The sequence below is a fragment of the Nannocystis pusilla genome (genome assembly GCF_026626665.1).
Classification (GTDB): Bacteria; Myxococcota_A; Polyangia; order Nannocystales; family Nannocystaceae; genus Nannocystis; species Nannocystis pusilla.
The window spans coordinates 2223146-2280816 of sequence record NZ_JAPNKE010000002.1 but is presented as its reverse complement, the minus strand read 5'-3'; the positions used below and the strand labels follow the sequence as shown (position 1 = coordinate 2280816).

The window sequence follows — 57671 nt, the reverse complement described above, 5'->3', positions numbered from 1 at the left end:
CTCGGGAGCCTCGTCGTCGCGCTGGCGGTCGCCTCGCCCGTCGCCGCCGCCCCGGCGCCCGCCGCCGCACCGGCCGTCCCGGCGCCCGGCGCCTCGCCGCCGGCGCCTGTCTCTTCGACCACGTCCAAACCGACAGGTCCGAAGAGCCAGCCGCCGCCCTCGCCCGATCAGCCGTTCAACCTGCCGATCGCCGCGCGCACCGACGCCTACGGCCCGCGCCCGCCCGGCGTGCCCGAGCTGACGCGCGAGCAGATCGTCGCGTACGGCCTGCAGAACCCGCTGGTGAAGGCCGCCGACGCGCAGATCGAGCAGATGGAGTCGACGCTGCTGCGGGCCAAGTTCTCGTGGGTGCCGGTCATCAAGACCACCACCGCGCTCGCGCCCGGCGTCTACACCCGCTGCCAGGACGTCCAGCTCCAGACCACCGGCGGCGGCGATCCGATCGACTTCCAGTACTGCTCGCCTGCGGGCGCCAACGGCATGGGCATCGTCGACGTCGACACCATCAGCGGCTACTTCCGCCAGCTCAAGGAAGCGGGCATCGCTGTCCGCTTCGGCGCCGACTTCATCATCCCGCTGTTCACCTCCGGCAAGATCAAGAGCGGCAAGGAGATGGCGGCCGCGGGCGTCGCCCTCGCCCGGCTCAACAAGGAGCGGACCCGCCAGGAGACCGTCCTCCGCGTCTACCAGGCCCACACCGCGCTGCTGCTCGCGCGCGAGAGCCTCGACATCCTCGACGAGGCGTGGAAGGTCGTCCAGGAGGCCAAGGGTCAGATCATGGTCGACCTCGGCGAGACCGAGGACGCCGACCCGGACGAGTCCAACCCCGACCGCGATCCCGCCGACCTGCCGCGCGTCGAGCTCGGCGAGCTGACGCTGATGGAGCGCGCGCTCGAGGCCCGCAAGATCGAGGCGGTCGCGCTCGCCACCTTGTGGACGATCGCCGGCGAGGCCGCGCCGGTCGGCTTCGACATCGCCGAGCGGGCGCTCGTCACCGACGGCATCGACGGCGGCCTCCGCGAGCTGCCGCACTACCGCGAGCTCGGCGCGCAGCAGCGGCCCGAGGCGAAGATGGCGGCCGGCCTGGTCGAGCTGCGCAAGGCCGGCGAAAAGTTCGCGCGCTCGCAGTTCTTGCCGGACTTCGGCATCGCGGTGTCGGTGCAGATCTCGTACATGAACCAGGCCGACCGGGCCATGAAGGCGCTCTATTACTTCGACCGGTACAACTACAACCGCGTCATCTTCGCCTTCGCGATGAACTGGAACCTCGACTTCCACAACAGCTACTTCGGCCTCAAGAAGGCCCGGGCCGAGCGGCGTGAGGCAGAGCACCAGCGGGAGGCCGCGCGCTACTTGCTCGGGCTCGAGGTCGAGAAGGCCTATCGCGACCTGCAGCACGCCGATCGATCGGTCAAGCTGACGGAGCAGGCGACCCGCAAGGCCAAGCAGCTCGTCGTCGACCAGCAGGTCAAGCAGACCGTCGGCGGCGGCAACTTCGCCGAGCTCGAGAAGGCCCTGACCCGCTGGGCCGAGTGGCGCTTCAAGCAATTCGAGGCCATCCACGCTCACAACGTCGCCCTCGCGGCCCTCTCCCGCGCGGTCGGCACTTCCCTGGGGGCGTCCCCCAACTCCTCGGCGGCCTCCGCGCCCCCGAACACCATTTCCGTCACTTCAAGCCCTTGAAACTGGTTCGTAACGGGCTGAATGTCGCACCCAGGGCTGCCGTCCGAGCGCCCACCTCCGAGGCCGAAAATGCCCACTTCCGCTCGCAGTCTCATCGCCGGGTTCGTGCTTTCCACCTTCGTCTTCTTCGGGCACGCGCCCGCCGCCGAGGCGGCCAACGCTCCGGCATCGCCCTCCGCCGTGTTCAAGGAGCGGCACAACAAGGTCCTCGAGCTGGTGAAGAAGCGGGCCGACCCCGAGACGCTGGCGAAGGAAGTCGACCTGCTGCTCGACTACAAGGCCCTCGCGGAGGCCTCGCTCGGCGGCCCGGCGCGCTACGCCAACAAGTGCGCCCCGCGCTGCGCCGAGTTCGAGGCGCTGCTCACCAAGCTGATCCGCGAGAACTACCTCAAGCGGCTGCGCAGCGACAAGAAGTACGAGCTGACCATCGTCGGCGAGGACGCCAAGGTCGGCGGCGACATCCGGGTCATCACCAACATCGCCCTCACGCGTGACGGCAAGCCCGAGGTCGTCGAGGTCGTCTACGTCATGCACGCCGTGGGCGACACCTGGAAGGTCGAGGACATCGTCACCGACGGCGTCAGCCTGGCCAAGAACTACAAGTTCGAGTTCAACAAGATCATCCGCGACAAGGGCGTCGACGAGCTGATCTTGCGCCTCGAGAACAAGCTGGTCGAGCTGGCCAAGAAGAACTGACCGGCGCGAGGGCCCCGGGCCTCGCGACGACGTGCGAGCGCCGCGGCCCGCCTGTGTTAGCCTGAGGGTCGTGGCCCGCGCCGCCGACAGCTCCCGAACGAGGCGCCCCAGCCTGACGCTGGCGGCGCCTCTCTTCGTGGTCGCGCTGACCGCCTGCCCGCAGGACGAGATCCTCATCGTCGGCGAGTTCGGGCGCCCGCTCCCGCTCGGCAGCGGCGACGCCTCCCCGCTGCCGCGCCTCGTCTATCGCCCCGACGGCTGCCCCGGCGAGGACGCGGCCGGTGGTTGCCCTTCGGTCTGCACCACCGCGCCCGAGAGCTGTCCGCCCGACGCCTGCCTGCCGCTCGTGGTCGACAGCGGCAGCCCGATCACCACCCTCGTCGGCGACGGCCCGATCACCGCGGTGCGCGGCTGCTTCGAGGTCCGCACCGCCAAGGAGACCCTGGCCGAGCCGCCGATCGAAGGCGCGGCCGACAAGGCGATCGCCCGCTTCCGCTTCGACTCGACGCCCTACATCCGCCTGCCGCGAGACACCGCCGACGTCTCGTGGGGCTGGCAGGTCGGCGACGGCACCGCGGCGCCGTTCGTCGGCGGCGTGCTCGGCGGCAACGTCCTGCGTCAGATGGCCGTCCGCTTCACCGACGCGCGCGGCAGCGACGGCCCGCAGATCACCTTCTACCGCGAGTTCCCCGGCGTCGAGAGCGCCCTCGCCGATCAGGGCAGCGCCGCCCTCCCGCTGCAGTTCCCGGGCCTCTTGCTCGGCAAGCTGATCGACGACGTGTGCCAGCAGCCCGACGGCGACGACTGCGACCTCGCCAGCTTCGGCGTGTTCGACCGCAACCACCCCGAGAGCGCCCTGCAGTCGACGCGCATGGTCCTCGACGCCTGCCTCGGCGCGCCGCCGGCGGCCGTGGTCTACAGCGCGGGCAGCAACAGCTGCGAGCTGGCCTCGGGGCCAGGTAAGCCCGGCAGCTTCCGCTCGCCCACGGGCGTCAAGCGGGCCGACCTGCGCGCCGGCTGCGGCCTGCAAGAGGTCGCCCTGGCGGCCGACGACATCGACCACGGCCACGACGCCTCGGTCCTGATCGCCACCGGCGTGCCCGGCCTGGTGCTGTTCGAGGACAGCGCGCAGCGCATGTTCGGCAGCCTCGACCTGCCGCCGTGCTTCGGCGACGGCGGCCTCTCGAGCGGCGTCCAGCCCGGCACGCCGGCCTGTCTCATCGGACAGGCCGGCCAGCTGCGCGCGGCCGGGTGGCCGCCGGCCGGCACCGCCGAGCGCCCGCTGATCGAGCTGCGCGTCCGCAGCCTCGCGCTCGTCCCCGGCCTGACGCAGACCACCGGCCAGACGGCCTGTCAGCGCCTCGAGGTGCGCCTCCGCGCCCTCCGCTCGCAGTGCAACATGGCCGCGCGCGAGAAGGTCCCGCGCACCGCCGCCGACAACTGCCGCTCGGCCACCGACAACCTGACCCCCGGCTCGGCCGGCTTCACCACCGCGGCCGTGGTCGGCCAGGCGTTCGTGGCCAGCGACGGCCGCGTCGATCCCAACCGGTGGATCCCGACCCTCGTCGTCCCGGCCGATCACCCGCTGGCCTCCGCCGTCCGCCGCGACACCAGCCCCGAGGCGCTCCAGCTTCGACGGCCTGGTCGGCACGGCCCTGCTCGGCGGCACCGACGTCGTCCTCGACTACACCGACCCGACCCCCAGCGTGCGCGTCGCCTGCACCGACCCCGACGACGGCAGCTGCCTCGCCATGCCCGCCTGTGTGCCGCGCGACGATCCGCGGGCGGTCGTGCCCGCGTGCTGCTACGGCCTGCCGGAGGACCTGCTCGTCAGCCTGATCCGCGACCACAGCGCCTACGGCTGCTGCGCGGCGCTCTCGCCGGCCACCGTCGACGAGCTGAACAACGCCGAGGCGATCGCCGGCCGCGAGCTCCCCTGCCCCGTGCGCGGCCGCTAGGGAGGCTCGGCGGGCCCTGCCAACTCTGGTTGGCGCGTGACCGCACGCCCGTCGCGGCGCGCGCCCGAGCGCGTCACGCGGCGCCACGCGGCCCGGCGTCGTATGGTTCAGGTCGCCATCATGTCTCCGACCGACGCGTTCGACGCTGCCACCCTCAGCACCTACGCCTGGGCATTCGGCCAGGGCGTCCTCGTCGACCTCACGCCCTGCGTCTATCCATTGATCCCGATCACCGTCGCGGTGTTCGGGGCCAAGGGCGTCTCCCGCGGTCGGGCGCTGTTCCTCGCCAGCGCCTACGTGCTCGGCATGGCCACGCTCTACACCACGCTCGGCATCGTCGTCGCGCTGTCCGGCGGCCAGTTCGGCGCCTGGCTCGGCGAGCCGGTGGTGGTCCTGCCGATCGTCGCCGTGCTGCTCGCGCTCGCGGCCAGCATGTTCGGCGCGTTCGAGCTGCAGCTGCCGGCGTCGGTGCAGACCCGCCTCAACGCCGTCGGCGGCACCGGCCCGGTCGGCGCCTTCCTCATGGGCCTCGTCAGCGGCTTCATCTCGGCCCCGTGCACCGGCCCGGTGCTGCTGTCGCTGCTCGCGGTCATCGCCAAGGGCGCGGCCGAGGGCGACAGCCTGGCCTACGGCGCCAGCCTGCTGTTCACGTACGCGCTCGGCATGGGCACCCTGTTCTTCGCGGTGGCCCTCGGCGCCAGCCTGTTCCGCCCCGGCCGGTGGATGGAGTACGTCAAGAGCGTGTTCGGCGTCGCCCTGCTGGTGATGTCGCTGTGGTTCCTCGCGCCGCTCAGCCCCGAGCTGCGCCGCTTCCTCGCCGACCCGACCTGGGGCGTGTGGCTCGGCGCGGCGCTGACCCTCATCGGCCTGTTCGCCGGCGCCATCCACCTCAGCTTCTACGGCGATCCGCTCGAGAAGGCCCGCAAGGGCGTGGCCGTCACCGCCACGGTGCTCGGGATCCAGGTGCTGATCAACAACACCGTCTACGTCCCGTCCGGCTCGTGGAAGGAGGTCCACACCATCGCCGAGCTCGAGGAGGCGCTCACCCGCGCCCAGGACCGCAACCTCCCGGTCGTCATCGACTTCGGCGCCACCTGGTGCGCCCCCTGCCTCGAGATGGAGAAGCTGACCTTCCACCACGAGGAGATCGAGCCGGTCCTCGAGAGCCGCTTCGAGCTGATCAAGATCGACGTCACCCAGGAGACGCCGGAGAAACAGACGATCAAGCGCGCGTTCGCCAGCGAGACCCTGCCGAGCGTCCTGGTGTTCCCGTCGCAGGTCCGCTTCACCGAGCACTTCGACGAGCTGCGCAGCGGCACCGCCATGCCCGAGCCGGCCCACCACTTCCACAAGTACACCCCCGCCGACCAGTTCGGCCCGCTGATCGCCCAGGTCCAGTGACATGCCCCTCGGGACATGTCCCCAGGGCATGTCTCGGGCGCCATACCCCAAAGGGCATGTCCCTTGAGACATGGTCAATCGTCGGTGCCCTCAGCGCCGGCGCCGACGCCCGAGCCCCAGGAGCACCAGGCCGGCCGCGAGCCAGCCCTCACGCCCGCCCGCGCCCGAGCGGCACGCGCAGCCGTCCTCGTCGTTCTGCCCGTAGCCCTCGGGCAGGGCGGCGCCGCTGAGCACCGGCGGGCCGGCCTCGTCGCCGCCGGCCTCCGCCTCGCCCGAGCTCCCGTCGGCGGTGGTCGGCTCGCCGCTGTCGGGCCCGGAGGTCGGCGCCTCGGTCGGATCTGGCAAGCCGGTCTCGCCGACCTCGCCCCCGACCTCACCGCCGACCTCGCCCGCCCCCGTCTCGCCCGCGCCGCCGGTCTCGCCGCCGCCGGTCTCTCCGCCGCCCGTCTCGCCGCCGGTCGGATCGGGCGGCTCGACGGCCACCGGATCGACGGCGATCGCCACGCGCACGCCCGGGTACACCGCCAGGTCGACCATGTCCGCCGCCGGCTCGTACAGCCCCGGCCCGGCCACGTCGAGCGCGTGCGACCCCGGCCCGACGGGCGGCAGGTTCACGAACCCGTTGGCGTCGACCGCCAGCCCCGGCCCGCCGTCGAGGCTGACCGTCGCCCCCACCGCCGCCATCGCCGCCGGCGCGCACATGGCCGTGAAGTGGGTCGGGTCGACGAACGCCTCCGCGTCGAGCCCGTTGACCCCCGCGCACGGCCCCTGGCCGGCCTCCATCAACAATCTCCGGCGCGCGCCAATCGGCGCCGACGCGTGCAGGTACGTCACCTGCGTCCCGGCCGCGATCGGACACAGCTCGGGCGCGGTCAGCAGGTCGGTCGACTCGGCGGTGCGCTGCAGGTACGTGCTCACCGTCGCGGTGATGGTGCACAGCTTGCTGCGGTCGACCACCGCGACCTGGATCTGGCCCTGCGGCACCACGTCCTGCACGAGCCCCATGTACATGTCCCAGTTCCAGCCGGCGCCCGGATCGGTGTGGCTCTGGTTGGGCAGCTCGACGTGGCCGAGGATGTGATCGCGGTCGACCGGGATGTCGTGGCGCGTCGTCAGCCAGCGCGCCAACCTGGCCGAAGAGACATACGTCTCCCACGTGTACCACTTGGCCGGGTCGTCGATGTAGCCCTCGTGCTCGATGCCGATCGACGTCGCGTTCGACGAGCCGACGTGCCACGCCTTGTCCTTGTCGAGGACCATCTGCGTGACCTCGCCGTCGACCGAGCGCATGATGTAGTGGCACGACACCTGCGCGTCCGGGTTCTTGAACCACGACTTGGTGCCGGAGTAGCTGCCCTGCATCGTGTGGACGACGACGTGCTGGTACGACGTGATGCCGTTCACCGAGTAGTTGCACGAGCAGGCCGGGTCGAACGCGGCAGCCAGCGGGTACTCCGAGTCGGCGGCCAGCGGCGGCGGCGGCTCGATCGCCCACGACTCGAGCTCGGCCGGGCGCCAGTGGTCGTCCTCGCGCTCCTGCTCCGGCGGCGTGGCCGCCAGCGGGTGCGCCGCGGCTGTCTCCGCGGCCAGGCCAAGAGTCAACGCGCCGACCCTCAGCGCCGCGCGGCGCGTCCAGTCCGTGGAGACACCCGTCATGAGACGACGCTAGCCCCGGCCTCAGCCGGACGCAACCGGCCGCGCCGCGCCTGTGCGCCCCGCTACGGCAACAGGCGGGCGGCCCTGCGCCCCGCCACGGACGCCCGCCACTGCGCCGCCCACACATGCCGCCCGCACACGCCGGCCGACGAGGCCCTGCGAGAGGGACGCGAGCATGGGTCCACTCGCACGCCAGCGCGACGAGCGAGCCCGCCACTCGTGCGACGAGTGATTCGGACTTCGCCGAACCCCGCTCGCGGTTCAGGCGGGGTCCGCCTCAGAGCAGCTGCTCGAGCCGCGCGCGGTTGAACCCGACCATCAGCTCGCCGCGCACGTCGATGACCGGCACGCTCCCGGTCTGCACGCCCTTCTCCTTGGCCTTGGCCCGCAGCTCGCCGGCCGCGGTCGAGTCCTTCTCGATGTCCTTGGCGACGTACTTGACGCCCTTCTTGTCGAGGTACGACTGCACCTGCTTGCAGACCCCGCACCACTCGGTCTTGTAGACGATGACGTCCGCCTCACGCGGGGCCACCACCGGCGCCTCGAGCCCCGGCGGCAGCGGGCCGCGCTGCTGCGGCCGAGCCCCAGCGCCAGCTCCTCGAACTGCGCGCGCGGCACGGTCGACAGCTTCCACGACCCGTCGGCCTCGGGCGTCTTCAAGTTCGCCGCCCACACCGTCCCCTCGGGCGGCTGCGGGCCCTGCAGCAGCGTCACCCGCACCAGCCCGCGCGCCTCCTCGGGCACGTCGGCCGGCTTGCCGGTGTCCTTGAACTGCCCACGGTCGCCCGCGAACGTCAAAATCGCGTCCTTCGCGTCGGCCGGCAGCACCGCCGCGCCCGCCTCGCCGGCCTCGGCGGTCGCCGGGGCCGACTGCGGCTTCGTCGGCGCCGGCGGCTTCTCCGGCTCGCAGCCGCCTGAGCACAAGATCCACAGTCCGAGCAAGCTCGCGCACCTTCTCGTCATGGCGGCGCGAGTATAAGCCGCCACCGCGCTCCGGGCCTGGTAGGCTCGCGCCCGCGCCATGGTGAGACTCGCATCCGGAGGGCCGCCCGAGGGCCGCAGCGTGCTCGCGCTCCTGCGGGCCGTGGTCGCCCTCGTCGTCACCCTCACGATCCTCACCTTCGCGCTCTACTCCGGCTATCTCTCGTACACCGACCTGTCTCCGGAGGAGGTCCGCGTCCCGGCCGCCGAGCTCACCGTCGACCGCGCCGGCCGCCGCGTCGCCTACGGCCGGTCCTCGCTCACCCGCGAGAGCCGCCTGTGGTTCCTCCACCTCGAGGGTCCGCCGGAGGAGATCGGCGACGCCCACGGCCGCCTCGCCGCCCGCCTGTGGGGGGAGCTCGACCGCGACGTCGCGCGCCTGCTGCGCAACCGCTACCCCGAGGGTCTCGAGCGCTGGACCGCCGACATGGTCATGCGCTGGGACTTCCGCGAGTCCGACCACAGCCTGGCCCCCGGCGTCCGCCGCGAGCTGGCCGCCCTGGCCGCCGCCATGCCCGAGGCCGGCGGCGAGCGGCTGTCGAGCTATCACCGCCTGTTCCTCGACCAGAGCTTCGTCGAGTTGACCCGCCGCCTCGACGACGTCCTGCTCGAGGGCAACATGTTCGCCGCCGCCGCCCGGCCCAAGGGCGGCGGGGAGCGCGGCAACCTCGTCATCGGCCGCAGCTTCTTCGCCGACCTCGGCCTCGACGTCGAGCCCGACCGCCTGGTCACCATCGTCCACCCCGACGGCAAGTACCCGTTCGCCTCGGTCGGCTGGGCCGGCCTCATGGGCGTCGTCACCGGCATCAACGCCCGCGGGATCTTCGTCGCCCTCGACCCCACGCGCACCGACGACGCGCTCGAGGAGGGCGTGCCGCTGCCGCTCATCCTGCGCCAGATCCTCGAGGACGCCGACACCCTCGAGCAGGCGCTCGAGATCCTGCAAGCCGCGCCGGCGCGCACCTCGGGCGCGGTGCTGGTCGGCGACGGCCGTCAGCGTCGCGCCGCCGTCGTCGAGCTCGCGCGCGACCGCGACGACCGCAAGCCCCGCGGCGACGACCAGGCGCTGGTGTGGGCCACCAATCACATGCTGCGCGAGTCGTTCGAGCGCGACGCCCAGAACGACCGGATTCGCCGCTTCACCTCGAGCGGCTACCGCTACGACCGGCTCGGCGAGCTGCTCGCGGAGGCGCCGGTCGACCCGGCGCGGGCTGTGGCGATCCTGCGCGACCGCAAGGGCCTCGGCGGCAGCGAGCTCGGGCTCGGCAACCGCAACGCGGTCGACAACCTCCACCTGACCCACGCCGTCGTCGTCGACGCCACCGCGATGGTCATGTGGGTCGGCGAGGGCCCTTCGGCGCTCGGCCGCTTCCGCGCGATCGACCTGCGCCACGCCCTCGGCCGCCGCCAGGAGCGCCCGGCCCCGCTCGACGACTTCCCCGCCGACCGCCTGCTGCACAGCGAGGAGTACAGCGACTACAAGGAGGCCCTCGAGGCCCTCGGCCACGCCCGCGGCTTGCTGGCCCGCGGCCTCCCCGAGCAGGCCCTGGCCTCCGCCAGCGTCGCCCTGGCCCTCGCCCCGGACGTCGGCGAGCTGCACCGCCTGCTCGGCGACATCGAGCGCGAGCTCGGCGACCTGCCCGCCGCCCGCCGCCACTACGAGCGCTACCTCGAGCTGGTCCCCGGCCGCCTGCGCGACCAGGAGCGCGTCCGCGGCCTGCTCGAGGAGCTCCGCGAGTAGGTCCGCGACCGCTTGCGCGAGGGGTGCAGGCCCGGCGTCGCATGATTCTGTCGCTCAGGACATGTCCGATCGACCATGCCTGCATGGTCATGTCCGATAAATCATGCCCAAACAGCCATGTCTCTCGCGGTTCCCGCCCGCCTGCTCCGCTCGCTCGGCGAGCCCGGCCCTCGGTCCCCGGCCGGGGCCGGCACCTCGCCCTCGCGATCCGGTCAACTCAAGCGGCTCGGGTAGCCGTCGCTGTTCCGGTGTGACTGGGACCCGATCGACCGCCGATCCCGGTGACGCGAGATGGGCGCGGTTCCGCACCACCTCGAGCCGTCCCTCAGCCGCGTCCACGCTACCGACTCAGCTGCCCGATCGGGCATGATTGAACGAGCATGTCCCCTTGAGCATGTCCGCAAGCGCATGCACCTGCGGACATGCCCCTCGGGACAGCCCTCCACACCGGCCCGAGCGCCGCGCGCTCCTCGGGCGCGAGCACCTGCGGCGTCACGCGCGGCAGCTTGGCCCACGGGGCGAAGAACGGCGACGGCTGGGCGCGCCGGTGCACGAGGCCGCGGCCCATCAGCCACAGCACCCGCGGGATGGCCGTCACCGCCATCTTCTCCGGGGTGCCCGGCGGCGTCGGCCCGGTCGCGTCGCGGCCGAACAGGCGGGCCACCACCGGCCCGAGCACGCGCTCGCGGGTGGGCGCGTCCACGGCGACGAACGGCACCAGCAGCCCGGCGAACGGCACCCGCGAGCTCCCCGTCGTGTTGGCCACCGGCGTGCGGCAGCAGTCGACGTACCAGCGGTGCAGCCCGTTCTCCGACAGCCGCAGGCAGCGGAGATGCTCCTGGCCGGTGTGGAGGGTGATCTGCGCCGGCGTGGTCTGGAAGATCTCCGTGCCTCCCGCCGCGTCGAGCAGCCCCTCGCCGCCGAGCCAGCGCGCGAACGCCTGGCAGTCGCGGCAGTAGCACACCGCGTGGATGCCCGATCGCGGGGACGCCTCGGAGAGCAGCCCACGCACCGCGCCGCAGCGACACTTGAGTTCGAGCGTCTCGCTCATGCGCGCGACTCTAGCACGCGCGCACGGCTCAGCCCGCCGCCTCGCGCAGCGGCAGGGTCACAGGCCTGGCTCCGAACCCCGTACCTCCGCGAACAGAGCGCGTCGCCAATCGCGGCAACGTCCGCGCCCCACAGTCAGCCTCGCGGAAGACTTACTCGAACTCGACTACGACCTGTCCGATGGGCTGCTCGACGAGTCGTTCCGGCAGGAGAGATGGGTCGCGATTTCCCGCGCGGTGTACGTGTCGTACGCGCTCGAGCAGACGTAGGGACCTCGAGCGCGGGCCTGCGAACGGCTCATCCGGGCGCTCGCGGACGCGGGTCGAAGCCACACCATGGCGGCCGTCGAACGGCTTCTACGGGGCTCGCTTCGGCTTGAGCGCGACCGGGCGCGTCGCCAGGTCGAGCGGCGCCTCGCAGCCCGAGTTGCGCAGCTTGCAGGCCTTGCACATGCGACCGCTCCAGATCGCCTCGTACATCGCCTGCACCTGGTCGATCACGTCCTCGTCCTCGGTGAGCATCCCGATTTCGAAGTTGCGGCGGCCCTCGCCCTTCGCGCCGAGCCCTGCCCCCGTCCAGTTGGCGCTGCCGAGGTAGCACAGGCGGCCGTCGATGATGACCGTCTTGAGGTGTACGCGCGGGCACTGGCGCAGCTCCAGCCCGCCCTTGTACAGCCGCGAGCGGCGGTCGAAGCTGCGGCGGAACGGCCCTGACGGCGGCGCTGCGTGCAAGATCCGCAGCTCCACCTTCTGTTGGGCCAGCGCGCTGAACACCTCGAGCACCGAGTGGAAGCGGCTGCGCGAGCGGGCCGTCGCCCGCGGGTCCTCGACCAGCAGCTCCTTCAACTCGCGGTGGCGATCCACACGCTCGTGCGCGCCGAGCGGAGCGCCGGGATCACCGCCTCGTAGTGGCCGCGCCCGGCGAGGAGGCGCATGCGGATCGGCCGCTCCGGCAGGACGAAGTCCACCGCCTCACTCCGTCGCCGCGCGCTCGCGCGCCTGCAGGGGGTCACCGGGTCGCGTCATCGAGGTCGGCGGATTGTACTCGCCCGGCTTCGGCCTGTCGCCGACGCCCCGGCCTGTGCGCTCGGCGCCGACCCGGCCGACCCCGGCGGTCGGGCGTCGGCTCGCGACCCTCTCCTTCGAGCATGTCCCCGAGGACATGCTCCGGGACATGCCCCCGGGAACATGTCCTTACGGCCCAATCACATCACATCGGCGGGGGCACGAAATCGTCGCACGTCTGGGCGATGAGGCCGACCGCCTCCGAGAAGAACGAGTCGTAGCTGGGCGCGCAGACGCTGCCCGAGATGCCCTGATCGCCGAACGACTCGACGAACTCGCGGATCCGCGGGCTCGGCTCGGCGCCGGAGCTGTCGACCAGCGGCCCGCAGATGCCGTTCGGCTGGTCGTTGTCGCCGTAGAGGCCGAGCACCACCAGCGCCTTCTCGTCGCCCTTCTTCGCGGCCACCAGCGACGCCTTCCAGCCGGCCGCGTTGCCGGCCGAGCCGTCGCCGAAGTTGTCGTCCTCGTCGGTGACGATGGTGACGACCAGGATCGCGTCCTTGCGCAGGAAGCCGGTGTTGCACTCGAACGCCGGGCCGGTCGGGGCGACCGCCTGGACCATCGCCTCCATCGGTCGCTCCGGGTCGGAGGTCGAGCCGGTGCCGACCTGGGCCGCGCAGGCGAACGTCGACGTGAGGTCGGGCTCGGTCACGTCCATGTAGCGGAAGCCGGTCGAGAAGTTGCAGTCCTTCGAGCTCGACTGCAGGCCGCGCGGGTGGGTCACGCCGGCCCCGAGCACGTCCTCGCATTCGAGCGGCGGCGTGCCGCACGTGTAATCGAGGCCGGCCACCGGGCAGGTGTTGCCGAACAGCGGGCAGATCAGGTTGCAGCCGCCGAACACCCACGGGTCGGTGTCGATCACCATGATGTGATAGTCCTGGGCCTCGTCGAGCTGGCTCTGGATCGCCGAGATGAAGCCGGGGAAGCTGTCGATCAGCGATTGTTGCTCGTCGCTCATCGACCCCGAGTTGTCGATGATGAACAGGAAGTCGACCTTGCGACAGCCCATCTCGTCGCCGTCGGTGGTCACGCCGTCGGTGGTCTCCTCGACGCCGACGTCGAGCTTGGGGAACCCGCCGGACGTGGTCGGATCGACCATCCCGGTGCTGGTCGGCGCCGCCGTCTCGCTGTCGCTGTCGCTGTTGCCGCCGCTGGCCTCCGACGTGCTGTCGGTGCCCGAATTGGACGAGCCGGTGGTCGTCGTCCCGTTCGTGCTGTTCGTACTATTCGTGGTCGGCGCAGTCGTCACGCCGGCGGTCGAGCCCCCGCTCGACGTCCCGCCGTCGTCACTGCACGCGGGGAGGGTCAACAGAGTGGCGAGAAGGGTGCAGGTACGACGAAATCGGGTCATGGCAGCATCCTCCTTATATCCGAGGCCAGTCCCGCCTCGCCGCTCGCGCCGCCGCCTGTCTCGTTAGCTGGCGCACGGACCCTGGCGGGCCCACGAGCCCCCGCGGCGGACACACGTCCTTTTCGACCCGAACCGCATGACATCGGCCCCCGGCGCCGGTGATACCCTCGCGGCGACGTCACCGTCCCCACGCCCGTGCTGCTCTTCGCCCTCACCATCTTCCTCAGCGCATTCCTCCTGTTCCAGGTCCAGCCTCTGATCGGCAAGATCATCCTCCCCTGGTTCGGCGGCACGCCTGCGGTGTGGACCACGTGCATGCTGTTCTTTCAGGTCCTGCTGCTGGCCGGCTATGCGTACGCGCACGCAGTGATCGCCCTGCCGGCGCGTCGCCAGGGCCTCGTGCACCTGGGCGTGCTCGCGGCGGCGGTCCTCGCCAGCGCGCCGACCATCTTCCCGCCCGAAGGTTACAAGCCCGAAGGAGACGGCGTCCCGCTGCTGCAGATCTTGCTCGTGCTGACGGTCAGCGTGGGCCTGCCGTACTTCGCCCTGTCGACCACCGGCTCGCTCGTGCAGGCGTGGTTCTCGCGGCTGCACCCGTCGCGCTCGCCCTATCCTCTCTACGCCCTGTCGAACATCGGCTCGCTGCTGGGCCTCCTGACCTTCCCGTTCCTCGTCGAGCCGCGGCTCGGCTCGGTCACTCAGGCCTCGCTATGGTTCTTCGGCTTCGCCGGCTTCTGCCTGCTGTGCGGCGCGATCGCGGTGCAGACCACGCGCGCGGCCGGGGCCGGCCGGGCCGCCGAGCGGCCCGCCGGCGACGCCTCCGCCGTCCCGGCGCCGACCTGGGGCCTGCGGGCCGTGTGGGTCGCGCTCGGGGCCTGCGCCTCGATCATGCTGCTGGCGATGACCAACCAGATGGCGATCGACGTCGCCAGCGTCCCGTTCCTATGGGTCATCCCGCTCGCGCTCTACCTGCTGAGCTTCATCCTCTGCTTCTCGTCCGAGCGCTGGTACCCGCGGGTCCTGTTCTACCCGCTGTTCGTCGGCGCCACCGCCGGCGTGGTCGGCCTCATGCTCGCGGGCGCCGACGCCGGCATCGAGCAGCAGGCCCTGGTCTACTGCGCCGCGATCTTCATTTACGCGATGGTCTGCCACGGCGAGCTGTACCGTCTCCGCCCGCACCCGCGTCACCTCACCGCCTTCTACCTCGCGCTCTCGGTCGGCGGCGCGCTCGGCGGCGTGTTCGTCGGCGCGATCGCCCCGCTGCTGTTCTCCGCCTATTACGAGCTGCACATCGGCCTCGTCGCCACCTCGCTGCTGGTCCTGTACGCCTTCCGCCGCGACCAGCGGCTCGAGCTGCGCGGCCGCCCCGTCTCCGCCATCGTCCTCGCCGGCGCCGCGGCCGTCGCCTACACCCTGTGGCGGATCCAGAGCGAGAGCCCCGACTCGTTCCGCTACATCGGCCCGCTCGCCGGCGCCCTGCTGTGCATGCTGCTGTTCGGGTTCCTGTGGAGCCTGCGCGTTCAGACAGGTCCTTCCGGCCATGTCCCGCAGGACAGCCCCGCCGGCGCCCGGTGGGTCGACGACGGCGCCCGCGTCAACCACGGCCGGGCCCGCCTGGCCTGGCTGCTGCCGGTCGCCGCCATCGTCCTGCTCGCGGTCAACCTCGGGATCGAGGCCCGCTACCGCACCAAGGAGGCGCTGACGATCGAGCGCGGCTTCTTCGGCGTCCTGCGGGTCTCCGACCGCTACACCCACGATCCGCTGCAGGCGCGGCGGATCCTGTTCCACGGCGCCATCAACCACGGCTTCCAGTACCGCGACCGCGAGCGGCAGATGTGGCACAACTCGTACTTCGCCGAGGAGAGCGGCATCGGCACCGCGCTGACGCGCCACCCCAAGCGCAAGCTCGGCGAGCCGCTCAAGATCGGCCTCCTCGGCCTCGGCTCCGGCACCCTGCTGACCTACGGCCGCCCGGGCGACAGCATCCGGATCTACGAGATCGACCCCGAGGTCGAGCCGCTCAGCCGCGAGTACTTCACCTACTTCGATCGCACCGAGGCCAGGACCGAGGTCGTGCTCGGCGACGGCCGCCTCTCGCTCGAGCGCGAGCCCGATCAGGCCTACGACGTCCTGATCCTCGACGCCTTCAGCAGCGACGCCATCCCGATGCACCTGCTCACCCGCGAGGCGTTCGTCACCTACTTCCGCCACCTGAAGCCCGACGGCATCCTCGCCGCCAACATGAGCAACCGGCACGTCGACATCCGCCCGGTGCTCAAGCAGTTCGCGCAGCACTTCGAGTGGAGCTTCGTCTGGATCGAGAACTTCAGCGACGACCCGCGCGGCGTCTACGCGGCCGACTGGGGCCTGCTCACCCGCAACCAGGCGTTCCTCGACGACCCGCTGGTCAAGACCCGCCAGGGCGACCTCAGCGGCGTCTCGACCGACCTCCGCATGTGGACCGACGATTACAGCAACCTGTTCGCCGTCCTCAAGTGAGCCGCAGCGGGTCGCGGCGCTCGTCGATCCCACGCCCTTCGCAATGCTCTACGCGCACTGCCCGTCGCAGAATTCGTCGGCCTGACTGACGCAGGTCGAGTCCCACTCGGTCTCGCAGCAATACGCGTCGCGCTCGCACACGCACTCGACGACCTCCGGCTCGTCGCACGCCGGCGCCTGCGACACCTCGCAACACGGCTGCTCGCCGACGGGCAGCCCCTCGGGGTCGACCCCCGGTCCGGTGTCGGGATTACAGGGCTGAACAAAAGGGATCGCTAACGCCAAACTCCCGACGAGACTTCCGATCTGATTCCATAGCATCGCATTCCTCGTTTCCGGCGGCCCGCGACTTGCCCACGTGCCGCACCGTCGCGCAATGTGGGACCACGGAGGAGCGAGGCAATCGCGGATCTTGCTGCGGCCCACAGCGCGGCGGCTCGCAGCGGCCCTCTCGTCCCCGCCCCGCGCCCGGCCGCCGCCTCGCTGCGCTTACCGCCTCGCCGACGCCCACGACTTCATGCTCGTGGCGTCCGTTCGACCTACACCCACGCGTCGCTGCCGTGTCCGCGCCCCGTCGGCCGCGTCCCCGATCCGACGCGCACCGGCACGTCGCAGCTGCGCCGATACGAGCGAGCAACCTGGATCACCTCCCCGACCTCGCGCTGCGGCCGCCCAGAGATCCGCGCGCGGCGCCGGCGAAAGTATGCGGTGAGAGCCGCGCCGGGCAATCGCCCGAACGTTGCGCCGCGCCACACCCGGCCCACCGCCTGCCACGAAGGCCCAGCCTGGGCGCCGCGGAAGGCGGTCGTATGCACATTGTCGAGATGCACCGACACCTGTGCCCCGGATTACAAGGACCGCCTGTGATCATTGCCATGACCCGCGGCGGCCCGGCCACGCGCCGGCTCCTGCCGTCATTCGCCGCGACGACCCGCGGCCCTGCGCGAGGTCGACGCGAGCCCTCCCGCCGGCTCCGAGCACGCCGGGGCGTTCGTCGCGCCCGGACGCTCGGAGCGGTGCGCCCCTGCCCGTGCTCGCCGGGTCGCCGACCTCACGTTCGCCCGGCGTCGCGCTCGCCCCGCCCTCGTCGGCCCCCACGGCGCCGTCCGCGGCGCTACACTGCCGCGCATGACCGCCCCCCTCGTCGCCCGCGGCCTGACCAAGCGCTACGGCACGACCTGTCTGTTCGACCAGCTCGACCTCGACCTCGACGCCGGCGAGGTCCTCGTGCTCGTCGGCCCCAACGGCGCCGGCAAGTCGACCCTGATCGGCTGCCTCACCGGCGGCGTGATCCCCGACGCCGGCCGCGTCGTCCTCGGCGGTCACGACCTGCGCGGCGCCCCGCTCGCCGCGCGCGCTGCCCTGCGCTACCTCCCGCAGGAGGTCGAGGTCCCGCAGGGCCTCACCGGCCGCGAGCTCGTCGAGTTCTACGCCGGCGTGTTCCGCGAGCCGCTCGGCCGCGAGCGCGTGATCGCCCTCGCCGACCTCGGCCCCGCCATCGACCACCTCGCCACCACCTACAGCCTCGGCATGCGCAAGCGCCTCGTCGCCGCCGCGCTCACCCTCGGCGACGGCGTCCTCTACGTCCTCGACGAGCCGTTCGCCGGCCTCGACCGCGAGGCCCGCGGGGCCCTGATCGCCGCCCTCGTGGCCGCCCGCGCCCGCGGCGTCGGCCTGGTCCTGTCCGCCCACGACCCCGAGGACATCGCCGCCCTCGGCGGCGCCCGCGTGCTCGAGCTCGGCCGCCCCGTCGCCGCATGACCCGAAAGACATGTCCGTTCGCACATGTTCATTGGAACCTGTCCCATCATTTATCTCCGAGCCCGCCCGTGCCGCACCTCCACGCCGACCGCGCCGTCACCTTCTACCGCCACGCCGGCAGCGGCCCCGCCCTGCTCTTGCTGCACGCCGGCGCCAGCAGCGGCGTGCAGTGGGAGCGGGCCCTCGCCGCCCTCGCCCCGCGCTGGTCCGTCGCCGCGCCCGACCTCTACGGCCACGGCCACACGCCTTGCCCCGAGGACATGTCCCCCGAGACCTTGCTCGAGCGCCAGGTCGCGGTCCTGCTCGCCCTGCTCGACGTCCTCGGCGGCCCCGCCCGCGTCGTCGGCCACTCCTACGGCGCCGTCCTGGCCCTGAGCCTGGCGCTGACCGCCCCCGCGCGGGTGCGCGACCTCGTGCTCGTCGAGCCGGTCGCCTTCGGCCTGCTGGCGCCCGACGACCCCGCCCTCGCCCCCGTGCAGGCCGTCGAGGCCGAGTGCCGCGCCCTCGTCCTCGCCGGCGATCCCGCAGCCGCCACGCGCCGCTTCCTCGACTTCTGGAGCGACCCGGAGCTGTGGGACTTCTTGCCCGAGGCCGATCGGCTGGCCATCGTCGCCGGCGCCCGCGAGCGCCACTTCATCGGCGGCCCGGCGGTCTTCGGCGCCCCCTTCGTCCCCGCCGACCTGGCCCGAGTGACCTGTCCGATCCGCCTCGTCACCGGCGACGACGGCCCCGCGGCCCCGCGCGCCGTCGCCGAGCGGCTCGCGGCCACCCTCCCGCGGGCCGAGCCGATCACCGTCCCCGGCGCCGGCCACATGCTGCCGCTCACGCATCACCGCGCGTTCCTCCGCCTGGTCGAGTCGATGCCCTGACCGCGACGGTCCCCGCCTGCGGGCGCCCCCGCCTCGCCGCGGCACGCGCCTGCCGGTCGGCGGAGCCCCACGCGACGACGTCGGCGCGCTGCGATCCCCGACGGCACGATCGCTCGCCCCTGCTCATCCCGGCCGCATCGGCGCCCCGCGACGACGTCGGCGCCCTGTGAATCACCGTCACGACGCTTCGCGCGCCTGCTCCCTCGCCCGAGTCGGCGCGACGACGTCGGCGCTCTGCGAATCACCGGACGTCACGATCGCTCGCGCATCCGCGCGCGTGCGCGGCGATCCGCGCACCGTCCTCGCCTCACTCGCGCGCTTGCCTCGAGGTCGGCGCCCGCGGCTACCATGCCCGGGTTCGGAGGATCTAGATGAAGTTTGCGACTCCGCTGCCGCAGCTCGCGGCGGCCTGCCTCGTGCTCGGCGCCTGCGGCGACGACGGCCGCGCCACCGCCACCGAGGTCACCGGCGCGCCGGCCACCGCCACCACGACCATGACGACGGGCGCCACGCCGGGGACCACCGGCGAGCCCGACACCGGCACCGGCACGGACAGCGACACCGCCGTCCCGACCACCGGCACCACCACCTCCGAGCCCACCACCACCACGGGCACCACCGGCACCACCGAGCCGGCGCAGACCTCGAGCACCACCGCGCCCGGCTGCGGCGCCTGCGATCAGCCCAACCAGCAGTGCGTCGACGGCGAGTGCGTCACCTCGTGCCAGGGCCAGGGCCCGGACGCCTGTCCCGAGGGCCAGGTGTGCGACGTCATCAGCGGCGAGTGCCACGCCGCCGAGGATCCCTGCACCCTCGCCGGCACCGAGACCGCCTGCGCCGACCTGTCCTGCGGGCCAGGCAGCACCTGCGACGGCGTCGGCGCCTGCGTCCCGCTGGCGCCCTGCTCCGACGTCGCCTGCACCGACGACGGCCACTGCTGGGGCACCCTGTGCGGCTGCGAGCGCGTGGTCGAGTGCCAGGAGCCGACCGCCGAGCAGCTCAACGGCCCGTTCTCGACCGAGATCGGCGGCATCGACTTCGCCGACGACTGCAACGCCTGGATGGTGACCTTGCGCAGCGGCCCCGACTACGTGCGGCGCCTCAAGCCCGACGGCGAGCTGACCCAATGGACAGGCGTCGCCAACCTCAACATGGGCGAGGTCAAGGTGCTGCGCCGGCTGACGATCCCGCAGCTCACCGAGGCCCTCCCGGTCGCCGCCGAGCCGAGCCCGCCGACCCCGGTCGAGGGCCTCGGCGAGGTCGCCATCACCTACACCTGCTGCCAGGCGTGCGGCTGTCAGGCCGACCCGCCGCAGGGCGTCGCGCGGCTCGACGAGGCGAACATGATGAGCCCGTTGCCGATCGTCATCGTCGCCCAGGTCACCCAGGGCGACGGCCCGTTCGGCAGCAACGCCGCCGACGCCGGCCCGCACGGCCTCGCGTGGGGCGAGGACCGCGTGCTCTACGTCGGCAACAGCACCATGAACGGCGAGTACAACGACGCCGACCTCGACGCCGCCACCCAGGGCGTGGTCTTCACCTTCGACGCCCGCGTCACCGCCAGCGCGCCCATCAGCCCCGTGCACCTGCTGGTCGCGCTCGACGGCGGCACGCTCTACCGCTTCAACGCCCAGACCCAGCAGGCCGAGTTCGTCGTCGACCTCATGTCCGACGTCACCAGCCTGGCCCACGACGCCTTCACCGGCCACGTCTACGCCGGCCTCGCCAGCCTCGAGGTGGTCCGCGTCGCCCCGTTCACCGGCGAGGTCGAGCCGTTCCAGACCATGCCCGGCGTCGGCCGCGTCGCGGTCAGCCCGAGCGGCAAGCTGTGGTACACGCCGGTCAAGTACCTGGCGAACCTCCCGCTGCAATCGTGGGACCTGCCGATGGCGTTCTGAGCCGCCGAGCTCGCGAGGAGCGTCGTTGATCGTGTTCGACGACCCGCCGAGCGGCCCGGTCGACGCCAGCGACGGCGCGTGCGAGCGCGGGCCGGCGCGCAGCGGCCCCGTCGAGCACGAGCGCTACGAACGCCTCGGCGTGCTCGGAGCCGGCGGCATGGGCCGCGTCTACCTCGCGCGCGACCGCCTGCTCGGACGCATGGTCGCGCTCAAGGAGGCGCACGACGACGCCCTGGCGCGCCGCCTCGCCCGCGAGGTGCGCGTGACCGCCGGCCTCGAGCACCCCGGCATCGTCACCGTCTACGACGAGGCCCGCGGCAGCGACGGCCGGCTGTTCTACACCATGCGATTGATGCGCGGCCGGCCGCTGTCGCAGCTGCTCGGCGAGCGGCGGACCGCGGCCGCGCGCCTCGAGCTGCTCCCGCACTACCTCGACGCCTGCCACGCGCTGGCCTACGCGCACGCCCACGGGGTCATCCACCGCGACCTCAAGCCGGCCAACATCATGATCGGCGCCTACGGCGAGACGCAGGTGGTCGACTGGGGTCTCGCGCGCCGCCTCGCCGATCCCTCCGACCCCGACGACGCCGACGCGACCTGCCCCGGCGCGGTCCTCGGCACGCCCGCGTACATGAGCCCCGAGCAGGCGCGCGGCGAGCCGGCCGATCGCCGCGCCGACGTGTGGGGCCTCGGCGCGGTGCTGCACGAGCTCCTGTCCGGCGCCCCGCCGCGCCTCGCGAGCGAGACGATGCAGGCCGAGCTGCTCGCGCCCCCGACCCGCGCCCTGCCGCGCGACGTCCCGCTCGAGCTCGCCGCGATCGTCGCCCGCGCCACGGCCCTCGAGGCGAGCGCGCGCTACCCCGACGCCGGCGCGCTCGCGGTCGACGTCGCATCGTTCCTGGCCGGCAGGCGCGTGCATGCCCACCGCTACTCCGCGCTCGAGATCGGCCTGCGCTTCGTCCGGGCCTGGCGTGTGCCGCTGCTCGTCGCCGGCGCCGCGCTGATCGTGATCGCCACCCTCGTGGTGCTCGGCACCTTGCGCCTGCAGGCCCAGCGCGACCGGGCGCTCGCGGCCGAGGACGAGGCGCGCGCCGCCCTCGTCGCCTCCGATCGCAACCTCGCCGCCGCGCTCGTGGCCCAGGCGCGCGCCGCCGACGAGCGAGGCGCCCACGCGGTCAAGGAGGTCCTCGCCGCGCACGCCCTGGGCCTGGTCGACTCGCCGGAGGCGCGGGGCATCCTCGCCGGCGCCCGCGCGGCCGCGAGACCGGAGCGGCTCGCCACCGCGACCTCGCCCGACTGCTACCCGCTCGTCGCGCTCGCGGTCGACGACGTGGTGTGCGCCGAGGGCACCTCCCTGCGCCGCCTGATCGCGGGCGTCGAGCGGTGGCGCGTGTCGCTGCCGAAGCCGGTCAAGGAGCTGCGCGTCGACGGCGATCACCTGTGGTCGATCGCCCACGGCTTCGAGCTCACCACGCTGTCGCTCGCCACCGGCGCGCGCCGGGACGAGGCGTGGGACATCATCGACTTCAACGTCGGCGCGGCCTGGCCCGTGCCCAGCGAATCTCTGGGCGCCGGCCTCGCGCAGCCGCACCTCGTCAACCTGTGCGGCGCGACCCACCTCGTCGGCGTGTCCGGGCTCATCGACGGCCGCCACGTCCTGCTGTGCGCCGACGGCCGGATCGGCCTGTCCACGGGGACAGGCGCGCAGGACTTCGCGTCGACCCTCGACCCCGCCCCGTTCATCACCTTCACCCAGCTCGAGCTGACGAGCGACGCCCGGAGAGCGGTGCTCGCCGGCGTGCAGGGCCGGGTCGCGGTCGTCGACCTGACCACGCGCGAGACCTGGACCGCCGCTCCGACGCGCCCGAGCCCGGTGCTGCGGATCGCCCTCGCGCCGGCCGGTGATCGCGTGGCGGTCGTGCGCGAGCGCGGCGGCGTCGAGCTGTTCGCGCTGCCCGAGCTGCGCCCGCTCGGCACGATCGCGGCCACCGGCGTCCGCGACGTCCGCCTGCTCGAAGACGGCAGCGTCCTCGTCGCCGACGCCCGCGGCGTCACCCGCTGGGCCCTGCCCGCCTCGCCCCGCACCGCCATCCTCGCCGACGAGCACGGCCTGTCCGGCGTGGTGTTCTCGCCTGACGGTCGCTCGCTCGTGACCACCCACGGCGAGGGTCGGGCGCTCGTGTGGGACCTGGAGACCTGGTCGCGGAGACATGTCCTCGAGATCGGCACCGGCACCGTCAAGGCCAGCGCCTTCCTGCTCGACGGCGAGCGCTTCGCGGTCGTCGACGCCGGCGCGGGTCCGCCCGGCCCGCGCGTGTTCGATCGCGCCAGCGGGGTGCTGCAGTGGCGCCCGCCCGAGCCGTTGCTGACCGAGTGGCGAATCAGTCGCAACGAGGGCTCGCCTCCCCCCATATGTATCCATTGATGGGTCGCCGCGTCGTCGCCCTCACCGGCGACGTGTTGATATTCGCCCTCTACGCCCGCGGCTTCCTCGCCGCCGATGTCGACACCAGCCGCGCCGTCGCCGCCCTCGATTGTCCCGACCACGAATGGCAGGACCTCGCCGGCGCTCCCGGGGGCACCCGCGCCGTGCTCGTGTCCGTCGCCGGCGCGGTCGTCGTCATCGACCCCGGCGACCCTCTGCGTTGTCGCTCCGTGCCTGCGCCCGAAGGCGCGGTCGCGGCCGACGTCTCGCCCGACGGCCGCACCGTCGTCATCGGCGGCCGCGGCTTCATCGCCCGCGTCGACGACGGCGCCGTGCGCTGGAAGGTCCCGCACCCGGGGGTGTGGCCGCTCGACGTCTCCCTCTCGCCCGACGGCCGGTGGATCGCCAGCTTCGGCCCCGACGACGTCGCTCGCGTGTGGGACGCCGCCACCGGTGATTTGCGCGCGGTGTTGAGCGGTCACCACGCCCGCGTCGCCTCCGTCGACTTCAGCCTCGACGGCCGCACCCTCGCCACCGGCGGCTGGGACGGCGCCGCCCGCCTGTGGGACCTCGCCGCCCTCGACCTCCCCGTCGCCGTGCTCGCCCGCGACGCCGAGGCGACCTGGGGCCTCTCCCTCGCCGACGCCCTCGACGGCTGACGGTCGCGCGTCGCTGCGCTGTTGGATCGCCGTGGGATGGCAAATCAGCGGACCCGACTATCCTGCCCCGGCTCGACGCGTCCGCGATCGAGACCACGAAAGCAGGTAGAGGATGTCGAAAAGTTGATCGATCTGCACAGCGAAGGGGCCGACGTGCCCTTCTTCGCCCACCTCCTGAGCGGCCAGAACGACCCGGCCACGCCCGCGGCCGGCGGCGGCGGGACCCCGGCGCCCACCTATCATTGCCTCGACTCCGAATGCACCAAGAAGTATCCCAGCGACGGTGACGAGCCGACCAGCACGACCTGGGACAAGTAATCGTCGACCCGCGGACGGCCAGGTGACGCATGACCGGCGAGCCTCGAGTGCTGCTCTTGTCACACAGCGGCGAGCCGATGTGCACCGACGCCGTCGCGGGCGCCCTCGCGCGCCGCGGCGCGCAGGCCGTGCGGCTCGACACCGATGATTTCCCGACCGCCCTCGCGCTGCGCGGCGAGCTCGGCTTCCCCGGCGCCCGCGGCCTCGTCCTGGGCGATCGGCCGCTCGTCGCCGACGCCGTGTGGCTGTGGCGCCTGTGGCCGGCGCGCCTCGACGAGCGCCTCACCGACGAACACCGCGAAGCCGCCCGGCGCGAGAGCTTCGCCGCGCTGCGCGGCCTCCTCGACCTCCTGCCCCGCGTCCCCTGGATCGACGCGCTCGACGTCGGCCGCGCCGCCGACGACAAGGCCCGCCAGCTGCGCCTGGCCTGCGACCTCGGGCTTGCGATCCCGCCGACCCTGATCACCGCCGACCCCGCGGCGGCGCGCGAATTCTTCGTCGCGCAGGCCGGCCAGGTCGTCGCCAAGCTGCAGACCCCGCTGCGCCAGTCCATGGCCGGCGGCGGCCTGCCGACGCGGCTCTTGCGGCGCGACGACCTCGACGCGCTCGCCGGCCTGCGCCACTGTCCGATGGTCTTCCAGCGATATGTCCCGAAGGCCATGGAGCTGCGGATCGCTTGGGTCGACGGCCGGGCCCTCGTCGGCGCGCTCGACGGCGCCGCCTGCGGCGTCGACTGGCGCTACGAGTGCAGCGCGAGCTGGCAGCCGCACGACCTGCCCGAGCCCGTCCACCGGCGCCTGGCCGCGCTCATGACCCGGCTCGGCCTGCGCCAGGGCGCCATCGACATGATCGTCACCCCGAGCGGCGAATACGTGTTCCTCGAGGTCAACCCCACCGGCGAATGGATGATGCTGGAGAAGGAGCTCGGCCTGCCGATCAGCGACGCGCTGGCCGCCGCCCTCCTCCGCCTTGCGAACGAATCCCAACGAGAGGCGAGCGAACGATGAAGGTCGTGATGGTGACGTTCTCCGGCGATCAGACCGGAAAGATCGGCGAGCTGCGGGCGCACCTCGAGGCGCGCGGCGCCGAGGTCCTGCGCTTCGACACCGACCGCTTCCCCTGCGACGCGCAGGCGTGGTTCCGCCAGGACGGCGGCCGCGAGGAGCTGCGCCTCCGCTGCGACGGCCACGACGTCCGCCTCGAGCCCGGCGACGCGATCTGGTACCGGCGCGCGCGCTGGGCCGAGAAGCTGCCGCCGTCGCTGCCCCGCCAGCTCCGCCACGGCTGCGTCCTCGAGTCGGAGGCGCTCTTGCGCGGCATGCTGGCCGCCGCGCCGTGCTTCGTCATGGACCCGCCCGACCTCGTGCGCGAGCGCGGCCACAAGCCCGCCCAGCAGCGCCTGGCCCGCGAGCTCGGCCTGGCGACCCCGCGCACCTTGATGACCAACGACCCCGCCGAGGCGCGCGAGTTCATCGCCTCGTGCCCGGGCGGCGCCATCGCCAAGATGCTGTCGGCGTTCGCCGTCCACGACGCCGACGGCGAGGAGCAGGTCGTCTTCACCACCTCGCTGCGCGACGAACACCTCGCCAAGCTCGACGGCCTGCGCCTGGCGCCGATGGTCTTCCAGGAGCAGATCCACAAGCGCCTCGAGCTGCGGATCACCGTCGTCGGCAGCCGCATGTTCACCGCCGCGGTCGACTCGCAGAAGGTCGCCGGCGCCGAGGTCGACTGGCGCGAGCGCGGCGTCACCCTGCTCCCGTCGTGGACCCCGTACGAGCTGCCCGCCGACGTCGCGCGCGCGCTCGAGCGCTACATGGAGCGCATCGGCATGCAGTACAGCGCGATCGACATGCTCGTCGATCCCGACGGGCGCCACGTCTTCCTCGAGGCCAACCCCGCCGGCGAGTGCTTCTGGCTCGAGTACTATTCGCCGCACTTCCCGCTCGCCGCCGCGATCGCCGACGTGCTCGTCGGCGCCCCCGAGCGCGGCGGACCCTCCGCTCGTGACGCGGCGATGACCCCCGCGGGCGACACTCCCCCGGACGGCCTGCGGGTCCGCCTCGCTCGCGGCGCCCGGGCCGTGCAGATGGCCTGGCGCAGCGCGCCGGCGATCGCCGCCCTGTGGATCGCCGCCCTCGCGATCGCCGCCCTCGTGCCGATCGCGGTCGCCTGGGTCGGCAAGGTCCTCGTCGACGCGATCCTCGCCGGCGCGACCGCCGAGGCCCTCGCCTGGCTCGTCGGCGAGATGCTCCTGATCGTCGGCCTCGGCCTCGCCCAGCGGGCCGCCGGCACCCTGCGCGGCCTCCTCGGCGCCCGCCTCGGACTCGCGGTCAACCTCGAGATCCTTCACAAGACCCAGCAGCTCGAGCTGCGTCACTTCCAGGACCCCGAGTTCTACGACCAGCTCACGCGGGCGCGCCGCGAGGCCAGTCACCGGCCGCTCGCGGTCGCTGCCGAGCTGCTCGGCCTGATCGCCGCGGTCGTCACGCTGCTCGGCTTCGCCGCCCTCCTGCTCCGCTACAGCGTCCTCGCCGTCGGGATGCTGCTCGTCGCCGCCGTCCCGGCCGCCCTCGCCGAAGTGCGGTTCTCTCGCGCCACCTTCGAGCTGCGCAACCGCCGGGCCAGCGACGCCCGCATGCTCGGCTACCTCGAGCACGTCCTCGCCAGCGACGAGCACGCCAAGGAGGTCATGACGCTCGACCTCGGCCCGCTGCTGCTGGGCCGCTGGCGGCAGCTCGGCGATCGCATGTGGCACGACGAGCGCGCCGTCGCGGTCGAGCGCCTGCGCTCGGTCGCCCTCCTGTCGCAGCTCGGCACCCTCTCGTTCTACGCCTGCTACGGCGCGGTCGTCGTGCAGGCCGCCCGCGGCCAGCTCGGCCTCGGCGAGCTGACCATGTACGCCTTCGTCTTTCGTCAGGGCCAGGCCGCCTTCCAGACCATCTTGCTCGCGCTCGGCGCCCTCTACGAGCACGACCTCTACCTCTCGAACCTGCTGCGCTTCCTCGCCATTTCCACCGACCCCTCGCGCCCGCGCCTCGCCGCCGCCCCCGAACGCCACGAGCGCGGCATCCGCTTCGAGGACGTCGGCTTCCGCTACCCCGATCAGGACCGCTTCGCCCTGCGCCACGTCGACCTGTCCTTCGCGCCAGGCGAGACGATCGCCCTCGTCGGCCCCAACGGCGCCGGCAAGTCGACCTTCATCAAGCTGCTCGCCGGCCTCTACGAGCCGACCGAGGGCCGGATCCTGCTCGACGGCCGCGACCTCCGCGACATCCCGCGCCCCGAGCTGCGCCGCCGGCTCGCGGTCGTGTTTCAGGACTACAATCAATACCAGCTGACCGCGCGCGACAACGTCGGCTTCGGCGACCCCTCTCGCGCCGACGACGACGCCCGCATCAGCGCCGCGATCGCCGACGGCGGCGCCGCGGACGTCGTCGCCGCGCTGCCGGCCGGCCTCGACGCCCAGCTCGGCCGCTGGTTCGCCGGCGGCGTCGAGCTCTCCGGCGGGCAGTGGCAGCGGATCGCCCTCGCCCGCGCCTTCATGCGCGAGGACGCCGACGTCTTGATCCTCGACGAGCCGACCGCCGCCCTCGACATCGACGCCGAGGCCGAGGTCTTCACGCGCGTGCGCGAGCTCGCCGCCGGCCGCATCGTCTGCCTGATCTCGCACCGCTTCGCCAACGTGCGCATGGCCGACCGGATCGTCGTGCTGGCCGCCAGCGGCGTCGTCGAGCAGGGCGACCACGCCCGCCTGCTCGCCGCCGACGGCTACTACGCCGCGATGTTCCGCAAGCAGGCCAGCGGCTACGCCGTCGATTGAAGGCCGCGGGCGCCCGCGCGCCGCCGCGAGCGACGTCCGCGAGACGCGTCGGTGTTACACCTCGAAGCATGCACCGCGCCCTCGCGACCTTTCGCATGCCCGACGGGACGGCGCGCGAGCTCGGCCCCGGCGACATCATCGGCCGGCTGTGGAGCGCCGCGCTGCAGCTCGACGATCCGCGGATCAGCGAGGGCCACGCGATGCTCAGCCTGCGCGGCGGCGACTTGTGGTTGCTCGCGCTGCGCCGCCGGCTCGGCGTCGACGGCCGCAGCGTCGGCGAGGTGCGCCTCGTCCCCGGCCTCCGCGTCGCCCTCGCGCACGGCCTCGAGGTCACCGTCGAGCGCGTCGACCTGCCCGCGAGCGCCCTGGCGATCGAGGCCCCCGGCCTGCCGACGACAGTGCTGCCCGGCCTGTGTTCGCTGCGCGCGCGGCCGCAGATCGAGCTGTCGGCCCGGCATCAGCCCGACGCGCCGTGCATCCTGTGGGACACCTGCGACGGCTGGCGGCGCTCGCAGGGCGGCGTCACGGTGCCGCTCGAGGCGGGCGACGCCTGGGACGTCGACGGCGTCCCGTTCCGCGCCGTGGCTATGCCGGTCGGCGGCGCCGGCCTGTCGCCGACGCGCGTCACCGGCGGCATCGATCCGCCGCTGCGCATCGTCACCGCGTGGGAGACCGCGCAGGTCCAGGCCGGCGACGCCCCGCCCGTCGTCTTCTCCGGCGTCCACGCGCGGATCCTGTCCGAGCTCGCCTCGCTCGGCGGACCCGCGGCCTGGGAGGTCGTCGCGCGCGAGGTCTGGCCCGACGAGGACGACGCCTGGGTCCTGCGCAAGCGCTGGGACGTGAACCTCGGCCGCCTGCGCGCCCGCCTGCGCGAGGGCGGCATTCGTACCGACCTCGTGCGCGCCGCGGGCACCGGTCAGGTCGAGCTCGTGCTGCGCCGCCACGACGAGCTCGACGATCGCGGCTGACGCATCACTGTCGCGTCGATCGAAGCGCGCTCGTCCGCGCTGTTGGATCGGCGTGGGTTCGCAGCCACCGCCCCGCGACTATCCTCCGCGGCATGTCGATCACGAATCGTCTCCTCACCGCAGTCCTCTCGGTCACCGCCGGCGTCGCCGCGCTCGCCCCGGCCTCAGCGTCCGCCAATCATCCGTGCCAATCCGAGTGGGTCAAGTTCAAGACTTTCTTCGACCAGAACGGCGCCGCGATCGCCCGCGGGATCTGTCAGCTCGTCAACAAGAGCGACGCCGCGGCCGCCAAGAAGTGCGTCGACGACTTCGAAGCCGCCAAGCAGAAGATCGACGCCAAGCTGGCCGAGTACAACGCCAAGGCCGACGACTCGCAGTGGAAGATCGGCCCGCGCGGCCTCGGCGAGGCGACCTGGGCCAGCGGCACCCTGCTCGGCGAGCGCACCTTCGCCGGCGCCCCTGTCCTGTCCGACAGCTGGCGCCTCGAGCTGCAGCGCACCGGCGGCAAGGCCTCCAAGCCGATGCGCGGCACCGTCTGCTTCCTCGACGGTGACGGCAAGCTCGCCCTCCCGGCCGCCACCTTCGCCATCGACGCCGGCCGCCCGACCTACGACAACACCTTCACCGGCGTCGCCGGCCTCACCCCCGTCATCCTGCTCGAGAAGCCGCTCGGCCTCAACGGCCACCAGTACCAGCTCCGCGGCACGCGAGGCGTCGAGCCCGGCGTCGTCCGCGAGGCTCGCCAGGTCGACACCGCCGCCAAGGCCGCCAAGATCCGCGGTCAGTGAATGCGGCGACATCCGCATGTCCTGAAGGACATATCATCATAGTCTGCGCGGCGCGTGCCTGCCCTCGCGGAGGGCCGGCACGCGCCTCATTGTTGGAAGCAATAGATCGACGACGGGCGGGCGCACGAGTCGCCCGTGCACGACTCGGTCCAGTCGTCGTCCTTCTCCTTGGCGTTGCCCCACTGGGCGCCCCCGTAGTCCTTCGTCCAGTTGCCGCAGCTCCAGAACTCGTCGTAGAGGGTGCCGTTCTTGCGGGTCGCGGTCCAGACGGAGGCGCGCGCGTTGAGGCCGCAGTGGGGGCCGCCGAGGGGGACAGGGCCGCCGGTCTCGGTGATATTGATGGCGTTATCGATGTCGCCGTCGACGAGGTCGGCCCAGTTGTCGGCGACCTTAACGCCGTTGGGGAGGACGTAGGGGACGGCGGCGTGGGTCATGCGGGTGGCGGGCGAGGCCTGGATGGTGCTGAGCCAGGCCATGTAGGTGCCGGGGAGACCGGCGCTCTGGGCGAGCTGCTGGCACTTGAGGTCGGCGCCGGCGAGGCCGCCGAGGTTGCCGTTGTAGAGCTGGCTGCTGACGAAGACGAGCTTCTGCGCGACGGTGACGCTGCAATCGCTCTCGCAGCCGTCGCCGGTGACGAGGTTGCCGTCGTCGCACGCCTCGACGCCGGCGTGGACGAAGCCGTCGCCGCAGCTCGCCGACTCGCAGGTAGCGAGGCAGGCGTCGCTGTCGAGGGCGTTGCCGTCGTCGCACGCTTCGACGCCGGCGTGGACGAAGCCGTCGCCGCAGCTCGCCGACTCGCAGGTGGCGAGGCAGGCGTCGCTGTCGAGGGCGTTGCCGTCGTCGCACGCCTCGACGCCGGCGTGGACGAAGCCGTCGCCGCAGCTCGCCGACTCGCAGGTGGCGAGGCAGGCGTCGCTGTCGAGGGCGTTGCCGTCGTCGCACGCCTCGACGCCGGCCCACACCGAGCCGTCGCCGCAGCTCGCGGCCTTGCAGGTGGTGAGGCAGGCGTCGGCGTCGTCCATGTCCGCGTCGTCGCAGTCCTCGCCGACCTGGACGACGCTGTCCCCGCAGGTCGCGGGGGCGCAGAGGTTGGTGCAGGCGTCGTCGTCGACGGCGTTGCCGTCGTCGCACTGCTCGCCCGGACCGAGGACGCCGTCGCCGCAGACGGCGTGCTCGCAGGCCGCGGTGCAGGCGTCGCTGTCGTCGAGGTTGCCGTCGTCGCACTGCTCGCCCGGGCCGAGGACGCCGTCGCCGCAGACCGCCGAGGCGCCCGTGGAGGCGTCGGTGTCGGTCGCGTCGGTGTCGGTCGCGTCGGTGGCGGTCGCGTCGGTGGCAGTCCCGTCGGTGGCGGTGTCGCCGGTGGTGCTGTCGGTGGCGGAGGCGCCGGAGGTGGCGGAGGTGGCGGTGTCGCCGTCGGTCGCGCTGGCCGTGAGCGTGGTGCCGGTGGCCGAGCTGCCGCCGTCGGTCGCCGAGACGTTCGAGGCGTCGGACGGCCCTTCGCTGGTGGTCGGCGGATCGGCGGCGCCGGTCGGCTCGGTCGTACCGGCGGCGGTCGAGGTCGCGGACGTGGAATCACCGCCGGTGCCCGACGCGTCGGTGCCCGCGCCGCCGTTGCTGCAGCCCGCGGCGGTCGCCAGCAGGAGGAGAGTGCTCAGGGTCGAACGATGCATGGGTGTGGACATTTGCGAATGGTGGCAGTCGAATCGTCGATGGCGGCGCGGTCGCGAGTGGCGGGTCAAATCCGGGCCACGGAGTGCGCGCCGCTCCGGCCGCACCCGCCGGAGGCTCGATGCCGACGTGAGGTCGAGGCGCGGCGGGCGAGCGGCGAGTCAGGCCCGAAGATCGGCGGCGAGGAGACGCTCGACGCCGTGATGGCGGACGCGGAGGTCGAGGGCGACGGACGTCGGACGCGAGTAAATCGCGGCCCGTCGCGCTCCGTGCCTCTACATGCTCTTGACCTTGTTGCAGGCGGCTTCGTTCTTGTCCTCGTTGCACATACGCGCGCAGGCGTCCTTGCCCTCGAGCTCGCAGAGGGCCACGGTGACGCGGTCGTCGGCGGCGCAGGCGTCGGGATCGCCCTTGCCGGCGGCGCAGGCGACCGCGCAGAGGTTGATCGCGGTCGTGATGTGCTTGCCGGCCTCGGGGCTGCGCTTGTCGCTGGCGGCCACGTAGGCGTCGGCCGCCTTGAGGCACTCTTCGGCGGCCGCCGACTTCTTGCTGCAGCCCGTGCCCGCGACGAACCCGAGGAATGCCACGATGAGGAAGATCCTGTGCATGCGCCGATGATGCCCCGAAGCCTCGCCGTCGCCGTCGCACAGCCTACGTAGGCGCGCGCGTCGGGTCGGCTCGAATTGCGTAGCGCCGTCCGGCCCCGAGACCTGCCGGAGGGCACGTGACGGGTCGGCTCGAATCGCGTAGCGCTGCGCGGACGGTGCCGGGCCTCGCGGACCGGGGCCGCTACCCGGGCGGCAGGCGAGCGAGCTCCTGCCGTAGGGCGCGCGAGCGGGCCTGCTCGCCTGGGGCGGCGGCGAGGGCCCGAACGGCGAGGTCGCGGGCGTCGTCGTGGTCGCCGGCGTCGCGGGCGGCCCGGGCGGCGAGCAGGAGGGCGAGCGCGCGGGTGTTGCCGTCGCGGGCGTCGGCGCGGGCGGCCGCTTCGAGGGCGTCGGCGCGGGCGGCCGCGAGGTCGCGCAGATCGAGCCGCGCGAGCGCGCGGGTGATGAGGAAGGCGGCGAGCTGCGGGCTCTGCTCGCCGAGGACGGCGCGACCGTGGGTAAGGGCGTCCTCGGCGGCCGCGGCGGCCTCGGCGGCCCGACCCTCGCAGAGGGCGACCTTGGCCCGGGTGTTGTCGAGGTGGGGACGGAGCGGGTCGCCGGGAGGGAGGATCGCGCGCCCCTCGGTGATGGCCTCGCGGGCGGCGTCGCAACGCCCGAGGGCCAGGAGGTCAGCGGCGACGCCGTTGTGAGCGAGGGCGACCTTGGCGTGCTCGCGGCCGAAGCGGGCGGTCCAGATCTCGCGGGCGCGTCGGTGGTGTTCGAGGGCGGCGGCGGGGTCGTCGAGCTTGTAGTAGGTGCCGCCGAGGTTGTTGTGGGCGAGGGCGACGAGGGGATCGTCGGCGTCGCGGGTGGCCTGGAAGTGGGCGAGGACGGCCGCGTAGAGGTCGCGGGCGCGGGCGTGCTCGCCGCGGCGGTTGAAGGCGCTGGCGAGGTTGTTGCGGGCGCCGACGAGGCGCGGGCTGTCGGCGCCGAGGCGGGCCTCGCCGATGGCGATCGCCTGCTCGAGCTCGACGATGGCGTCGTCGTGCTTGCCCTGCTCGCCGAGGGCGGCGGCGAGGGTGGTGTGGGCGACGATCAGGTCGGGGTGGCCGGGACCGAGGGCGCGCCGCCGCAGCTCCAGGACCTCGCGGCTGCGCCGCTCGGCGTCGGCGAAGGCCCGCTGCTCGACGTCGATGGCGGCGAGGCCGGACAGCGACCAGGCCAGCTCGGGGTGCTCGGGGGAAAGAGCATGCGGCGCAGCGCGAGGGCCCGCTCGTAGGCGGCGCGGCCGGCCGCGTAGTCGCCACGGACGACGGCGAAGGCGCCGTTGGCGTCCCAGTAGTGCGCCTCGGCCTCGGTGCCGCCGCCGGTCCGGGCGAGCGCCGCGGCGCTCAGGGTCTGCCAGAGGGCGCCGCCCTGGGCGTCGCCGCGGCTGAAGCCGACGCAGTACAGGAGCAGGCTGGCGGCGGCGAGGAGGCGGCGGTCGTCGCCGCCGGCCAGGGCGGCCGCGAAGGCGCGCCGCAGCTCCTGTTCGGCGTCGTCGTAGCGACCCTCGTCCATGAGCGCGCGGCCGAGCTGGTAGTGGGCGGCGGAGAGCAGCGGCGGGTAGTCGGCAGACTCGCCGACGGCCCGCGCCGCCTCGGCCCGGGCGCGCGCGCGCGGACTCGCCGGCGCGCTGGTACGCCTCGGCCATCCGCAGGTCCTCCTCGGCGGCCAATACGGCCTCGGCGGCGTCGGCCGGGGGCGCGGCGACGCGCGGCGGGGGCCGCCAGTCGGGGCGCAGGCAAGCCTGCGGCTGGCCCAGGCGGGCGACGGCGTCGGCGGCCCGGTCGACCACGGCGACGGCGGCCTCGGCGAGGGCGCGCGTGAGCGCGTCGAGCTCGCCGAGAGCGTCGTCGAGGCAGCGCCGGCGCGCGGCGGTGAGCGGCGCGGGGTCGGACTCGCCGCAGAGCTGGAGGTGGGCGGCCCGCCAGGCGTCGACCCAGGCCCCGAGCGCCGCCGGGGCGGTGCTGCCGGCGAGCTTGACGTCGAGCGCGGCGGCCCGCTCCGGGCTCCAGGCGCGCGCGAGCGCGCTCTGCCCGGCGGCGCACGGGTCGACCAGCTCGTGGCCGCTGCCGCCGAGCCGGGCGAACCCGAGGCCGCCGGCGAGGGCGAGGCCGAGGAGACCGCCGGCGAGCCACGGCCAGCGGCGCGCGCCGGGGGCCGGAGCTCGGCGAGGAGGGGCTCCATCCCCGGGAAGCGCTGGTCGGGGGCCGACGAAATCCCGCGCAGGATGGCCCGACGGGCCCGCGGCGGGACGCCGCGGCGCGCCATCCGGACCTCGAGGTCGGCCGGCTCGCCGCGGAGCTCCCCGTCATGGCCCACAACAACGAGACGCAGAAGGCGAACTGGTCGGCGCGGGCGTCGGGCTCGCGGCCGCGCTCGACCTCGGGCGCGACGAAGCCCGGGGTGCCGCCGGTGCTCGGCTGGTGCTCGACGAGCCCGCGCCGCGGGTCACCCGGGGCCAGACTGTGCTGGGTCGCCGGGTCGAGCTGGGCCAGGCCGAAGTCGGTGACGCGGACGCGTCCGTCGCCGACGAGGACGTTGGCCGGCTTGAAATCGCGGTGGACGAGGCCCTTGGCGTGGGCGGCGAGCAGGCCGCGACCGGCGTCGACGAACACGGCGAGGATCTCCGCAGCCCCGCGCGGGCGCTGGTCGAGCCAGGCGACCAGGTCGCCGCCCTCGACCAATTCCATGGCGATGTAGACCCACTCGTCGGTGGCGCCGATGTCGTGGACGGCGGCGATGTTGGGGTGGGTGAACTGCGCCAGGACCCGGGCCTCGCGCGCGAGCTCCAGCCGGTCCCGGCCGGCGGCGATCGGCAGGAGCTTGAGCGCGACGCGCCGGTCGAGGTCGGGATCGAAGGCCTCGACGACGATGCCGCCGCCGCCGCGACCGACCTCCCGCAAGGCGAGGTAGCGCCCGACGACCGTGCCGCGCGCGACTACCGGCGCGGGCTCGCGGGTCGAGCCGTCGCCTGGGCTGTCGAGTCGAGTCGTCGGGCGCATCGTGGCCGCAGCGGCTTGCTAGAATGCCGCTCGATGGGCGCCGGCGACAAGACCACCCGCCACCCGCCACCGAGCCGCCCGCCGAAGCCGACCCACCCCTGGCTGGTGGTGCTGCAAGGGGCGGCGGCGGGCCGTCGGGTCCGCCTCGAGCGCGCGGAATTCCTGGTCGGCCGCGACCCGGCGGCCGACCTGGTGCTCGAAGACAGCGGGGTGTCGCGCCGCCACTTCAAGATCGTCCGCGCCGGCGACGGCATCTTCAACCTGATCGACCTCGACTCGACCAATGGCATCCACGTCAACGGGGTCCGCGTCGACCTGACGATCCTCCGTGGACAGGACCGTATCGAGGTCGGCCCGGTGGCCCGCCTGTGCTTCACCTTCGACGTCGACCCGATCGAGGAGACGCCCCTCCCGCCCCTCGACCTCAGCCCGCGCCAGCTCGAGGTGGCCAAGCTCGTGTGTCAGGGGCTGACCAACGCCGAGATCGCGGCGACCCTCGGGATCGGCGCGCGCACGGTGACCAGCCACCTCGACCACATCTACACGCGCCTCGACATCGGCTCGCGCTCGGAGCTGGCGACCGCGCTGGCCAAGCGCGGGCTGGTGTGACGCCCCCGCGGGCAGGACGGCGATGACGACGACGCAGGCGAGCGGTCGCTCTGCTGCGCTACGCAATTCGAGCCGACCCGTCGCGCGCGTCTACGTAGGTCGTGCGACGGCGGCGGCCCGGGTCCGCGGCATCATCCGGCGCATGCAGAGAACCTCGCCCGGATGGAAGCAAGGATGGTTGGGCGTCGCGGCAGCCGCGGTGCTGGCAAGCTCGAGCCTGGGGGCGCTGACCGGATGCGCCCCGGGCGAGTGCAAGGACGTGAAGCCGCTGATCGGCGAGGTCCGGACGGCGCTCGACAAGCTCGACACCCGGAGCGCGCTGCCGGGGGCGGAGAAGCTGCACGAGGCGCTCGCGTCCACGACCACGCCGGAGCTGAAAGTCTTGCGCGTTCACACGCAGACGCTAGTGGAGGCCGTCAAGCGGGCGCAGACGGCCCCGACGAGCGAGGCGGGCGTGGCCGAGCGCAACCGCCACGCCGACGCGCTCGGCGTCGCCGTCAAGGACTGGCAGGGCCAAGCCGCGGTCGTCGACGCGAAGCTCTGCAAGTAGTCGCCGACGTCCCGGCTATGACCACGGCTCCCCCGCGAGAACGGGGAGTCGACCTCGTGCGAGTCGCAAACAGTGATTCTCTGCCCTGTAATACTTGCAAGGCGCAGTCGATTCGGGCTGTCGCAGCAACCGATCGGAGATTCGTCGAGGCGCTCCGGACCTCGAGCTCGCCCTCGCGGCCCGACGCAACCTGGCGGCCTCCCCTGCCCTCGTGCGGGTGATCGACGGCGTCATCGCCGAGCGCGAGCGCGAATTCCACGACGTTCTTCGGATGCCGGCCCACGACGATCTGCCAGCGGATGCCGAAGAGGGTGTGCACGACGACAGGCACCGGAGTGGCGGCCTGCTGGACGGACGCCTGCGTGCCGAAGCGAATGTCAGCCGATGTTCACCGCCGGGCCGGCCCCGACCAATGCGACCCGATCCGCGGAGGCCGGCATGTCTGCGCCCGCCCCCAACCACAAATCCAGCGTCGACGTCCTCGCAGCCGTGCGCCGCGGGTACAATCGGCCGATGCGGCTTATCTACGCTCCTGCCCTCGCCACTCTCCTCCTGAATGCCGCGTGTCCGGCCGCCGACGCCACCACCGACGGCACCGCCACCGAAGGCACCGGCACCGAAGGCACTGAAGGCACCGATGGCACCGTCACCACCACCGACGGCAGCGTGCCGACCGAGAGCAGCGACGCCACCTCGCAGCCGACCACCGTCGACCCGACCGAGACCAGCGTCGGACCGACCACCGAGGGCGGCGACGGCAACCTCGTGATCACCATCGTCGGCGACGGCCGCGTGACCGTCGAGCCGCTCGGCGAGACATGCACCGAGGCCGCGTGCGCCTACGACGTGCCCGCAGGCACCTTCTCGCTCGGCGCCGAGGCGGCCGCCGGCAACCGCTTCGCCGGCTGGTCGGGCGACTGCAGCGGCACCGAGCCCGCGATCGAGCTCGTCCTCGAGACCACCGCGAGCTGCACCGCCACCTTCGAGCTGCTGCCCGAGGGCCTCCTGCCGGCCAGCATCGGCGCCAGCCGCGAGATCGTGCGCGTCCCCGCCGACGACGCCGAGCCGAGCGACAGCGAGACCACCCTCAAGATCGAGAGCGACATCACCCTCACCGGCGTGCAGTGGGTCGTGCTCGCCGCCGACGACGGCAGCGAGATCGCCACCGCCGACACCGCCGAGTACGTCTTCACCTGCCCCGACGGCCGCCGCGACTACGACGTGCGCGCCACGGTCACCGACGGCCAGGTCCAGAGCACTTTCTTCGAGCGGCGGCTCGTCACCTGCGTCCCGCCGCGCAGCGACGCCGGACGCACCGTCCACACCGCCGACATCAGCCAGGCCTCGTACTTCCAGAACGGCGAGATCGCCGGCGTCAAGGTCCAGCCCGGCGACCTCGTGCGGATCTCCGGCCAGGCCAAGAGCGACTTCGCCTTCTTCAACTTCCAGGGCACCGCCGACGCGCCGATCCACATCATCAACGAGGGGGCCGTCCGCAACGACGACGTCAGCTGGCTGATGCACCTCATCAATTGCCAGCACGTCATCATCGACGGCAAGGGCGCCGACGACGTCGAGTACGGCTTCACCCTCACCAATACCACCACCGGCGGCCAGGCGGTGTTCGTCCGCAATTACTCGCAGGGCAGCAATACCAACACCGGCTCGACCGGCATCGAGATCTTCGGCGTCGAGATCGCCGACGGCCCCGACAGCGGCTTTCGCATCTGGAACGGCGGCAGCGACGAGTTCAACGCCACCAACTGGACCTTCGAGGGCCTGCGGCTGCACCACAACTACGTCCACGACGTCCTCGCCGAGGGCTTCTACGTCGGCTACTACACCGACAGCATCGAGCAGCAGCCGGCGCCATACCCGATCGAGGACGCCAAGGTCTACCGCAACCGGGTCGAGAACGCCGGCTGGGACGGCATGCAATTCGGCTCGTGCCGCAGCGGCCTCGAGGTGCACGACAACGTCGTCACCGGCTCGGGCGGGGCGAACGAGCCCAACCAGCGCTCCTCCTTGCAATGGAACCCGGGCAACAGCGGCGCCCTCTACAACAACCGCTTCATCGGCGGCGTCGGCGTCGACCTCCAGGTCGGCTGCACCGGCGGCGACACCAAGATGTTCGGCAACGTGTTCGTCCACAGCGACGCCGGCTTCTACCTCCACGCCGGCCAGGCCGACGCCCCGCGCTACTGGCTGTTCGCCAACAGCGTCGGCGCGCCCAACGCCGTCGGCCTGCGCATCAACATGAACAGCGCCCCCGGCAACTGCGCCGCCGGGGCCAAGCTCAGCGAGATGCACTACGCCAGCAACCTGCTGGTCGGCAGCGCCGAGCAATCGTGGGAGTTCGCCGCCGGCGACGCCGACACCGCCAGCTGGACCCTGGAGCCCAACCTCACGACCAATGACCCGGCCGCCCTGTGCCTCGACGAGGCGCTCGCGCCTACCTGCGGTGAATCGGCCGCGCTCGCCGGCGGCGGGGCCGCGCTCGAGGACCTCGGCCTCACCCTCGCCGATCTGCCCGGCGGTCACTTCGTCGACGTCGACGGCCGCGTGCTCGCCGGGCCCAGCAACTTCGGCGCCCACCAGGCCGCCGTCGACTGAGCGGGACACGGCATTCGCGAATGTCGACAGCGCCCGCCGGACGGGCCGGGCAAACTCGCGCGCCGGGGTGATGTCTCCTCCGGCGCCCCCTGGCCGGCGGCCGCGTCGCGCCGCCTTCGCGGCTTGTTTACGGTCTTCCCTCGAGTGAGGCATCCTGGAGGCCGTGGAGCCGTCCGCAGCCGAGCGCGCGATCGAGTACTACCGCCGGCGGCTCGACGAGCTCGTGCTCGCGTCGTGCGAGCGGGTCCGAGCCGCCGACCTGCCGTTTTACCGCGCCTTCCCGCTCGCGGCGATGCAGGCCTCGGTGAAGCGCGTGTTCGAGGCCGTCGCCGCCGACCTCGAGAGCGACGTCCCACACGCCTACCCCGCCATCCTCTCCGCGCTCGGCGTCCAGCGGGCCTCGATGGGCGTCTCGGTCACCGAGATCACCGCCGGCATGCACTTCGGCTTCGAGGTCGTGTCCGAGGCCTTCGCCGTCGACTTCGCCGCCGACCCCGACCCCATGCTGTTCTGGGAGCGCAAGCGCGGCAAGATCGCCTACGCCGGCGTGGCCGCGCTCGCCGACGCCTACCTCGTCGCCCGCGAGGCGTTGATCCGCACCCAGGCCGACGAGATCCTGGCGCTCTCCACCCAGGTGCTCCCGCTCCACCCCGGCGTCCTCGTGTGCCCGCTGATCGGCCACTTCGACCGCGAGCGCGTCGAGGCCGTGACCACCGCCGTCCTGGCCGCGGTGGTGCGTCACCGCTCGCGCGTCGTCCTGTTCGACCTGTCCGGCGTCCCGCAGATGGACATCGAGATGGCCGACCCCCTCGTCGGCGCCTCACGGGCCGTCAAGCTGCTGGGCGCGCAGGCGCTGCTGGTCGGCATGCGGCCGGAGGTCGCCCGGATCATCGCCGCGCTCGGCATCGACATCCAAGAAATCCCCGCCCTCGGCGACCTCGCCGGCGGCCTCGCCCACGCCCTGGCGCTGCTCGGCAAGCAGATCGTCGACGCGTGAGCGCGCCTGTCCTTCGCGACATGTGACGCAGCGACATCATGGCTGTCTCTTCGGACAGCCACGACGCGCCGCGCCTACCTGCGGACGCACGACGATCCGCGTCGGCGCCGGCGGCTCGTGCAGGTCCGATTCGTCGGACCTGGCGGTCCGGATCTCCGTCGCCGCCGACCCACGATTCGCGGCAGTCGAACGCTCGCCGCATCCAATCACATGTCCCATGGGACATTCGCTGCACCGGACCTCGCGGCGAGCGAATCCCATGAGTCGCCCTCGCACTTCATGGTTCACGCCCCGCAGCGTTCGCCCAGCCGGGCCGCGCGGCCCAGCAGATAGTCCCGCTCCGGCGCGCTCGCCGTGCGCCCGGCCGCGCGACGGTAGCCGGCGATCGCCGCCTCGACCTCGCCTGCGCGCTCGAGCAGGTGGGCACGCACCGCCTCGAGGCGATGATTGCCGGTCATCCGCGCGTCGTCGTCGAGCCCCGCCAGCAGCTTCAGACCGGCCGCGGGCCCGTGGACCATCGCCGTCGCGATCGCGTGGTTGAGGCGCACCACCGGGTTGTCGGCCAGCTGCAGCAGCACCCCGTACAGCGCCAGGATCTGCGGCCAGTCGGTGTCCTCGGCCCGCGGCGCCTCGTCGTGCAGCGCCGAGATCGCCGCCTGCAGCTGGTACGGGCCGACCTGTCCCCGGGGCAAGGTCGCCGAGATCAGCGCCACCCCCTCGGCGATGGCCGCCCGGTCCCACAGGCTGCGGTCCTGCTCGTCGAGCGGAATCAGCTCCCCGGCGGGGCCGCTGCGGGCCGCCCGACGGGCGTCGGTCAGCAGCATCAGGGCCAGCAGCCCCGCCACCTCGCCGTCTTCGGGCAGCTGCGCGTGCACCAGCCGCGTCAGCCGGATCGCCTCGTCGGCCAGATCGTCGCGCTGCAGCGCCGGCCCCGAGCTGCTCGTGTAGCCCTCGTTGAAGATCAGATACAGCGCGTGCAGCACGGCAGTCAGCCGTTGCGCCCGCTCCTCCGCCGTCGGCAGGCGGAACGGCACCCCCGACGTCTTGATGCTCTGCTTGGCGCGGCTGATCCGCTGACCCATCGTCGCCTCGGGCACCAGGAACGCTCGCGCGATCTCGCCGGTCGTCAACCCGCCCACGGCCCGCAGCGTCAACGCGATCGCCGACGAGCTCGTCAGCGCCGGATGACAGCACATGAACAGCAGGATCAGCGTGTCGTCCTGCTCGCCCGCCTCCTCGTCGGCCGCCAGCGCCAGCTGCAACTCCGGCGGCACCAGGCTGACCACCAGCTCCTCGCGTCGGCGGCGGGCCGACTCACTGCGCACCTGATCGGTCAAGCGCCGCGACGCCACGTGGATCAGCCAGCCGCGCGGGTTGACCGGCACGCCGTCCCGCGGCCACTGGCGCGCCGCGGCGATCAACGCCTCCTGCACCGCGTCCTCCGCGGCCGCGAAGTCGCGGTGGCGTCGGACGACCGCGCCGAGCACCTGCGGCGCCAGCTCGCGCAGCAGTCGCTCGGGGCGGACTTCCGACTGCGGCGTCGTCACCGTCAATCGAGGGTCGGCGCGGACATCACCTGCCGCACCTCGATCGCCAGGTTGAGCGGCGCCCCGCCGGGCCCCGGCGCCGCGGACGCCTGCGCCGCCAGCTGATAGGCGCGCTCCGGGCCGTCGACGTCGACGATCCAGTAGCCCGCCAGGAACTCCTTGGACTCCGGGAACACCCCGTCGGTGATCGGCTGGCCGTCCTTGCCGGCGCGCACCAGCTTGGCCTGATCGGGCCCCGCGAGCCCCTCCGCGGCCACCAGCTCGCCCGACTCGCGCAGCCGGGTCGCGAAGTCCTTCATGAACGCGATGTGCGCGCGGAAGTCCTGCTGCGTCCAGCCGTCGATCGGATACGGCCCGGCCGGCGTGTTCATCATCATCATGTACTTCATGAGCGGTTCCCTCTCGGTTGGGGCGCCCCGCGGTTCGGTGCGCCTGCACCGATCCGTCGCAGCCGACGAAGGGTTCTCGACATCGCCGCGACGATAACCGAAAAATCCCGCGGGCCGGTGCGAAGCAGCCGCCGCGCCGTCCGCGGGCCCATTCCCACACGCCTGCCCCGGAAACAAGCCGGTTCCCGCCTGGCCCTCCGCACCGACAGACCTGCGCCTGCTGCCCTGTCATTCACGACCTGCGAGCCGCCGCCGACACGCCCGGTCTGGCATTCACACATGCCCTCGAAGACATGCGCGATCGAGCATGTCCTTTCAGACCTTCCCGATCGGAAGGTCTCCGCTCCCATCACCTGTCCCTTCAAACATGCCTCGAAGAACTTTGAAATTCACTAACGCGTCACACAAGCCGGCGCCCGTCGCGGACGCCCGTGCCCTCGCTATGTCCATACCCGTCGCGGACGCCCGTGCCCTCGCGACGTCCGTGCCCGCCGCGGACGCCCGTGCCCTCGCGACGTCCGTGCCCGCCGCGGACGCCCGTGCCCTCGCTATGTCCATACCCGTCGCGGACGCCCGTGCCCTCGCGACGTCCGTGCCCGCCGCGGATGCCCGCGCGCCCGTCTCGCGTGCCCGCGCCCGTCACCGGCGCCGGCGCACACCGATCAGCCCGAGCGCCAGCAGCAGCAGCGAGGCGGGCCCGCCCGCGCCGTCGCTGTCGCACGCGCAGCCCTTCTCGGGCCCGTCTTCACCGCCGGTCGCGCTGTCGCTGGTCTCCTCCTGCGAGCCGGTCTCGCCGGTCGACCCGCTCGTCGGCGCCTCGCCGCTCGTCGGCGCCTCGCCGCTCGTCGGCTCCTCGCCGGTGGTCTCCATCGCCAGCGCGCAGGCGCTGCCCGGCACCGCGTCGGCATCGGTCCACACCGGCTCCGGCGGCGCGCTCGACCCGGCGGGCAGCGGCGTCGCGTCGCTGCGCATGAAGCACGGCGGGCACAGCTCGAACGGAGGCGCCGCGTTGCCGGCCGCGTCGCGGGCCAGCACCTCGAGGCACACCTCGGTCCGCACGTCCGCGCCGCCGAAGTGCTCGGCGGTCAGCGCTTCCGACACGATCGTCGTCGCCTCCACCCCGCGCTCGGTCAGGCTGATCGCGCTCGCGTCGACCTCGTCGCCCGGGTTCCACGTCACCTTGAACAGCACCAGCGCCTCGCCGGCCGCCGGCGGAGCCTGCTCGAGGTGGACGTACAGCGCCTGCGCGGCCTCGAACTGCGTGCAGCCCTGCATGTACGAGAACGGCGCGTGCTCGAACAGCGCGAAGAACGACGCCTCGACGTTCGGCGTCGGCGCGACGACGTCGGGCTCGCCGGCGGTGAAGGTGATCGACGCCGTGCAGTTGTCCGCCTCGGTGCAGAACTCGCCCGCCACCACCACCGTCTGGCCCGGCAGCGGCTCCGGCTCCACCTTAACCACCAGCGGCGCCAGCCCCTGGGCGAACTCTGCGTGTACCAGCGCCGCCGGCTCACCGTCGACCGTCACCGTCACCTTGTCGACCGAGATGGCCTCGCCCCAGAACAGCAGCGCCGCGTTGGCGGGATAGGTGTCGCCGTCGGCCGGCACGCTCTCGTGCAGCTCGGGCAGCGACGCGCCACAGGCGTCGGCGATGCGGGGCACAAAGAACGCGAGGGCGCACGTGCCGGCCAGCACGGCGCCCTCGGCGATACGGGTCAGGGCGTGGATCGCAACCATGCGCCCCGTCCGCTTCCATGTTCCGTGCCGACCCGGTTCCCCTGCGATTCCTGGCGACCTCCCCCCGCCCGCGGCGCACGAGGCATGGCGCCGGTGTCCGACCCCGACCTCCACGCCGCGGATCTCCGCCCCGCCCGGACAGCCCCTTCTGACCGCAGAACGACCGGGCCCGACCCCCACGAGGTTCCGCGAAAATCAGCCCCAGGTCCGTCACGGCACCGTCTCCGCCACATGTCTCTTCGGACACATTCACGAGGCTCGACCCATCTTGCCGGATCGTCCCGGCGAGGTCTGATCGACCGGGAGTTCGCCGCCCTCGCCCGGACGTTCACCGCCCTCGTGCCCTCGATGGCGCCGTTCGCCCCGCCGGGTGTGCCGCCCCTTCGGACATGTCCCTCGAGACATCTCGAACCATCGAGCCGCCCCGCGCGCCGCGGGCCGGCGCCGCGAGCACCGCGCTCACAGGGTGAATTGATGGCCACTTGACTGGTCGAGCTCGACGCGTCCTGCATCCTCGGAGGAAGTAGGGAGACGTGTGAATGCAGCGCGAAGGATGGTCGACGTGGATCCTGGCGAGCGCCGCGCTCGCGGGCGGTTGTTGTCTGGCCGAGCACCCGTCGGATGACGGCCCGACCCGTCGCTGGCTCGAGGCCGGCGAGCTGCATGACGAGCCGGACGGCTTCCCGTGCGGCGGCGGCTGCGACGGCTCGCGGACGTGCGAGCAGAGCGCCGACGACGGCGAGTGGGACGTCGACGACAACCCCTCCTGCGACAGCGCGGCCGGCGACTCCGACTGACCTCGTCGCCCGCGAGCCGGCCACCGGGCGCCGCGCGCCACCTCAGGTCTTCGGGCCAGCCGCTCGATGCGCGCCCGATCACCGGTGTTCTCGCGCTTCGGCGCAGGCCCCGGTCCAGCGGCTCGGTGCTCGCTCCGAATCACCGGAGTCCTCGCGCTTCGGACCCGCCGGGCGCGGCCAGGCACGACGTGTCCTTCAGGACAGCGACGCATCTGGCGAACAGCCCGCCCGCGCTGCATCGCCGCGATCGACGCGCCCTGCGCCCTGCGCGTCGCAGTCGGCCGTCGCGTACTTCCGCCCCGTCGGAGCACTCGTAGAGGCCAACAGCGTCTGCCGAACAGCCCGCGCGCCGCGTCGCCGCGACCCGCTCCCCTCACTGGCTCTGCGCCGGGCAGCCGTCGCCGTCCGCCCGGCCGTCGCGGACTTCGGGCACGTCGGGGCACTTGTCGAAGCGGTCGGAGATCCCGTCCCCGTCGCGGTCGACCACCGGGCAGCCGTCGCGGGGCCCGCCGGCCTGATCCGGGCAGGCGTCGGCGGCATCGGGCACGCGATCCCCGTCGCGGTCGCTCGGCGCCGTGACTGGCTTCGGCCGCGACACCGGTCCGCTCGTCGCGTCCAGCGACACCGGCGGCGCCTGCGTGGCACCTGACTGGGCGCATCCGAGGAGCAGGACGGGCAACAGGAGACTGACGGCGCGAGCCATGAGGATGCGAGGTTAGCACTCGCCGCGCGAGCGCGCGAGCGCGTGCGCCCCCGGATCGGCCCGCGTCGCCCTCGGACGCGCCCGGAGTACCCGTCGACGGGGCCGAGCCGACCGATCCCGCGCCAAGCCGGGCCCTCCCGCAGACCCCGCGTCCACGCGCCGGCCCCGGCCCGTCACGCCCACCATGGCCCATGGAACATGCTCATTCAAACATGTCGATTCCGCCATGGTACATCGGACATGTTCTTTTATACATCCTCGATCTCCCGCGAGCCGCGACCTCGTCGCTCGTTCCGATGGAACCGAGCACCCCGGTCGACCCTCACGAAGCCCGGCGCAGCCGACGGCCAGCTCCGGGTGGCCGCCGTGCTCCGCCCAGTCGGCGGCCGTCCCGCCCCAGCGCCCGTCTCGCACCTCCGGATCGGCCCCGTGGGCCAGCAAGCGCTCGACCACCCCCACGTGCCCGCGCCAGGCCGCCTCGTGCAGCGGCGTGCGCGGCGGCTGCCCGCCCGGGCGCACCAGTCGGTCCCCTTCCGCCCCGCAGCCGAGCAGCAGCGCCGCCGCCAGGAATTGCTCGCGGATGCACGCGTAGGCCAGCGCCTCGGCCAGCACCTCGCGGTCGAGCTCCGGGCTGAGCAGCCGCGTCAGCGTCTCGATGCGCCCGAGCGCCGCCGCATGACGGACATCGATCCGCGCACCCCGGCCCACCAGCTTCTCCGCGGTCGCCGGCGCCAGGTTCAGCAGCGGCTTCGACAGCAGGTCGGGATCGGCGAGGTCGAGCCGGGCTCCGCCCGCGATCAGCAGATCGATCAACGCCGGCGCGGCGCCGGACTCGGAGGCGCGACGACTGGTCAGCACCAGCTCGAGCGTCGCCTGGGCCGCCCACGCCGCGCTGCCGCGATCGAGCAGCAGCCACGTACACGCGGCGATGTTGTCCGGCAGCGGCCCGCGATCGGGGTTGCCCGCCACGTGGTGCAGCAGCGTCGCCCCCGCGAAATACCCCGTCTCGTAGCATTCGCCGACGCGGCAGCGCACCGCGACCAGCCCCGGGTCGGCGTCGAGCAGCGCCGCGAGCCGATCGAGGTCCCCGCCGGCGATCGCCGCCACCGCCTCGCGGAATCTGTCTGTCTGGGTGCTGTCCGCGTCGTGCATCGGCGAGCCCTCCCGGACGCGCAATCGTCGACGCCCGTTCGCAGGGTCTATGGAATCGATCGGCGAAAATTCAAGCGCCCGCGCGCCGCGTCCCGCTCGTCGAACATCGTTCGAGAGCCCAGGACCCGCCATGACCGCGAAAACCACGACCGCGCTCGCGGCTGGGCGGCCCGCCGCGCGGACGCGCCTTGTGGCCTGCACGCCACGCCGCGAGCCAGCCTCGCCGCCCCCGCCTCACGCGTACGAGCCCGTCCCCTGCGCCAGCCCCAACACACCGCCCCCGTGCGGATCGCCGAACGGGCGCCGCGGCCCAGGACCGTCTCGGGCAAGACGGTCCTGGACCGCGCCACACGTGGGACGTGCGAGTGTCGGGCAACGCTCGCTCCAACGACCCAACCGCCGACCACCGGCGGATCCGCGTTCGCAATGTTCAAAACCTTCGAGGTTCATCGCTCCCGGTCAATTCCCGCATTTTTCCCGGGGCGTTGGTTCGGCGCCGCGTCACGGCCGTCGATATCGATACACAGGCCGACGAAGCAGACGCGCTCGCACGATGCTCCACGGCTCGCTCCGGCCGAGAGGGTTCGCAAGACAGGTGATCGTCGCGCCCCGATCAATTGCGGCCGTTCCCACGCTTCGAAAATCCGTCACGGACCGCGGATGACCCGGGTCACGCGCCTCGCCGCAATTGATCGGCCCGCCGCCGACACTGGCGCGCTCGCTTCAGGGCTGCGGCTGGTCGCAGCCCGCGTAGCTCGGCGCTTCGACCGGGATGGGCGTCAGGTCGACATCGAGCTGCGGGTCGCCCTCGCCCCACATCGCCACGCCGGCCAGATCGCCGTCGACCTTGGGCGGATAGACGGCGTCCTCCAGCGGGCCCAGCGCTGCGTCCTTGTGGATCGCCAGCTCGTTGCCGGACGACGCCTCCACCACCGAACTGTTCGTCGCCTCGATCCAGCCGAGGCAGTCGAGCGACTCCAGCGGCTCCAGGTTCAGGACCAGCGAATTGCGCAGCCGAACACCTCCGGACGGCGCCGGCCCTCCGCAATGGAACGTCGACGACGTCGTCGTCGCCGGGTGATCGACGAACGACGAATAGCGGATCACCACCTCCTCCGGGGAGGCGAGGCTCAGCGCCCCGAACGCCGACGCAGGGGACCCGTTGGCCACGAGCGAGCTGCTCTCGATCCGCAGCGACCCGCCCGTCGCCTCGATCCCGCCGCCGCTGCACTGCCACACCCGCGACCGCGCCAGCCGGACCGCGCAATCGTCGGTCTGCAACCCCGTCGCCGCGCTCCCGTCGCCGTACAGCCGGACATCGTGCACGTGCAGCGTGCCCGGCAGCCCCGGCAATTGCGGCGCGCAGCGGATCAGCGAATCGCCGCCCGAGCGGTGGATCCACAGCCGCCACAGGTACACGCGATTCTCGCTGTTCACGTCGATCATCGGCCCCGCGTTCGCGCTGCCCTCGAGCTCGGGCACCTGCTCGTCCGCGGCCCGCACCGCCACCACGTAGTCGCCGATCGGCAGCGCCAGCGGCGTCATCTGCGGCATCCCGGGCTTCACCTTGATCGTCGTCGGCTGGCTCTCTTGCAGCGCTTCTGCCGCCTCGGCGAGGCTGCAGAACGGATCGTCCTCCGTGCCCGCGGGCGCCACCCCGCAGCCGCCCGGCTTGTTCTCGACGAACACGATCGCGCCCGGCTCGTCGGGGAAGCACGCCCCGGTCTCGATGTCGCACGCCGTGTTCGGGCACTGCGAATGCTCGCTGCAGCCCACGCACTTCCGGCTCTCCGGGTCGCACACGGGCGTCTCGCCCGCGCAGGCCGACGCGTCCTCCGCGGTACATTCCACGCACTTGCCCGACTCCGGATCGCACACCGGCGTCGCCGCGTCGACGTCGCTGCACGTGGTGTCCCCCGTGAACGCGGTGCACCAATTGCACGTATCAAACGCCACGCAGTACAGCTCCCCGCACGCCGGGTCGCCCGGATGACGCGGATCGCACATCTCCGGCCGATGACCGGGCCCTTCGGTCGTGCTCGTCGTATCGCTCGTGGAGGTGGTCGTCGCCGTACTCGTCGGCTCGCTGCTCGTCGTCGTCGTATTCGTCGTCGCCGTGCTCGTCGGCTCGACGCTCGTCACCTCGCCGGACAGCGACGTCCCCGTCGTCGTGCTCGCCGTCGTCGACACCTCGCTCGTCTGCACCGACCCCGACGGGTTGTAGAAGCAGCCCGCGAGCGCGACCACCCCGGCGCTCCGCATCAACCCGCGCCAGGTCGACGAGAACGGGGCTGCGATGCGTGACACCTGGGCTGCGGCGGTCATCGACGACGGAGTGCACGCGAGCCTGGCCCGCGCCCGCCGTCGCGTCCACAGCTTTCGCCTGCCGACCTCGCGCAGTCCCGCAGCCGCGCGCGCGTGCACCCGACCTGCCGACTCGCGTGGGATGCGTTGGCGGCGAATCGCGCGATTTCGGCCGTCAGCCGCGCGAGCATCGATGCTATCGTCGACCGCGCCGTGGACAACGAGCCCAAGCGCTACGTCTACAACAAGCAGGCCGGAGCGCTGCAGGAGGCCGCCGCCCCGCCCCCGAACGTGGCCGCTTTGCGCATGCGCATGAGCAGCGCCGCGCAGTCCGTCCTGCCGTCCCAGAGCCTCGCCGACGACGCCCCGGCCGCCGAGCCGCTGCACCAGCGCCTGACGGACGCCCGGCTCGTCCGCCCCGCGCGGCCCGCCGACGACGGCCGCGATCACACCCGTCCGACCAGGAGACCCGGCATGTTCTCGTACACCATCGAAGACGGCGAGCACGTCCTGATGATCCACAAGGACGGCACGATGGAGGAGCTCGTCGGGCCCAGGCGCGTCTCCACCTTCGGCCGCACCTTCCGGCGCATGGACCACTTCGTCGCCCACCCCGGCGAGTTTTTGGTCGTGCGCTACCGTGACGGCCGGCAGGAGCACCTCGTCGGCCCCGCCCACGTCTGGCTCGATCCGCGCAAGCACCTCTCCGTCACCCGCGAGGAGGGCCTGCAGCTGGCCGCCAAGGAGGCCGTCGTCATCTACGCGCGCACCGACAGCGGCGAGGTCACGCGGCGCGTCCTGCAGGGCCCGGCGGTGTTCGTCGCCCAGCCCGGCGAATGGCTGCACACCTTCTCGTGGCACGGCTCCACCGGCGCCGGTTACCGCAAGGTGCCGAACGCCCTGGTGTTCCAGAAGCTGTGGCTGATGCCCGACCAGATGTACCACGACGTCGAGGACGTGCGGACCGCCGACGACGCCGTCATCACCGTGCGGCTCATGATCTTCTTCGAGCTCGTCGACATCGAGCTCATGCTGGCCACCACCCACGACCCGATCGGCGACTTCGTCAACGCCGCCACCAGCGACGTCGTCGACTTCCTCGGCCGCAACGACCTCGCCTCCTTCAAGCTCCACACCGACCAGCTCGGCGACCTCGCCACCTATCGCCAGCTGACCGCGCGCGCCGCCCAGTGCGGCTACCGGATCGGCAAGGTCGTCTACCGCGGCTTCGACGCCCCGCCCTCGCTGCAGCAGATGCTCGATCAGGCGATCGAGTCGCGCACCCGCCTGCAGCTCGAGCGCGCCACGCAGCAGCAGGCCCAGGAGCTCGAGGACTTCAAGCTCGAGCGCCAGCTCGTCCGCGGCGAGCGGCAGCGGGCCGACGGCGCCGCCGAGCAGGCCCACGCGCTGGCCCTGCAGAAGTCGCGGCGGGCCGCCGAGCTCGAGGCCGACGGCGCCCGCAGCGACTTCCAGCGGACCCAGCGGCGCCTCGACCAGGAGCGCGCCCTCGCCGACGAGCGCGCCCGCCACGACGAGGAGAACCGCCACCTCGCCAACCTCCACAAGCTCGGCGTCGACCTCACCGCGCTGCTCACCCAGCACCGCGCCGACCAGGTCATCGAGCTGCGCGGCGACGGCGACGGCGCCCACGTCCACCTCGACGCCCCGCGCCGCGAACCCCGCTGACCCGCGGACCGCTCGCGCCCGCCCGCGCGGGGCTCCGCAGGGCCCTCCGTCGTCTCACGACATTCCCGAAAGGACATGTCCGCTTCGACATTTCCTTTCAAGCATGCTCGATAGAACATGCCCTCTTCGGCATGTCCTCTCGACCAGGCCCTCAGAGCAGCCGCTCCGCCGCCGCCCGCACCACCGCGCGGATGGCCGCCTCGTCGGCCTCGTCGGGCGCCTGCAGGGCCGCGGGGAACGCCGCCGTCAGGTCGATGAGCACGTCGAGCTCGACCTCGTCGACGATCGCCTGACGGTCGTGGCGGCCCCACTTCGACGCCGCGCTGGCCACCCGGGCCGGGTTCGTCAGCCGCTCCGCCCAGGCCACCAGGGCCGCGCGGTCGGGCCGCTGCGACGGGTCCCACGCCTCGCTGTCCTGGAACCGCTGCTCGTCGAACTCGGCGATCTTGCGCTTGTACGTCGGCCGCGTGCCCGGTCGCGCGCGCGTCGGGGCGGACCACCAGCCCCTCGGCGAAGTTGTCGGCCAGCGCCGGCAGCCCGAGCAGCCCCGGCACGCGCGTCGGCGCCCGCGTCGGCGCCGCCTCCACGTGCGGCCGCGGCCCCACGCGCACCACCGGCGGCACCAGCATCCCTGTCTCTCGGGCCAGCTCCGCCAGCTCGCTCCACCCCAGCAGCTCGCCCTCGTCGTCCTCGCCGGCGGCCACCAGCGCGTCGAATGCCGCCCAGCGCAGCTCCGGCGCGTACCAGATCCCCGTCTGCACCGGCTGCAGCCCCGGCACCGGCGCCACCTCGGGGTGCGGATAGCCGCCGCCGAACAGCTCGCCGTAGAACACCACCAGCGGCGCGCCCAGGCGCCGGGCCGCCGCCTGCGCCGTCTCGCTCAGCCCGGCCCGCACCAGCTGCCAGCCGAAGAACGGGTCGTCGTCGGCGAGCCACGCCTTGCGCTTGCCGAAGCGGACCTGCTCGCCGGCGACCGCGATCTGCATCTGCGCCCCGTGGATCTTCTCGAGCGCGACCCATGGCCCGCCGGGGACCAGCCCGAGCGGCTCGCCGGGCCCCGCGATCTTGCCGTAGTAGCGGTGACGCATCGCGCCAGGGTAGCCGATCTGCCGCCTGCCCGAGCACCGCCCGCACGCGCGCGCGCTCCCACGCGGGCTGCCGACCGCGGCTCCGACATGTCCCATCGGACATGTCTCCCTCACCCGCCGGCGCCGACTTGTGGCACCGTCGCCCGGCCATGCTCGCCAAGATCTACGTCCAGCGCGACCCTTCCAGCGGCGAGTTCATCAACAAGAACGTCTACAACGCCTGGTACGGCTTCACCAAGATGGGCGTGTGGGCCGAGTCGTTCGTGTGGTCCGACCTCTACGAGGGCCGGCTCGCGCTCGAGCGCGACACCGCGGTGATCGGCGGGATCCTCACCGTCCGCACCGCCCTCGCCCAGCTCGGCGCCCCCGACCCGATCAACATCGACTACCCGCCGGCGCTCGCGTCGTTCCTGCGCCGGCGCGTGCGACCGGCCACGATCCGCGAGGCGCACGCCCTGTGCCGCGACGATCGCTTCGACCCGCCCGTCTTCATCAAGCCCGTCACCGGCCACAAGGAGTTCACCGGCCACGTCCTCGCCGTCTACCGCGACCTGCTGCGTACGGCCGGCTGGGCCCACGAGGAGCCGGACACGCCGGTGTGGCTGTCGGACGTGGTCGACTTCGTGGCCGAATGGCGCTACTTCGTCCACGCGGGCGAGATCCTCGGCGTCGGCCACTACCACGGCGATCCGCTGCGCTCCCCGATCCCGAGGTCGTCCGCGCCGCGGTCGCAGCGTACACCGACGCGCCCGCCGCGTACGTCATCGACTTCGGCGTGCTCGCCGACGGCAGCACCGCCCTGGTCGAGGTCAACGACGGCTTCTCGTTCGGCTGCTACGGCCTCAACCCCTACGCCCACGCCCGCATGCTCACCGCCCGCTGGCTCGAGATGGTCGGCCTCGCCGACGCCTGAGCCGCGCTCACCCGGCCTGCATCCCCCCGCCGAAGCAGCGGTTCGCCTCGCGCCCGTCCGCGCGCATCTTCGGCAGCATTGCCCTTTTCGCCCCCCTCGACCAAGCTGGCTCGCAGTCCGCATGACTCGACGGGGCTCTCTGGCCGTCCTCGCGCTCTCGCTGCTCGCGCTCGCGGGCGCGGCCGCCTATCGCCGGTCGCTCGCGGGCACGCCCCCCGCCGCGCCCGCCGGCCGCACCAGTCTCGGCGACCATGTCCGAACGAACATGGTCCTTGCGCCACGTGACCCCACCATGCCCGGCCCCGCCCCGCACCCCGCCGGGGCCCGGCTCGGGCTCGACAACGACGCCTGCGAAACCTGCCACCAGGCAGAGGCCGCCCAGTGGCGCGGCTCGCAGCACCAGACCGCCTACACCGAGCGTGAATTCCAGCGCGCCCTGGCCCACGAGCCGGCGCCGTTCTGCCGCGGCTGTCACGCCCCGGAGGCCGATCCACGCCGTGAGGCCAGCGGCCAGGCCGCCGAGATCGGGGTCGGCTGCGTCAGCTGCCACGTCGTCGGCGACGCCGTGCTCGCCGCCCCGGGCCCCGACGTCGCCGCGCCGCACCCGCTGCGTCGCGACCCTCGCTTCGCCACCGCGGCCGCCTGCGCCAACTGCCACCAATTCGGCTTCCCCGACGACCGCCGGCGTGCCCGCCCCGAAGCGATGCAGCGCACCCTCGCCGAGCACGCCGCCTCGCCGCAGGCCGCCACTCCTTGCAACGACTGTCACATGCGTGACCGCGCCGGCGCCCGCAGCCACGCCTTCATCGGCTCGCGCGACGACCTCTACCTTCGCGAAGCGCTGACCGTGGAGGCCACGCGCCCTGCCCCCGACCGCATCGAGGTGCGGGTCGCGGCTCGCCCGGAAGTCGTCGGCCACGCCGTCCCCACGGGCGACCTGTTCCGCCGCCTCGCAGTCGCAGTGCGCCCCGAAGACGGCGCCGGAGCCCGCCCCTGGACCACCGCCTACCTCGCCCGCCACTACGCGCTCGAGTCGTCCGGCGGTCCGCCGATCCGCGTCGAGCGCTCCGACGATCGCCCCCATCCCGGCGAGCCGCCGCGCGTCCTGCGGTTCCAGCTCGACCCCGCCGATCGCGTTCACCCTGTCGCCTGGGAGGTCCGCTTCGAGCGCGTCGAGTCCCTGTTCCAGGAGCGCGAGGACCGGGCCGTCGTCGTCGGCGCCCTCACCGTCGCCGCCGGCGAGCTCCCGCCGCTGCCGTGAATGTCCCTCGAGACATATACTTCACATGACCGGAGGGACATGCCCCCAAAACCTGCCCGTTCGACCATGCCCGCTCGGACATTGCACTTAAAACATGTCTGAACGGCCATGGCCGCCGCCCTCAGCGCACGCGATAGCCGCCGTGCTCGGCCGCGATCTCGTTGTAGCGGGCGAACCCGACGATCCACTTGTGCCCGTCTTCCCGCGAGACATCGGCGTCGGGGAAGTAATCGCGGGCGATCAGGTCGGCGTGTTCGCGCAGCTTGCGGGCCAGCACCGCGCACTCCTCGGGCGTCACCAGCCAGCCGTCGTTGCTCTGGAACTTGAAGGCCCCGACGCGGCCGTCGGTCAGCGACGACGACGACACCGCATCCTCGTGCGCCTGCAGATACGCGCGGGCCGCCGCCAGCTCGGCCTGCGACGGGTTCGGCGCGTCGGCGGGCGCCTCGCCGCGGAGCGCCTCCATCGCCGCGAACACCCCGTCCTCCTCCAGCCCGTCCAGCTCGAGCTCGGGGATCTCCGGCGCCGGTCCGTAGTGGATCGCGTCGGCCCACTCGAGCGCGCCCACGGTCATCCGCATGCCCCACACGTTGAAGCGGTAGTACCCGGCGATCCCGCTCGAGTTCGGCAGCTCCTTCTCGTCGGCGGCCGGGGGGTGCGCACCATCTGCAGGTCGTAGCCCATCCTCCAGCCCTACCACGAAAACGGCGCGCGCCGCGTCGCCTCACACCCGCGGCGCCGGCCCATCCGCGGCCTGCGTGCCAAGCTCTCGCCGTGCCGCCCTCCGCCCGCTATCGGCCGGATCCCCGCTACCTCGCCCTCGGCGACGGCTTCGCCGACGTCGTCGAGCCTGCGCGGTTCCCCGTCCACGTCCTGCGTCACCGCGACGATCGCTGGGCCGCGCGGATCGGCCTCGACTCCCTGACCGACGCCGAGTGGGAGGCTCACTTCGCCCGCTTCGAGCCGCTCCCGGACAACCTGCCCGAGCCGCTCGCGCTGCGCTACCACGGCCATCAGTTCGGCAGCTACAACCCCGCCCTCGGCGACGGCCGCGGCTTCCTGTTCGCCCAGCTGCGCGACGCCGGCGACGATCGACTGCTCGACCTCGGCACCAAGGGCAGCGGCGCGACCCCGTACGCCCGCGGCGGCGACGGCCGCCTCACCCTCAAGGGCGGCGTGCGCGAGATCCTGGCCGCCGAGCTGCTCGCCGCCCGCGGCGTCGACACCTGCAAGATCGTCAGCGTGTTCGAGACCGGCGAGCGGCTGTGGCGCGGCGACGAGCCCTCGCCCACGCGCTCGTGCGTGCTCGTGCGCCTCAGCCACTCCAACCTGCGGATCGGCACCTTCCAGCGCCACGCCTACCACCGCGACGTCGCCCGCCTCGGCGCCCTGGTCGACTACGCCGTGGAGCACCACTTCCCGGCCGCGCGCCGCGGCGACAAGGCCGCCACCACCGCCGCGCTGCTGCGCCTCGTCGTCGAGCGGGCCGCCGTCACCGCCGCCGCCTGGACCGTCGCCGGCTTCGTCCACGCCGTCCTCAACACCGACAACCTCAACATCACCGGCGAGAGCTTCGACTACGGCCCCTGGCGCTTCCTCCCCACCTACGACCTCGGCTTCACCGCCGCCTACTTCGACGAGACCGGCTTCTACGCCTTCGGTCGCCAGCCCAGCGCGGTGCTGTGGAACCTCGGGCGCCTGGCCGAGACGCTGCTCCCGCTCGCCGGGCGGGATGTCCTCGAGGACAGCCTCGGCGCCTTCGAGCCGACCTTCCACGCCGCCGTCCGGCGCGCCTTCCTCGACCGCCTGGGCCTCGCCGCGCGCGGCGACGCGGCCGACGACGTCGTCATGGACGCCTGCTACGCCTTCCTCGCCGCGCGTCGCGTCGAGCTCGACCGCTTCTACTTCGACTGGTACGGCGGCGAGGCCAGCGCCGCGCGGGCCCTCGCCGGGCCGGCCGCCGCCCACTACGCGCACCCCGAGTTCACCGAAGTGCGCCGCGCCTGGGCCGAGCACCTCCCGGCCGCCCCCGAGCGCCTGACCCACGCCTACTACGGCGGCCCCGGCCCGTGCTCCCTGCTCATCGACGAGGTCGAGGCGCTGTGGGCCCCGATCGCCGAGCGCGACGACTGGGCCCCCCTCGCCGCCAAGCTGGCCCAGATCCGCGAGGTCGCCGCCCTCCACGGCCGCGACCCGTCCATCAACGACATGCCCTGAGCGACATGTCCGATGGAGCATTGTCCTTCGGACATGCTGCATCGGACATGTCCCCGCGTTCATCGCCCGCGGCGCGCCGCGTCCGCCGGCGCGCGCCCGGCCTCCTCGCCCCCCTCGGCCTCGACCCGCTCCCGCGCCGCCTCGGCCGCGAGCTCCGCCCTTTCCTGCTCGAACACCTCTTCCGCCTCGGCCTCGAGCTCCGCATCGTCCGCCTCGGCCTCGAGGCGCTGCCACGCCTCCTCCGCAGCGAGCTCCGCCATTTCCTGCTCGACCCCGATCTCGGTCAGCTCCCAGTCGTCCTCCGGCGCGCAGCCTGCCACCCACAATCCCCAGGCCGCGCCGATGGCCGCGCACACGCTCGGAACCCTCGATTGCGTCCGCTGTGCTGCATGAGGCCATCCTCGCAGTTCCTCTCTATCTCGCGCGGATCAAGGCCTCCCGCGTCTTTGCGCGCTACCGCGCCCTCCGGGCCGTTTCAAACGACCGCCCAGACACCGCCCGGGGCGCCCGACGAGCGGGCGCCCTTCATGTCACCCGCCATGGCCGCCGTGACGCGACGGCCGACCGTCGTCACCGCCGCGCGAGCACCTGTCCTTCGCACCATCTCCACGCATTGCCCTCTGGAAATGGACCAGCCCGAAGGGACATGTCCCTTCGGGCTGCTTCGCCACGCTCACGCGGCGCTCGCCGCCTCGCGCTCAGCCGATCTTGAAGAAGTTGAGCTTGTTGCCGTCGGGGTCGCGGAAGTAGGCCGCGTAGAAGCCCGGGCCGCGCTCGCCGGGGGCGCCCTCGTCGGTCCCGCCGAGGGCGAGCGCGCGCGTGCAGGCGATCGACCTCCGCTCGCTCGGCGCAGGCCAGCGCCACCATCACGCCGTTGCCGACCGTCGCGTGCTTGCCGTCGTACGGCGTGCACACTGCGAGCGCCGGCTCGGCCTCGCTCTTGCCCCAAATGACGAATCGGTCGAAGTTCAGCGTGCGCTTCGCCCCCATCTCGCCGAGGAGCGCGTCGTAGAAGGCGGAGGCCCGCTGCATGTCGTTGGTACCGAGACTGACGTAGCCGATCATGGGCGCGGACAGTAGCGCGCCCCGTCGACCCGGAAAAGGCCGCAGCGGCGGGCGGGCCCTCGTAGCGCGCCTGTCGACCCGAAAGGCCGCAGCGGTGGGGAAGCCCTCGTAGCGCGCCCGGCGACCCGGAAAAGGCCGCAGCGGCGGTCGGCGCTCGCATCCTCGTCTCGCCGCAGCCCGGCGAAGCAGCCCGTGATTGCGCGCTGTGCAACCGCCTGCGCCCCGGCACGCCGGCATCGCTCTGCCACCTCCCCCACGCTCCCTCGCGTCGTACGCCGTTTCCCGCGAGTGAAGCGTGCCTGCCCGAGCGCCCTCGCAACCTCCGGGACCGGCCGACGCCGCCGGTCTCACGGCCTGGCGATCGCCGCCTCGTCCCTGCGGCTTCATCTTCGGACATGCTCCCAAGAACATGCCCATGAAACCATGTCCTTCACGACATGCCCTCGGGGGCATCCCCGCTCACTTGCCCGCGTCGACCGCCAGCACCGCCATCTCGCCCTTCTCGCTGCCCGCGGCCACGCGCGTCCCCTCGCGGTCGAACGCCAGCGCCGTCGTCCCGCCCTTGGCGAACACTCGCTGCCCCGCCAGCCGCTCGCCGCCCGGATACGCCACCAGCACCACCTCGCCCTCGCCCGTCCCGATCGCCGCGCGCTGCCCGTCCGGGTGCCACGCCAGGCACGTCAGCCCCAGCGTCGCCGCCTCGAGCGCCGCGTGCGTGCGGCTGCCGTCGGTCACCGCGTAGCTCTGCAGCCGGCGCTCCTCCGTCACCTCGACCCGGCCGTCGCGCTCCGGCCCGTACAGGCTGCGCACGCACAGCGCCAGCAGGTGCTCGCCGCGCGGGTCGAACATCAGCCTGCGCGTGCTTCGGCCGCCGCGGTGACCCGGGTAGAAGTTGGCGCGCCACACCACCGCTCCGCCGGCTCGCTCCACGCAGCGCGTATCTTCCGACCCGTCGGTCGTCCAGGCCACGTGTCGCGCGTCGGGCGACAGCACCGCGATCGGATAGGCTTCGGCCCCCTCGCCGCCGACCCGCCCCAGCTCGCGCCACGTCGCCGCGCCGGGCGGCCCCGCCTCGAGGATCGCCGCGCCCGTCGCGGTCACCAGCGCCACGTGCCGCTCGTCCGCGTCGACGCTCGACAGCGACACGTTGCTGACGTG

General features: G+C 73.0%; 46 protein-coding genes and 4 pseudogenes (2 of these 50 running past the window's edge). 26 read left to right on the top strand and 24 right to left on the bottom strand.

The window, feature by feature from the left end:
- Window positions 1-1683, top strand: partial view of a TolC family protein gene (locus OV079_RS09935; protein ID WP_267767772.1) — the 3' portion only. 36 nt of this gene lie to the left of the window's left edge; 1683 of the gene's 1719 nt are visible here — the last part of the coding sequence; the start codon falls outside the window, past its left edge; the stop codon is at window positions 1681-1683.
- A 105-nt stretch (window positions 1684-1788) separates the two neighbouring features.
- Window positions 1789-2379, top strand: coding sequence for an MlaC/ttg2D family ABC transporter substrate-binding protein (locus OV079_RS09930; protein ID WP_267767770.1), 591 nt, complete (start codon window positions 1789-1791; stop codon window positions 2377-2379).
- On the opposite strand, the gene OV079_RS09925 is transcribed toward OV079_RS09930, so the two are convergent.
- A complete protein-coding gene (locus OV079_RS09925; RefSeq protein WP_267767768.1) occupies window positions 2303-4030 on the bottom strand; it encodes a hypothetical protein in 1728 nt (575 codons plus the stop codon). The genes OV079_RS09930 and OV079_RS09925 overlap by 77 nt on opposite strands.
- Window positions 4031-4085: 55 nt before the next feature.
- Between OV079_RS09925 and OV079_RS09920 the strand changes: the two genes are divergently transcribed.
- Both OV079_RS09920 and OV079_RS09915 read left to right on the top strand, forming a co-directional pair.
- On the top strand, window positions 4086-4337 hold the full coding sequence (locus OV079_RS09920) for a hypothetical protein (RefSeq protein ID WP_267767766.1): 252 nt from the start codon (window positions 4086-4088) through the stop codon (window positions 4335-4337).
- 120 nt (window positions 4338-4457) lie between these two features.
- Window positions 4458-5738 carry a protein-disulfide reductase DsbD family protein gene (locus tag OV079_RS09915; protein WP_267767763.1) on the top strand — a complete coding sequence of 427 codons (1281 nt, stop codon included), beginning with the start codon at window positions 4458-4460 and terminating at the stop codon, window positions 5736-5738.
- A gap of 90 nt (window positions 5739-5828) precedes the next feature.
- On the opposite strand, the gene OV079_RS09910 is transcribed toward OV079_RS09915, so the two are convergent.
- Together OV079_RS09910 and OV079_RS09905 are read right to left on the bottom strand one after the other, a co-directional pair.
- Entirely contained in the window at window positions 5829-7340 is a 1512-nt protein-coding gene (locus OV079_RS09910; RefSeq protein ID WP_267767761.1) for an N-acetylmuramoyl-L-alanine amidase, read from the bottom strand.
- Window positions 7341-7671: 331 nt separating this feature from the next.
- Window positions 7672-7929: a glutaredoxin family protein gene (locus OV079_RS09905; protein WP_267767759.1), complete on the bottom strand. Its 258-nt coding sequence runs from the start codon at window positions 7927-7929 to the stop codon at window positions 7672-7674.
- A gap of 486 nt (window positions 7930-8415) precedes the next feature.
- Between OV079_RS09905 and OV079_RS09900 the strand changes: the two genes are divergently transcribed.
- A complete protein-coding gene (locus OV079_RS09900) occupies window positions 8416-10116 on the top strand; it encodes a C45 family autoproteolytic acyltransferase/hydrolase (RefSeq protein ID WP_267767756.1) in 1701 nt (566 codons plus the stop codon).
- 340 nt (window positions 10117-10456) lie between these two features.
- Here OV079_RS09900 and OV079_RS09895 read toward each other — a convergent pair whose 3' ends face one another.
- The 4 genes from OV079_RS09895 to OV079_RS09880 all read right to left on the bottom strand — a co-directional run bounded on the left by OV079_RS09895 (window position 10457) and on the right by OV079_RS09880 (window position 13581).
- Window positions 10457-11167, bottom strand: a complete 711-nt coding sequence (locus OV079_RS09895; protein ID WP_267767754.1) for a DUF6151 family protein — start codon at window positions 11165-11167, stop codon at window positions 10457-10459.
- A gap of 355 nt (window positions 11168-11522) precedes the next feature.
- Complete coding sequence (locus OV079_RS09890) at window positions 11523-12029, bottom strand: phospholipase D family protein (RefSeq protein WP_267767752.1); 507 nt, start codon at window positions 12027-12029, stop codon at window positions 11523-11525.
- Window positions 12008-12133 carry a hypothetical protein gene (locus OV079_RS09885; RefSeq protein WP_267767751.1) on the bottom strand — a complete coding sequence of 42 codons (126 nt, stop codon included), beginning with the start codon at window positions 12131-12133 and terminating at the stop codon, window positions 12008-12010. The genes OV079_RS09890 and OV079_RS09885 overlap by 22 nt, the downstream gene beginning before the upstream one ends.
- 242 nt (window positions 12134-12375) lie before the next feature.
- Complete coding sequence (locus OV079_RS09880; RefSeq protein WP_267767748.1) at window positions 12376-13581, bottom strand: hypothetical protein; 1206 nt, start codon at window positions 13579-13581, stop codon at window positions 12376-12378.
- Between the two features lie 195 nt (window positions 13582-13776).
- On the opposite strand from OV079_RS09880, the gene OV079_RS09875 reads away from it, so the two are divergent.
- Window positions 13777-16080, top strand: a complete 2304-nt coding sequence (locus tag OV079_RS09875; RefSeq protein WP_267767746.1) for a spermidine synthase — start codon at window positions 13777-13779, stop codon at window positions 16078-16080.
- A 48-nt stretch (window positions 16081-16128) separates the two neighbouring features.
- Here the strand turns inward: OV079_RS09875 and OV079_RS09870 are convergent, their stop codons facing one another.
- Window positions 16129-16266 (bottom strand): hypothetical protein, encoded by a 138-nt coding sequence (locus tag OV079_RS09870; protein ID WP_267767745.1) that lies wholly within the window; start codon window positions 16264-16266, stop codon window positions 16129-16131.
- 942 nt (window positions 16267-17208) lie between these two features.
- On the opposite strand from OV079_RS09870, the gene OV079_RS09865 reads away from it, so the two are divergent.
- The 10 genes from OV079_RS09865 to OV079_RS09820 all read left to right on the top strand — a co-directional run bounded on the left by OV079_RS09865 (window position 17209) and on the right by OV079_RS09820 (window position 29586).
- Entirely contained in the window at window positions 17209-17841 is a 633-nt protein-coding gene (locus OV079_RS09865; RefSeq protein WP_267767743.1) for an ATP-binding cassette domain-containing protein, read from the top strand.
- On the top strand, window positions 17838-18710 hold the full coding sequence (locus tag OV079_RS09860; RefSeq protein WP_267767742.1) for an alpha/beta fold hydrolase: 873 nt from the start codon (window positions 17838-17840) through the stop codon (window positions 18708-18710). The genes OV079_RS09865 and OV079_RS09860 overlap by 4 nt, the downstream gene beginning before the upstream one ends.
- Before the next feature lie 371 nt (window positions 18711-19081).
- Complete coding sequence (locus OV079_RS09855) at window positions 19082-20608, top strand: hypothetical protein (RefSeq protein WP_267767740.1); 1527 nt, start codon at window positions 19082-19084, stop codon at window positions 20606-20608.
- Between the two features lie 31 nt (window positions 20609-20639).
- Window positions 20640-23033 carry a WD40 repeat domain-containing serine/threonine protein kinase gene (locus OV079_RS09850; protein ID WP_267778493.1) on the top strand — a complete coding sequence of 798 codons (2394 nt, stop codon included), beginning with the start codon at window positions 20640-20642 and terminating at the stop codon, window positions 23031-23033.
- Window positions 23033-23692 (top strand): WD40 repeat domain-containing protein, encoded by a 660-nt coding sequence (locus tag OV079_RS09845; RefSeq protein ID WP_267767739.1) that lies wholly within the window; start codon window positions 23033-23035, stop codon window positions 23690-23692. The genes OV079_RS09850 and OV079_RS09845 overlap by 1 nt, the downstream gene beginning before the upstream one ends.
- 123 nt (window positions 23693-23815) lie before the next feature.
- Window positions 23816-24010: a microviridin/marinostatin family tricyclic proteinase inhibitor gene (locus tag OV079_RS09840; protein ID WP_267767738.1), complete on the top strand. Its 195-nt coding sequence runs from the start codon at window positions 23816-23818 to the stop codon at window positions 24008-24010.
- Between the two features lie 47 nt (window positions 24011-24057).
- Entirely contained in the window at window positions 24058-25017 is a 960-nt protein-coding gene (locus tag OV079_RS09835; protein WP_267767736.1) for an MvdC/MvdD family ATP grasp protein, read from the top strand.
- A complete protein-coding gene (locus tag OV079_RS09830; protein WP_267767735.1) occupies window positions 25014-27830 on the top strand; it encodes an ATP-binding cassette domain-containing protein in 2817 nt (938 codons plus the stop codon). The genes OV079_RS09835 and OV079_RS09830 overlap by 4 nt, the downstream gene beginning before the upstream one ends.
- A 68-nt stretch (window positions 27831-27898) precedes the next feature.
- Complete coding sequence (locus OV079_RS09825) at window positions 27899-28798, top strand: FHA domain-containing protein (protein ID WP_267767734.1); 900 nt, start codon at window positions 27899-27901, stop codon at window positions 28796-28798.
- A 92-nt stretch (window positions 28799-28890) separates the two neighbouring features.
- On the top strand, window positions 28891-29586 hold the full coding sequence (locus OV079_RS09820) for a hypothetical protein (RefSeq protein WP_267767732.1): 696 nt from the start codon (window positions 28891-28893) through the stop codon (window positions 29584-29586).
- Window positions 29587-29672: 86 nt separating this feature from the next.
- Here OV079_RS09820 and OV079_RS09815 read toward each other — a convergent pair whose 3' ends face one another.
- The 4 genes and pseudogenes from OV079_RS09815 to OV079_RS57550 form a co-directional block, all read right to left on the bottom strand.
- Complete coding sequence (locus tag OV079_RS09815) at window positions 29673-31256, bottom strand: DUF4215 domain-containing protein (RefSeq protein WP_267767730.1); 1584 nt, start codon at window positions 31254-31256, stop codon at window positions 29673-29675.
- A 273-nt stretch (window positions 31257-31529) separates the two neighbouring features.
- Window positions 31530-31862 (bottom strand): hypothetical protein, encoded by a 333-nt coding sequence (locus OV079_RS09810; RefSeq protein WP_267767729.1) that lies wholly within the window; start codon window positions 31860-31862, stop codon window positions 31530-31532.
- Window positions 31863-32043: 181 nt separating this feature from the next.
- Window positions 32044-33675, bottom strand: a complete 1632-nt coding sequence (locus OV079_RS09805) for a tetratricopeptide repeat protein (RefSeq protein ID WP_267767727.1) — start codon at window positions 33673-33675, stop codon at window positions 32044-32046.
- Window positions 33676-34231: 556 nt separating this feature from the next.
- Window positions 34232-34885 (bottom strand): annotated as a pseudogene (locus OV079_RS57550) (serine/threonine-protein kinase); the annotation flags it as partial.
- 33 nt (window positions 34886-34918) lie between these two features.
- Here OV079_RS57550 and OV079_RS57545 point away from each other — a divergent pair.
- The 4 genes from OV079_RS57545 to OV079_RS55690 all read left to right on the top strand — a co-directional run bounded on the left by OV079_RS57545 (window position 34919) and on the right by OV079_RS55690 (window position 39654).
- On the top strand, window positions 34919-35494 hold the full coding sequence (locus tag OV079_RS57545; RefSeq protein WP_276603275.1) for an FHA domain-containing protein: 576 nt from the start codon (window positions 34919-34921) through the stop codon (window positions 35492-35494).
- 142 nt (window positions 35495-35636) lie between these two features.
- Window positions 35637-36044: a hypothetical protein gene (locus tag OV079_RS09795; RefSeq protein WP_267767723.1), complete on the top strand. Its 408-nt coding sequence runs from the start codon at window positions 35637-35639 to the stop codon at window positions 36042-36044.
- A gap of 513 nt (window positions 36045-36557) precedes the next feature.
- Entirely contained in the window at window positions 36558-38657 is a 2100-nt protein-coding gene (locus tag OV079_RS09790) for a right-handed parallel beta-helix repeat-containing protein (protein ID WP_267767721.1), read from the top strand.
- A gap of 163 nt (window positions 38658-38820) precedes the next feature.
- Entirely contained in the window at window positions 38821-39654 is an 834-nt protein-coding gene (locus OV079_RS55690; RefSeq protein ID WP_267767719.1) for an STAS domain-containing protein, read from the top strand.
- A gap of 284 nt (window positions 39655-39938) precedes the next feature.
- Here OV079_RS55690 and OV079_RS09780 read toward each other — a convergent pair whose 3' ends face one another.
- From OV079_RS09780 to OV079_RS09770, 3 genes are all read right to left on the bottom strand, one after another.
- Window positions 39939-41201 carry an RNA polymerase sigma factor gene (locus tag OV079_RS09780; RefSeq protein ID WP_267767717.1) on the bottom strand — a complete coding sequence of 421 codons (1263 nt, stop codon included), beginning with the start codon at window positions 41199-41201 and terminating at the stop codon, window positions 39939-39941.
- A gap of 2 nt (window positions 41202-41203) precedes the next feature.
- On the bottom strand, window positions 41204-41590 hold the full coding sequence (locus OV079_RS09775; RefSeq protein WP_267767714.1) for a YciI family protein: 387 nt from the start codon (window positions 41588-41590) through the stop codon (window positions 41204-41206).
- Between the two features lie 639 nt (window positions 41591-42229).
- Window positions 42230-43327 (bottom strand): MYXO-CTERM sorting domain-containing protein, encoded by a 1098-nt coding sequence (locus tag OV079_RS09770; protein WP_267767713.1) that lies wholly within the window; start codon window positions 43325-43327, stop codon window positions 42230-42232.
- Between the two features lie 539 nt (window positions 43328-43866).
- Between OV079_RS09770 and OV079_RS09765 the strand changes: the two genes are divergently transcribed.
- Complete coding sequence (locus OV079_RS09765) at window positions 43867-44124, top strand: hypothetical protein (RefSeq protein WP_267767712.1); 258 nt, start codon at window positions 43867-43869, stop codon at window positions 44122-44124.
- A gap of 373 nt (window positions 44125-44497) precedes the next feature.
- Here OV079_RS09765 and OV079_RS09760 read toward each other — a convergent pair whose 3' ends face one another.
- The 3 genes from OV079_RS09760 to OV079_RS09750 all read right to left on the bottom strand — a co-directional run bounded on the left by OV079_RS09760 (window position 44498) and on the right by OV079_RS09750 (window position 48304).
- Window positions 44498-44827, bottom strand: a complete 330-nt coding sequence (locus OV079_RS09760) for a thrombospondin type 3 repeat-containing protein (RefSeq protein WP_267707164.1) — start codon at window positions 44825-44827, stop codon at window positions 44498-44500.
- Window positions 44828-44839: 12 nt separating this feature from the next.
- Window positions 44840-45979, bottom strand: a complete 1140-nt coding sequence (locus OV079_RS09755; protein ID WP_267767710.1) for an ankyrin repeat domain-containing protein — start codon at window positions 45977-45979, stop codon at window positions 44840-44842.
- A gap of 723 nt (window positions 45980-46702) precedes the next feature.
- Window positions 46703-48304 carry a hypothetical protein gene (locus OV079_RS09750; RefSeq protein ID WP_267767709.1) on the bottom strand — a complete coding sequence of 534 codons (1602 nt, stop codon included), beginning with the start codon at window positions 48302-48304 and terminating at the stop codon, window positions 46703-46705.
- 192 nt (window positions 48305-48496) lie between these two features.
- Here OV079_RS09750 and OV079_RS09745 point away from each other — a divergent pair, with 192 nt between their 5' ends.
- A complete protein-coding gene (locus tag OV079_RS09745; RefSeq protein ID WP_267767708.1) occupies window positions 48497-49969 on the top strand; it encodes an SPFH domain-containing protein in 1473 nt (490 codons plus the stop codon).
- A 151-nt stretch (window positions 49970-50120) separates the two neighbouring features.
- Here the strand turns inward: OV079_RS09745 and OV079_RS09740 are convergent, their stop codons facing one another.
- Window positions 50121-50336 carry a hypothetical protein gene (locus tag OV079_RS09740; RefSeq protein ID WP_267767707.1) on the bottom strand — a complete coding sequence of 72 codons (216 nt, stop codon included), beginning with the start codon at window positions 50334-50336 and terminating at the stop codon, window positions 50121-50123.
- Between the two features lie 172 nt (window positions 50337-50508).
- Window positions 50509-50955: pseudogene (locus OV079_RS57540) on the bottom strand (RNA ligase family protein); the annotation flags it as partial.
- Here OV079_RS57540 and OV079_RS09730 point away from each other — a divergent pair.
- The 3 genes and pseudogenes from OV079_RS09730 (at window position 50915) to OV079_RS57530 (ending at window position 53231) form a co-directional block, all read left to right on the top strand.
- Window positions 50915-51043 carry a hypothetical protein gene (locus OV079_RS09730; RefSeq protein ID WP_267767703.1) on the top strand — a complete coding sequence of 43 codons (129 nt, stop codon included), beginning with the start codon at window positions 50915-50917 and terminating at the stop codon, window positions 51041-51043. The pseudogene OV079_RS57540 and the gene OV079_RS09730 sit on opposite strands and share 41 nt — an antisense overlap.
- Window positions 50988-51970: pseudogene (locus OV079_RS57535) on the top strand (ATP-grasp domain-containing protein). Before OV079_RS09730 ends, OV079_RS57535 begins: the two are co-directional and overlap by 56 nt.
- 121 nt (window positions 51971-52091) lie before the next feature.
- Window positions 52092-53231 carry a multiheme c-type cytochrome gene (locus OV079_RS57530; protein ID WP_420829398.1) on the top strand — a complete coding sequence of 380 codons (1140 nt, stop codon included), beginning with the start codon at window positions 52092-52094 and terminating at the stop codon, window positions 53229-53231.
- 121 nt (window positions 53232-53352) lie between these two features.
- On the opposite strand, the gene OV079_RS09720 is transcribed toward OV079_RS57530, so the two are convergent.
- Window positions 53353-53931: a hypothetical protein gene (locus OV079_RS09720; protein ID WP_267767700.1), complete on the bottom strand. Its 579-nt coding sequence runs from the start codon at window positions 53929-53931 to the stop codon at window positions 53353-53355.
- Window positions 53932-54005: 74 nt separating this feature from the next.
- Between OV079_RS09720 and OV079_RS09715 the strand changes: the two genes are divergently transcribed.
- Window positions 54006-55448, top strand: a complete 1443-nt coding sequence (locus OV079_RS09715; protein ID WP_267767698.1) for a protein adenylyltransferase SelO family protein — start codon at window positions 54006-54008, stop codon at window positions 55446-55448.
- A 59-nt stretch (window positions 55449-55507) separates the two neighbouring features.
- Here OV079_RS09715 and OV079_RS09710 read toward each other — a convergent pair whose 3' ends face one another.
- The 3 genes and pseudogenes from OV079_RS09710 to OV079_RS09700 all read right to left on the bottom strand — a co-directional run.
- The gene (locus OV079_RS09710) at window positions 55508-55804 is read right to left on the bottom strand and encodes a hypothetical protein (RefSeq protein ID WP_267767696.1); all 297 of its coding nucleotides are present in this window, start codon (window positions 55802-55804) and stop codon (window positions 55508-55510) included.
- A gap of 342 nt (window positions 55805-56146) precedes the next feature.
- Window positions 56147-56513 (bottom strand): annotated as a pseudogene (locus OV079_RS09705) (VOC family protein).
- A 459-nt stretch (window positions 56514-56972) separates the two neighbouring features.
- On the bottom strand, window positions 56973-57671 hold the 3' portion of the coding sequence (locus OV079_RS09700) for a WD40 repeat domain-containing protein (protein WP_267767693.1). 123 nt of this gene lie beyond the right edge of the window; 699 of the gene's 822 nt are visible here — the last part of the coding sequence; its start codon lies beyond the right edge, outside the window; its stop codon occupies window positions 56973-56975.

Excerpts from the sequence above, each read along its gene's own strand:
- OV079_RS09915 (WP_267767763.1), top strand. The coding sequence starts at position 4,458 with ATGTCTCCGACCGACGCGTTCGACGCTGCCACCCTCAGCACCTACGCC.
- OV079_RS09900 (WP_267767756.1), top strand. The coding sequence starts at position 8,416 with ATGGTGAGACTCGCATCCGGAGGGCCGCCCGAGGGCCGCAGCGTGCTC.
- OV079_RS09895 (WP_267767754.1), bottom strand. The coding sequence starts at position 11,167 with ATGAGCGAGACGCTCGAACTCAAGTGTCGCTGCGGCGCGGTGCGTGGG.
- OV079_RS09880 (WP_267767748.1), bottom strand. The coding sequence starts at position 13,581 with ATGACCCGATTTCGTCGTACCTGCACCCTTCTCGCCACTCTGTTGACC.
- OV079_RS09865 (WP_267767743.1), top strand. The coding sequence starts at position 17,209 with ATGACCGCCCCCCTCGTCGCCCGCGGCCTGACCAAGCGCTACGGCACG.
- OV079_RS09860 (WP_267767742.1), top strand. The coding sequence starts at position 17,838 with ATGACCCGAAAGACATGTCCGTTCGCACATGTTCATTGGAACCTGTCC.
- OV079_RS09855 (WP_267767740.1), top strand. The coding sequence starts at position 19,082 with ATGAAGTTTGCGACTCCGCTGCCGCAGCTCGCGGCGGCCTGCCTCGTG.
- OV079_RS09845 (WP_267767739.1), top strand. The coding sequence starts at position 23,033 with ATGGGTCGCCGCGTCGTCGCCCTCACCGGCGACGTGTTGATATTCGCC.
- OV079_RS09830 (WP_267767735.1), top strand. The coding sequence starts at position 25,014 with ATGAAGGTCGTGATGGTGACGTTCTCCGGCGATCAGACCGGAAAGATC.
- OV079_RS09825 (WP_267767734.1), top strand. The coding sequence starts at position 27,899 with ATGCACCGCGCCCTCGCGACCTTTCGCATGCCCGACGGGACGGCGCGC.
- OV079_RS09820 (WP_267767732.1), top strand. The coding sequence starts at position 28,891 with ATGTCGATCACGAATCGTCTCCTCACCGCAGTCCTCTCGGTCACCGCC.
- OV079_RS09815 (WP_267767730.1), bottom strand. The coding sequence starts at position 31,256 with ATGCATCGTTCGACCCTGAGCACTCTCCTCCTGCTGGCGACCGCCGCG.
- OV079_RS09810 (WP_267767729.1), bottom strand. The coding sequence starts at position 31,862 with ATGCACAGGATCTTCCTCATCGTGGCATTCCTCGGGTTCGTCGCGGGC.
- OV079_RS57545 (WP_276603275.1), top strand. The coding sequence starts at position 34,919 with ATGGGCGCCGGCGACAAGACCACCCGCCACCCGCCACCGAGCCGCCCG.
- OV079_RS09795 (WP_267767723.1), top strand. The coding sequence starts at position 35,637 with ATGCAGAGAACCTCGCCCGGATGGAAGCAAGGATGGTTGGGCGTCGCG.
- OV079_RS09790 (WP_267767721.1), top strand. The coding sequence starts at position 36,558 with ATGCGGCTTATCTACGCTCCTGCCCTCGCCACTCTCCTCCTGAATGCC.
- OV079_RS09775 (WP_267767714.1), bottom strand. The coding sequence starts at position 41,590 with ATGAAGTACATGATGATGATGAACACGCCGGCCGGGCCGTATCCGATC.
- OV079_RS09770 (WP_267767713.1), bottom strand. The coding sequence starts at position 43,327 with ATGGTTGCGATCCACGCCCTGACCCGTATCGCCGAGGGCGCCGTGCTG.
- OV079_RS09765 (WP_267767712.1), top strand. The coding sequence starts at position 43,867 with ATGCAGCGCGAAGGATGGTCGACGTGGATCCTGGCGAGCGCCGCGCTC.
- OV079_RS09760 (WP_267707164.1), bottom strand. The coding sequence starts at position 44,827 with ATGGCTCGCGCCGTCAGTCTCCTGTTGCCCGTCCTGCTCCTCGGATGC.
- OV079_RS09755 (WP_267767710.1), bottom strand. The coding sequence starts at position 45,979 with ATGCACGACGCGGACAGCACCCAGACAGACAGATTCCGCGAGGCGGTG.
- OV079_RS09750 (WP_267767709.1), bottom strand. The coding sequence starts at position 48,304 with ATGACCGCCGCAGCCCAGGTGTCACGCATCGCAGCCCCGTTCTCGTCG.
- OV079_RS57530 (WP_420829398.1), top strand. The coding sequence starts at position 52,092 with ATGACTCGACGGGGCTCTCTGGCCGTCCTCGCGCTCTCGCTGCTCGCG.